Below are 55,315 nucleotides of genomic sequence, written 5' to 3'. Positions count from 1 at the left end.
CGTCGATCCCGTGATCGCGCAGCGCCGTTTCGATATCCATACTGATAACCGAGGTTGCCGGACAGCCGGAATAGGTTGGTGTTACGGTCACTTTCAGCGTGTCCGCATCCCACTGAACGTCACGCACGATGCCCAGATCCACCACCGAGATCACCGGGATCTCGGGGTCGGGAACAGCATCCAGCCATCCCCATATCTGATCGGTCGTTGCGCGTGCCATCATCATTTACCAGCTGGCTCCGGGATAGGCGCGTTGCAGCCACTGCATCTGAGTCAGCAGGTGCCCCAGATGTTCAGTATGCATTCGCCCGTCACGCCCGCCTTTGTGGGCAAAGCGGCTTTCGGGGATAATCAGAGTCGCATCAGTCAGGTTGCGGGATACAAGTTCGTCGTATTCCTCGCGCAGGCCGGCCGGATCAGGTGAAATACCTGCAGCGACCATTTCGGCATCCACATCATCGCTGGCGAACATCTCGCCGACATAGGGCCACAGATAATCCAGTGCTTCCTGCATCCGGGCGTGGCTCTCTTCAGTGCCATCACCCAACCCGACGACCGTGTCGCCGGAACGCTCAAGATGATAAGTCACCTCTTTGCTGGCCTTGGCTGCTATCGCGGCAACCCGTTCATCTGAGGATGTCATCAACCGGCCCAGCATGATCGAATGCCACGCATCAAACAGGAATTGGCGCATCATTGTGCGGCCAAAATCGCCGTTAGGCACCTCGGCCATCAGAACATTGCGAAAGTCCCACGCGTCCCGCAGAAAAGCCAGATCATCGGCACTGCGGCCTTCGCCCTGAATTTCGGCAGCCAGACCAAGCCACATCTGAGTCTGACCGATAAGGTCCAGTGCGGTATTGGCCAGTGCGATATCTTCTTCCAAAACCGGCGCATGCCCGCACCATTCGCTGACGCGGTGGCCAAGGATCAGGGTATTATCCCCCATCCGCAGCAGGAATTGCTGTAGTGCCTCGTCGCGAGTCATCACATGGCTCCCACTTCATCGGGGATGTCAAAGAAGGTTGGGTGCCGGTAAACCTTGCTTTCGCTCGGCTCATACAACGGGCCTTTGTCACTGGGTGAGCTGGCCGTGATGTTGTTGGCCTCCACTACCCAGATCGAAACACCCTCGTTTCGACGGGTATAGACGTCACGGGCGTTCTTGATTGCCATTTCCGCGTCTGGTGCATGTAGTGAGCCGACATGGCGGTGGCTCATGCCGTGCTGACCGCGGATAAAGATTTCCCAAAGGGGCCATTCGTTTTTCATCAGGAGTCCTCCTTTTAAGTGGGGTTATTCGGCGGCCAGTTTGTTGGCACGTTTCTTGCGGGCATGGGCCAGCAAGCCATCGCGAACCCATTTGCCGTCGTCCCAGGCCTTGTTGCGTGCTGCCAGACGATCAACATTGCAGGGGCCATTGCCCTTGATCACGGCAAAGAACTCGGACCAGTCAGGCTCGGAAAAGTCGTAGTGCCCGCGTTCCTCGTTCCACTTCAGGTTCGGATCAGGGACGGTAAGGCCAAGATATTCAGCTTGTGGCACGGTCTGGTCGACGAATTTCTGGCGCAACTCGTCATTGGTATTGATCTTGATTTTCCAGGCCATCGACTGGGCAGAATGCACGGATTCCTTGTCGGATGGGCCGAACATCATCAATGACGGGTACCAGAAGCGATTCAGCGCATCCTGCGCCATCTTGCGCTGTTCCGGCGTACCCTCGGCCATCTTGCGGATCGCGTCATAGCCCTGACGCTGATGGAAGCTTTCTTCCTTGCAGATCCGGATCATCGCGCGGGAGTATGGGCCATAAGACGTCCGTTGCAACGGCACCTGGTTCATGATCGCAGCACCATCAACTAGCCAGCCAACCGCGCCGATATCGGCCCAGTTCAGGGTCGGATAGTTGAAGATGGACGAATACTTCATGCGCCCGTCCAGCAGCATCTCGGTAATCTCATCGCGGCTGACGCCCAGAGTTTCCGCAGCGCAGTAAAGGTAAAGCCCATGACCGGCTTCGTCCTGTACCTTTGCCAGCAGGATTGCCTTGCGTTCCAGAGTTGGAGCGCGTGTAATCCAGTTGCCTTCAGGCAATTGGCCCACAATTTCTGAGTGCGCGTGCTGGCCGATCTGGCGGATCAGCGTTGCGCGGTAGTCGTCGGGCATCCAGTCTTTGGGTTCGATCTTGATGTCAGCATCGATCTTTTCCTGAAAGGCGCGTTCCTGATCGGACATTTCGTCCTGAGATTTGACGCCTGTTCCTGCTGTTTTGACCATCTGAGCATACATGTGAGGTCTCCTCCCTTACACGCGTTCAAGAATAAGTGCGGCACCCTGGCCTACGCCCACGCACATGGTGCACAGCGCATAGCGACCACCGGTCCGTTGCAATTGATAGGCGGCTGTCATGACCAGCCGCGCGCCAGACATACCCAGAGGGTGGCCAATGGCGATGGCGCCGCCGTTAGGATTTACATGGGGTGCATCATCGGCAACGCCAAGTTCACGCAGGGTGGCCAGACCCTGAGATGCGAAGGCCTCATTCAATTCTATCACATCCATCTGGTCGATGGTGAGTCCGGCACGCGCCAGCACCTTGCGGCTGGCCGGAACCGGGCCAATTCCCATAACGCGGGGCGCGACGCCCGCCACAGACATGCCTACCACACGGGCAATCGGGGTCAGGCCATTGCTCGCTGCAGCAGCCTCGTTCGCCAGCAGAATTGCGGCAGCCCCATCATTCACACCCGAGGCATTACCTGCAGTGACGGTCTTGTCGGGACCATTTACACCTTTGAGACCAGACAGTTTTTCAGCACTCGTTCCCGGGCGCGGATGTTCGTCCGTATCCACCACAATCGGGTCGCCCTTGCGTTGAGGAATGGTGACCGGAGTGATCTCTTCTTTGAAAACACCAGCTTCATGAGCTGCGGCCCACCGGGCCTGGCTGCGCGCTGCAAAGGAATCCTGATCGGCGCGGTTGATGCCATAGTCTTCAGCCACGTTGTCAGCTGTTTGCGGCATCGAATCCGTGCCGTACATATCGTGCATCTTCTTGTTCACGAAACGCCAGCCGATGGTTGTGTCGTAGACCGCGTTAGCACGGGTGAACGCACTGGTTGCCTTGGGCATCACAAAGGGCGCGCGTGACATGCTTTCAACGCCGCCTGCAATGGCAAGATCATAGTCTCCTGCCTTGATAGCCCGGGCCGCCATGCCGACTGCATCCATACCTGATGCACAAAGACGGTTGATCGTAGTTCCGGGTACGTCCACCGGCAAACCAGCCAGAAGGGCAGCCATCCGCGCCACGTTCCGGTTGCTCTCACCCGCCTGGTTGGCATCGCCATAGATCACATCGTCGAGGCTGGCCCAGTCCACCTGCGGGTTACGCTCTTTCAATGCGGCAATTGGAATTGCAGCCAGATCATCCGTTCGTACCTGACTTAGCGCGCCGCCATATCGCCCAATGGGCGTACGTTGAGCATCGCAGATAAAAGCGTCCATTCGTCAGAACCTCCGGTCTTGCGTAGGGCGTCATTAAGTGACCGCTTGGTCGGGTATTACGTTAGCTTTCGATTCGCGGCAAGTAAAATGTAACACAATTGTCTGATGGTGATAAATTTAGTAACATATAATTGCCTGACAAAGAAAAAGCCCGCCTTAGGACGGGCTTTCAACAGGTTCACAAGTCGTGTTTCAGAGTTGCCCGGCCTCTGTCAGAACCTTTCTAGCGGCCCGGAAGCACTCCAGCGCCTGAGGTACGCCGCAATAAATGCCGACAACGTGAATGATGGCCCTGATCTCTTCTTTCGAGACGCCGTTGTTGATCGCACCTCGGCAATGCAGTTCCCATTCGTGCATCTTCCCAAGCGCGCCGATCATCGACAGGTTCATCATCGAACGGGTCTTGGCGTCGATCACGTCATCGCCCCAGCCAAAACCCCAGCACCAGGCTGTCATGGCTTCCTGAAAGGGGCGGGTAAACTCGTCAGCAGCTGCCAGGTTATTTTCAACGTAATCGGCACCCAATGTTCCCTTACGTTGCTCAAGGCCCTTCAGAAAAAGGTCTTCATCAAAGATATCAGCCATGTTTGGTCTCCGTTGGGTCTGGCATGTTTTCTGCGAAACGTCCTGAACGAACGCGCTGTTCGGCGCCATCTTCTTCTCTCTCATCGGCGGCGTCCAGCACATCAATCCTGAGGCCTGCGTGATGGTAAATCGGGGCACCAGCTTTGCTTAGTCCACGCAGGCGGGCGGCAATCGCGTGTTTCTTGTTCACTTGATGAGGTTGAAAGTCGTCAAAATCACGCGGACCAAGTGCTTTGTCACTTGCCAATGCGCCGTCGGCAATCGCTGCGTCCATCAAGGACTGACCTTTTGCGGTACGACAGATAACTCCGTTGAACCCAGCATCCTCGCCCGTTGGTGCGCCACCCGGCCAGATATCTGCTGCGGCCAGATCGGACGCTTCACCGATCGCGTCTGGGCAAAGTTTACATCGCGTCTGGATGCGCCAACCAGACTCATCGGCCCACATATCCAGATAGGTTTTCTCAAAGGCGCGCCCGTCGCGGGTTTCGATCCGCGTTGGACCGGGGTTGCCGAACCCGCGATACCGGAACAAAGTCACATCTTTTTCTTTGAGGTCGTACTCTTCCAGAACTGCGCGACTTTTGCCAAGGTCCGAGGCTCCCCCGCACACCATGACAAGAACTGCGACCAGCAGATCATCTAGCCGCGGGTCGGTTTTGGCGCGCGCCCGAATCGCGTTGGCATCGCAGGGCTTTGCAATGATAGCAAAGCGTTGTCCGCAGCTAAGGGCCTTTTCCAGCCCGGCCAGAGTATCGCTTGGTCCATATCGGGATCCGGCGCGCCTGTAGACTTGTTCCGCATGGTCGCTGATGACCCAGCGGCTGCGCATCGGGGCGTCCGGATCAGCGGCGCAATGCAGAATGAATTCAGCACGACCGGAATTCAGTAACCACATCCCCAGCGCAGTCAGCACGCCGCCAGTTGCGGCCCGAAACCGGGTGTCGGGGTCCTTGGCCCAAGCACGCGTCATTGAAGTGTAGCCACCCCAAACCTTATCCTGGAACGGCGCCGTCGAAGTATCTGCCTCGACAGTAGCGCCTGGACAAGCGGCAAGAATTTCTGCGTCGGCCACCGGGTCAGAGGCAATAGATGCCGGGCGTAGCCGCCCTTCAGGTGTCATCCGCATGACCCATCTGTCTGGTGCAATCGCCTCGCACAATCCGCAGCCGATGCAAAGGCCTGTTTCGACTACTTCGCCAATAGTTTCTGGTTGACGCATCACGCCGTCAATCGGTGTTTGTAGAGGTGGTCGTAATGTGGCTTCATCCGACGGTGCACCTGCTTTACCCGCTCCGGCGCTTCGTCGATCGAGATGTGCTTGCGTGGCTGGGGTGTAAGGCCTGTGGACTTGGCGAGGTTGCCATGGAATGACCCACCATCCCACCAGCTATGGGCCGACGGATCGCCTCCGGCCTCCCAGGTCAGGGCGTCTTCGATGAATGGTATGCCCATGGATTCGCAGAATTTTTCTGTCATGCGATGCGGATCTTCCAACAGATCATCGCTGTCGACCACGGGGGGTGGTGTGCCGTTGAGGGCTGTCAAAAGATCGAATAGCGCGCGCTGTTCGGGAAAGCCAACCTCCCCTTCGGCAAAGTCCGGCCATTGCTTGTACATCGAAGAAATCGTTTTGGCCGGATCGCGGATCAGAAAGGCGTGGTCAAACTTGGATAGGAACTCCGCATCCCACATATGGTTGATATAATGGGGAAAATCCTTGATGAAAACTGGTCCAACTTTGGCCTTTTCCTGAATGTCATCCCAAACACTTTCGAGGGTCAGGCCCGGTGTGGTTTTCTCGCCCGGCTGAAAGCGATGCCAGAGGGGTTCCTCGCCCTGATACCATGCCTCGCCAAAGGGTTCGTGCAAACATTCAAGATCGCCGCGCTGGCGCATCATCCATTCGAACGCGGTCGAGGTTGAACGGGGAACGGCCCAGAGGGCGAGGATTTTGTGCATTTTTTACCTGTTCCTGATTGGCAATGGTTCGGTTTGTACAACTCTGTTTCGGGCTTATAGACGCCGGAGCAACTGTCCGCGCGGCGTGTCCGGCGCCAGCCCGAGGGATTTGAAGATGCGCCAGTAAAGTGCAATGTCGTGGCCGATCACTGGTTTACCCAACGCGGTCTCCAACTGATCCGCCAGATGAAGCGGCCGTTGCGGCAGACCGTCCGGACCCGTGCGGAAATTGCACATACCGTTAATCAGAATCGCATCGGCCTGCGGTGCCTTGTCGGCGACGTATTCAAAGCTCTTTAGCGCAAGATCGCCGTCAAACACCCAGCGCCAGGAATTGACCTCTTCCTGACTGTCGAACCAGCCCTGATCGTGAAAGTTGCCCGCCCAGAGCACATCGAACCCGGCCTCTTTCAGAAACTCGGCAGTACCCTGCCACCATTCGGGCCAGTGATAGGCCGCGTTCAGCGCCACCTTTTCGATGTTCATCTCACGCAGGGCCTCGACCATGGCATAGCCTGCCATGTGAAAGCTGATGCCGTGCTTGTCAGACAAGTCCTCGCAATGCTGCCGCACGCCCTCGACCCCCAGCCCGCAGGCGTGCACCCAGTTCGAGCCGACCTGACCGCAGACATCGACCCCATTACGGGACATGCAGTGGACGAAATCGTCCAGCATCCCGAAGTTCTTTTTGCGCTGGTCCAGCCCGTGCACATAGTCGGGCACATGCAACATCCAGCCATGCACGCCGACCGTTTCGGGGCACATGCGCAGAAAATCCGACGGGGCGGCATCAAAGTCGAAGGGTGGCGAGGTAAAGCCCACCTGATACGGAAACAGCTTGTGTTCCGGGCGCCATTCGCCGGGCATGAGCATGGGGGTTACTCCTTGTCTGTTTCGGTGGGATCGGCCTGAAAGGATTGATGTTTGGGGATGTTATCCGCCAGTTCCAGCCACGAGACCGCGCTGCCCATGACCACATGGGCGTCGGGGGTGTAGCTGGACGTATCATCCAGCGTTGCAGCATGGATATGGATTTCGCCGGGCCATTTGTCGGATCGGAAATAGAGCCGCGAGCCGCATTTGGGACAGAAACCACGGTAGGTTCCGGGCGAGCTTTCAAAGTGATTTATGTCACCCACCCATTCGACGGTTTCAGGCGGAAGACCGACGAAGGTAGTGAAGGGCGAGGAGGTTGCCTTTTGGCAATCACCGCAATGGCAGGACAGGCGGCGAGTGACCGGCCCGCTTGAGGACCACGTCACAGCCCCACACATGCAGTTTCCCGTTAGTTCAGCCATCCACGGCCTCGCGCATCCATTGCTGCAGGCGGGCGATCGAGTGTTCCGACATCACGCCGCAGCCGGGGTCCAGAACCAGCGGACCGGGGCGGTAGCCTCGGGATTTCAGGCCGCGGTGGACGCTTTCGACAAGGTGGATGTCTTCCTCGACCGTGGTTTCCCGGTCCTGTACCGCCAATTGCCGGATTACTGCGCTTTCCGAGCCGCCCTCGGTGTACCAGCCGCGCCAGACGGTGCAGTGATCGGCATCGACCGCGCGCCAGTGATAGGTGTTCAGCACATTGCCCGGATAGCACTGGAACGAGAACATCGGCCACAGGAACCACGACTGATAATCGCCCGCATGAGGAACCGACAGGTCGATGGGATAGGTCATTTTGTCGAGGCTTTGGCATTCCGTCGTGTGGCGCAGCACATAGCCGCCACCTGCGTCGGGCTGGATGTCATAGGTCTCGGGATTGACCACGCCTTCGGCAAAGGTCGGATGGTTGGTCGGGCAGTGGTAGCATTCCGAGTAGTTCTCGACACTGACCTTCCAGTTGCAATTCTCAGGAATCTCGACCCACTCCAGTGGTTCCAGATCGTCGATATGCGGGACGAAGGCACGGATTTCCTCGCGCACGCCGGGGTACCATTCATCCATTGGTGCGGCGTTGTCGTCGAGGTTGACGAAGATGAAGCCGTTGAAGATTTCGGTGCGGACAGAGGTCAGGCAGATGGCGCTACGGTCGAAACCGGGAACGGATTTGATATTCGGACCGGCGCGAAGCTGGCCGGACAACTCGTAGGTCCAGGCGTGATAGGGGCAGACGACAACGCGGGTGTTGCCGGCACCTGTCACCATCTCATGCGCGCGGTGCTGGCAGACGTTATAAAAGGTCCGGATTTCCCCGTCACGGCCGCGAATGCAGAATAGGTTTTGACCGGCGATTTCAAAAGCGAAGTAATCCCCTGTTTCCCGGACCTGCGCGACATGGCCTGCAAACTGCCACGTTCGGGCAAGAAGGCCCTGCATCTCCTGCTCGAATATCGCAGGGTCGGTATAATATCGCGCGTCCAGTGAGTGGGTCAGGGGTGCGTTCATTCGGGCTCCTCCGCGTAGAGGCCAAGTTGGTGTCTGCGTTGGTGAAACCGTTCCACCCGTTCGACGATCTCATCGCTGGACACTGCGATCACAAAGGACAGCAGCGTTTCCAGCAAGGCGATGGTCGAAACGGATGACGGGAAGAACTGTGGTGTGTCCGCGGCGACGACAAAGCCGTGATGGGCATTCAGGATCACCGGGCTGGCCGGACTGTCGGAAATACCAACGACGGTCAGGCCCTGTTCGCGGGCCAGTTTGACGGCCTCGATCACCTCGGTCCGGTAGGGTTTGCAGGTCATCGCAATGAGTACATCCTGATCTCCGGCCCAGGCCAGATCATCGACGGGTGTCGAGCCGGGGCGGGGGATGGCGTGGAACTGTTTCATCCCAGTCGATGCAAGGTAAGTGAAGTTACGGGCGTTCGAGTTGTTGACCCCGACGCCCAGCGTGAAGATTTGGCGCGAGTTCCAGATATCTTCGGCGGCGGACTTCAGACGTGCGGCGTCGATACCCGCGAATGTCTCTTCGATGTTGCGGATCGCGGCCCCGACCATATCGGCATAGAGCCCGCCCAGTTCCCCCGACTTGCCGATGCCCTGCAGCCAGCGGGCGCGGTCCGGAAACGACACCGCGCCTTGTCGAATCGCTTCGCGGAAGGGTGCGCGGAAATCCTCGTACCCATCGAACCCGACCTGCCGGGCCATGCGCACGAAAGTGTTGGGTTTGACATTGGCGGCCTCGGCGATCTCGCGCACCGTTGAAACCCCAACGTCCGTTGGGTTTTCCAGCACGTAGCGCGCGGCTTTCTGTGCCTCCGGCGTCAGGGCGTCCCATTCCTCGGTCAGGCGGTCCAGAACGGTCGATGATACATTTGTGTCATTCATGATTGACGATGGTACATTTGTGGAATTAGCCTGTCGAGCAGAAACGCGACTCGGGAAGAGGAAAAATCATGTCCGGGAAGGAACTGCCGTCACAGGCCCGCGTAGTGATCGTGGGCGGAGGTGTCATGGGGGTCGGTCTGGCCTATCATTTGGCGCATGAAGGGTGGACCGATGTGGTCCTGCTGGAAAAGGCCGAACTGACCAGCGGCAGCACATGGCATGCGGCCGGTCAGATCACGCATTCGACCAGTTCCTTTGGGTTAGGCAAATGTGTGGATTACAACATTGGCCTGTATTCCGGCGCATTGGAGGCCGAGACCGGTCAAGCGGTGACATGGCACGGCTGCGGCTCCTTCCGGCTGGCTTATACCGAGGACGAGATGGACTGGCTGCGCCACACGTTGTCGGTGGGCCACTCACTGGGGTTCAACATCGAACTGGTCGGGCCGGAAAAGGTGGCCGAACTGCACCCGTTCTACAACCTCGAAGGCGTGCTGGGCGCGCTTTATACGCCGGATGACGGCCATGTCGACCCGACCAATGTGACCATGGCGATGGCCGCCGGGGCGCGTCAGCTGGGGGCGAGGATTATCCGTCATTGCCGGACGACGAACATCACGCAGGCCGAAAACGGCGAATGGGTTGTCGAGACCGAGAAAGGCACGATCCGCTGTGAGCATGTGGTGAATGCGGGCGGCACCTATGCCCGCCAGATGGGCGAGTGGTCGGGGCTGCAACTGCCCATGACCTCGATGACGCACCACTATTTCGTGACCGAGCCGGTGCCTGAGTTCGAGGGGCTGGACAAGGAACTGCCAGTCATCCGCGATGACAAGAAAGTTTCCGGCTATATCCGGATGGAGCAAAAGCGCGGGCTGATCGGAATCTACGAGAAAGAGAACTCGAACTCTGTCTGGCACGATCATTGCCCTTGGGACTACGAGAACTGGCTGTTTGATGCCGATTACGACCGGATCATGCCGTGGCTTGAGGAAAGCCTGAACCGGATGCCAATCTTTGCCGAGCTGGGCATTCAGCGCGAGGTGCACGGCGCGATTTCGCACCCGCCGGATGGCAACCCGCTGATTGGCCCTGCGCCTGGGGTCCGGAACTACTGGTGCTGCTGCGGGACGCAAATCGGTATCGGCTGGGGGCCGGGACTGACCCGCGAACTGGCGCGCTGGATGGTGCATGGGGCGGCGGATATCTCGATGCGCGAGTATGATCCGCGCCGATTTGGATCTTACGCCACCAAGGACTGGCAAGTCACCAAGGCGCATGAGGATTACAAGCTGCGCCACGAGATTCCCTTTCCGCATTTCAACCGTCTGGAAGGTCGCCCGATCAAACCCTCGCCTCTCTACGAACGGTTGAAGGAAAAGGGCGCGGTCTACGAAGAGGTTTATGGCCATGAACGCCCGCGCTGGTTTGCCAAAGATGGTGTCGAACAGCGCGATCACTATTCATTCCGCCGGAACGTGGTTCACGACATGGTGGGTGCCGAATGCAAGGCCGTGCGCGAGGCGGTGGGCATCATGGATATCTCGGCCTTCACCAAGGTCGAGGTCTCTGGCCCGGATGCCGAAGCACTTCTGGATCGTCTGGTGGCCAACCGTCTGCCGCAAAAGGTTGGGGGCATCGCCCTGACCCATATGCTGAATCGCCGGGGGCGCATCGAACTGGAAACCACGGTCGTGAAGCTAGATGAAGGCCGGTATTATCTTGTTTGTGCTGCCTTCTTTGAACAACGCCTGCTGGATCATCTGAATCATCAGCGTGCTGGTGAAGATGTCGAAGTCATACTGCGCTCGAATGATTGGGCAGCGCTGAGCCTGAATGGCCCCAAGGCACGCGAGGTTCTGGCGGCCTGCACGGATGCCGACCTCAGCAATGCCGGGTTCAAATGGCTGACCGCGCAAGAGATCGAGGTGGCCGGGCACAGGCTCTGGGCGTTCCGCATGTCTTATGCCGGTGAGCTGGGATGGGAGCTGCATATTCCGCGCGACAGCACGCTGGCGGTTTATGATGCGCTTTGGGCGGCCGGTGCGTCACACGGGATCACTGATTATGGCTCCTTCGCGATGAATGCGCTGCGGATGGAGAAGGGCTTTAAGGGGGCAGGTGAGTTAACCAATGAGGTGACGCTTGCCGAGGCGGATGTCCTGCGCTTTGCCCGCACAGACAAGGAATACCTTGGCAAGGACAAGACTCTGAATACTGATCTGCCGTGGGTGTGTGCTTATCTGGAAATCGAACCCGATGGCATCGAAGACGGACATGGAGGAGAGGCGGTTCTGCTGGACGGCACGGTTGTCGGATCAACCGCTTCGGTTGCCTACGGGCACACGGTCGGGAAGATTCTTGCCTTTGCCTATATCAAACCGCACGCCAATGTGCCGGGTACTGAGATTGAGGTCGTGATCGCCGGAAATGCGCGCAAAGGGCGCATTCTGGGTGAGCCTGCATATGACCCGCAAAGCGTCTTGCCGCGAACCGATATTGCCATGGAGGCCGCAGAATGAATGTTCCGGCAACGATGAAGGCCATGGTTCTGACCGGCCATGGCGATCTGGACAAGTATGAGTGGCACGAGGACTGGCCGACACCCCAGCCGGGTCCGATGGAAGTGCTGATAAAGGTCGGTGCCTGTGGGTTGAACAATACGGACGTGAATACGCGCACCGGCTGGTACTCGAAAGCGGTGGACGAGGCCACGACCGGTGGTGCCTATTCTGAAGTGGACGATGAAGACAGTACCTGGGGCGGTGCGCCACTGACTTTCCCGCGCATTCAGGGCGCCGATGCGGTTGGTATGGTTGTTGCGGTTGGCGAAGGCGCTGATGAAAGCCTGATCGGCAAGCGTGTCATCGTGGCAGGCTGGCTGCGCGACTGGAACGAGCCGATGAACCGCGACAAGGCGGGATACTTCGGATCGGAATGTGACGGTGGGTTTGCAGAGTACACCAAGGCGGATGTGCGTGGTGTCGCTGCGATCGAAACCGATCTGAGCGATGCCGAGCTTGCGACGTTCAGCTGTTCCTATGTCACCGCCGAAGGCATGCTGGATCGGGCCGGTGTGGGTGAGGGGGATACTGTGCTGATCCCCGGCGCTTCGGGCGGTGTCGGGGGTGCGCTGATCCAGCTGTCCAAGCTGCGCGGCGCGCGGGTGATCGCCATGGCGAGCGAGGCCAAACACGGGGACGTGGCCAAGCTGAGTCCGGATCGAATTTTGCCACGCAGCCCCGAGAACCTGAGGGCAGAACTGAAGGGTGAGAAAGTCACCGTTGTTGCGGATGTGGTTGGCGGGTCCATGTGGCCAAAGCTGATCGACATGCTGGAACGCGGCGGGCGGTACACCTGTTCCGGTGCCATTGCGGGGCCGCTGGTCGAGTTCGATCTGCGGACATTCTACCTGCGCGATCTGACCTTTACCGGCTCGACGGTGAACACGCCCGAGAACTTTTTCGATGTCGTGAAATACATAGAGAATGGACAAATCAGGCCAGCTTTGGCCGCCACATACCCGTTAGCTGAACTGAGAGAGGCCCAGCAGGCCTTTATCGACAAGTCTCATACCGGCAACATTGTGGTGATCCCGTGACCCGACCTGCATTTGAAAATCTACTGGAACAGGCGCGTACCGCGCATGGCAGTCAGGCCTGCCTGACTCAGTTCTGTCCTTTTCCGGACGACCTGCGTGAACAGTCTGTAGAGCCCTTCCACATCCCGGCTGCGGATATTCTGAGCCGTGAAACCGGTCTTTATTCGGATGCTTTGTCAGAGTTCCGCGATGCTTTTGTTGCGGCCAGCCCGGTGGCGCAATGGCGCGAGACTTATAAGGGTACGGATATCGGCCAGGATTTCATGGATCGGTTCGCCTGCTACACGCTGATCGGCGAGGGCGGCCCGTGGCTAAGTGCGCAGATGAGCAGCTATGTGGTCTATATGCCGCCCAACCTCTATTACCCTTGGCATCATCATCCTGCCGAAGAGATGTATCTGGTTCTGGCAGGTGAGGCCGAGTTCATGCGTGAAGGTGACGAGCCGGAAACACTCCGGCCCGGCGATCACTCCTTCCACGCTAGCAATCAACCGCACGCCATGCGGACCGGGGATCATCCGGTCATGGCCTATGTGTTGTGGCGCAACAATCTGGAATCCCCTCCGGTTCTGACAGAACGCGACGTTGCCTGATGAAGATCACCCGTATCCGTATTTTCCAGACCGGTCTGCCCTATGTGGGCGGTGCTTATGTCTGGGGTGCGGGGAATGCAATTGAGACGGCCACGGCGTCAGTCGTTGTCATCGATACGGATGCGGGTTTGCAGGGTTGCGGTGAGTTCACGCCCTGCGGCGAGAATTACATGGTGGCCCATTCCGAAGGAGTGCCGGCACTGGCCCGGCTGGTTGCTCCGCATCTTTTGGGAGAAGACCCACGCAACGTGGCGCGGATCGAACAGGTCATGGATCATCTGGTGCAGGGGCATGGCTATGCCAAGTCCCCGTTTGATGCGGCCTGCTGGGATGTTCTCGCGCAGTCGCTGAACGCCCCTTTATATGCGGTTTGGGGCGGCAAGCTGACGGACGGTGCACCGATGTACAGGGTCGCACCGCAAAAGGGGACCGAGGAGACCATTGCCGAGATGGACCGGTACCGCGAACAGGGCTATCGGCAATTTCAGATCAAGGTCGGCGGCGACTGGGCCGCGGATATTGACCGCATTCGTTCGACCGTTCCCCTTTTGAAATCTGGTGAGAAGGCTATGGCCGACGCCAATCAGGGCTGGCGGGTGGACAATGCTCTGCGGGTGGCGCGGGAGACGCGGGATCTGGACTACATCTTTGAACAACCCTGCCGCACTTATGAGGAGTGCATGCAGGTCCGCGCCCGCATCGACCTGCCGATGAAGCTGGACGAATGCGTGACCGGCATGCACATGGCACAGCGTATCGTCGCGGATCATGCGGCGGAGCTGGTCTGTCTGAAAATCTCGAACTTGGGTGGCCTGAGCAAAGCAAAGCGGGTGCGCGACTATCTGGTCGAGAACCGCATCCCCGTGGTCGCCGAAGACACCTGGGGTGGTGAGATCACAACCGCGGCGCTGGCGCATTTCGCGGCAACAACGCCACCGGAATACCTGCACAACACCACGGACCTGATGAATTACAACACCCGCTCGACCGGTATTGGCGGGGCAACGGCGCGGGACGGGAAACTCTATGCCCCCGAGACGCCCGGCCTTGGCGTGGCTCCGGATTTCGACAGCTTAGGTGATCCGGTAGTGGAGTTCAGCGCATGACAGAGCAGGCCATCGCAACTGTGATGATCGACGATGACCGCGTGCGGGTAACGCGGTTCGATTTTGCCCCCGGGGCGGAAACCGGCTGGCATCGCCATTCGATGGACTATGTAATCACCGCCGTGACCGATTGTCATATGCGTCTGGAGCAACCCGATGGCACCGCAAAGGATGTCACCGTTCCGGCCGGAACGGCCTATCGCCGGGATGAAGGTGTCGAGCACAACGTCATCAATGCCGGAACTGCACCCATGTCTTTTGTCGAAGTGGAGCTGAAATGAAGATCAACCGCATCTCGGTCTATCATGTCGATCTGCCGCTGGAGCATCCCTATTGGCTGTCCGGCGGACGGTTGAAGTTCGAGGTTCTGGACGCGACTCTGGTCAAGATCGAAACCGATGCGGGGCTGACAGGCTGGGGTGAGGGTACGCCGTGGGGGCATACCTATGTGCCCGCCCATGGCCCCGGCATTCGCGCCGGGATCGAGACGATGGCGCCGTTTGTCATGGGCCTTGATCCACGCCGGGTGCTGGATGTGGAGCGGGCGATGGATATCGCCTTGCCTGGGCATCTGTATGCCAAAAGCCCCATCGACATGGCATGCTGGGACATTGCGGGGCAGGCGGCAGGTTTGCCGATTGCCGATCTGATGGGCGGTGGTTCCCGCACGCCGCGCCCGATAGCTTCGTCAGTCGGGGCCAAGACGGTGGACGAAACCCGCGACGTGATGGAGCGGTACCGCAGTCGCGGATATATCGCGCATTCCGTGAAGATCGGCGGCGATGTCGAGCGCGATATCACGCGGGTCCGGGATGTCGAAAGCATCCGGAAACCCGGCGAGATCGTTCTTTATGATGTGAACCGGGGCTGGACCCGGCAGCAGGCTTTGCGGGTCATGACCGCTTGTGAAGACCTGAACGTGATGTTCGAACAGCCCTGCGAGACGCTGGATGATATCGCCGTGATCTCGGGCCGCCATGGCTCGCCCGTTTCCGTGGACGAAAGCCTGGTCACCCTGCAGGACGCCGCCCGGATCGCCCGCGACGGGCTGGCCGAGATCTTTGGCATCAAGCTCAACCGCGTCGGCGGCCTGACCAAAGCCGCCCGCATGCGCGACATCGCACTGGCGCATGGCATCGACATGTTCGTCATGGCCACCGGTGGCACGGTTCTGGCCGATACCGAGGCGCTGCACCTGGCGGCGACCATCCCCGATGACAATTGCCACGCGGTTTGGGCCTGTCAGGACATGATCACGGTCGATATCGCGGGTGGGCGTGGTCCACGCAATGTCGAGGGCCATTTGCACCTGCCAGAAGCTCCGGGCCTTGGTGTACATCCTGATGAAGAGACGTTGGGCGATCCGGTGGCGGTATATCAATGACCAAAATTAAGCGCATATCGCTATGGCATGTGCCACTGACCAGCCACGAGGCCTATTACATGGCCGATGGCAAAACCTGTGACACGGTCGAGACCGTAGTTCTGGCGATGGATACCGATGATGGGCGAACAGGTTGGGGAGAGGTCTGTCCGATCCCGCACTATCTGCCAGCCTATGCACGAGGTGTGGCGCCTGCAGTGCAGGAGATGGCGCCTGTCCTGTTGGGCGCCGATCCGGTCGGGCCTGAGGCGTTGATGGCGCAGCTGGACCGGCATTTGCAGGGGCATGTGTATGCCAAGTCTGCCATCGATATCGCATTGTGGGATCTGACCGGGCAGGTGGCAGGTCTGCCGCTTTACGCCTTGCTGGGCGGACGGCGTGCAGAGACAATGCCACTTTATCATTCGATCACCTGCATCGCACCTGACGAGATGGCCCGGATCGCGCAGGAAACGCAGAATCAAGGCATCCGGCAGTTTCAGGTCAAGTTGGGCGCTGATGGGGACTGGCAGGCAGATGTCGCGCGGTTGCGGCTGGTGCGCGAGGCGGTCGGCGAGGGCCCATTGGTCTATGGCGACTGGAACTGCGGGGCTACCTCTCTGGATGCAACCCGGGTGGGCCGGGCCGTGGCTGATCTTGATGTCATGCTGGAACAACCCTGCGCCACGATAGACGATTGCGCCCGTGTACGCGCGGCGACCGGGTTACCGATGAAGATGGATGAAAGCACCCATGATACCGCCAGCTTGTTTGAGGCCCACGCCAAGGGGTGCATGGATGCGGTGGCGGTGAAACTGTCGAAATTCGGTGGCTTGTCTGCCTCGCGCCGTGCGCGTGATCTGTGCCAGCATTTGGGTGCAAAGATGTGCATCGAGGATACGTGGGGATCGGATATCACCACCGCTGCCCTGTTGCATCTAGGAGCGTCTACCGACCCGGCGCGAGTGATGAATGTGTGTGACCTGTCGGGCTATGTCGCGCCACGCCTCGCCCCGATGGGGCCGGTTCGAAAGGGTGGACATATTGCGCCGCCTGAGGGGGCTGGACTTGGGGTTGCGCCGGACAGGCATGCATTGCCTGAACCGGATATGGTCCTTGACTGAAATTTGACTCTTTGGTCAAAATTAACACAGCTGAACGCCAGAGGAACGGATCACATGGACAAAATCATCTCACAGACTGACTGGATCGAGCGCGCCAAAGCTGTGCTGCCGGGTGGCGGGTTCGGGAACTTTGACCCTTCTATCTTTATTCGCGATGGGCAGGGCAGCCGGGTCTGGGACGAGGATGGCAAGGAATATGTCGATCTTCTGATCGGATCGGGTCCGATGTTGCTGGGTCATGGTCACCCCGAGGTTCTGGAGGCCGTTGCCGAACAGATGCCCAAGGGCATGACTTTTTTCGCCAACAATGCCCGCGCCATCGAACTGGCCGAAGAAATCTGCTCCGCTGTCCCATGCGCCGAGCAGATCCGCTATGTCTCATCCGGCGGTGAGGCGGATATGTACGCGATCCGTCTGGCCCGCGCCTTTACCGGCCGCGACAAGATCGTGAAATTCGAAGGCGGTTATCACGGAATGAGCGCCGAAGCGCAGATGAGCCTTGCACCAGATCGGATGGTAAACTTCCCGCAAGCCGTTCCGGATAGCGCGGGTATTCCCGAAAGCGTTCAGGCTGAGATGCTGATCGCGCCGTTCAACGACCCGGACTACATCCGTTCGCTGCTGGCTGAACATGGGGACGAGGTCGCCGGGATCATTGTCGAACCGCTGCAACGGATCATCCCGCCCGAGCCTGGTTTCCTGCAGCTGCTGCGGGAAGAGGCGGACAAATACGGCATCGTGCTGATTTTTGACGAGGTCGTCACCGGTTTCCGCTTTGCCTATGGCGGCGCGCAGGAGCTGTATGGCGTGACGCCGGATGTGGCGACACTCGGCAAGATCATCGGCGGGGGCTTTCCGCTGGCCGCGATTGCCGGACGCGCTGATATCATGGCGCATTTCGACAAGGTCGCTGTCGGGGCCGATAAGTGGCTGATGCAGCTGGGTACGCTGTCCGGTAACCCGGTTGCGGCGGTCGCGGGCCTCAAGACGATGGAAGTGCTGAAGCGGGATGGTCAGTTCGACCTGCTGCGGGCCAATGGGCAGCGGCTGATGGATATGGCCAAGGCAGCGCTGGACACGCATGGCATCGCGCATCGGATCGTCGGAGACCGTACCCTGTTCGAGATCGTGTTCACCAATGGTGAGATTCGCGATTATCGCGATGTGTTTGGTGCGGATACGGCCAAAGGCGCGAAGTTCAATGCGGTCCTGATGCAGAACGGCATGTTCAAATCGGCAGGCAAGACCTATCCGTCACTGACGCTGACGGACGCTGATTTCGAACTGTGCGAAGCCGCCTATGCCAAGGCCGCACAGGCGGTTGCCGAGATGTAGCGGGCAGGCGGGGCTCAGTACACGTCTGCCATGACGAGGCGCACAATGTCCTCGCGCTGGATGCTGCGGGCAGCAAGCTCTTCGTCGGTCAGCTCGTGCAGGGCCTTGATTCTGAGGACCTTTGCATTGGCTTCCCCAACGCTGATCAGGGCCTCGTAGATACCGTTGAAGATATCGCCGACGACCGCCAGCAGGTTCATGACGGCTGAACGATGAGATGTGGAATGTGCCATGAGCAGTTCCCCTTTTGGTCTGAAACCGACGCGGGGAACTTAGGCTCTGTGCTGCGGTGCAGCTAGCCGCTTTTGCGAATAGCCGCTGTGCGTTTCGTGCAAATCTGCATTGGAAATGCCAGATTTACGGGCGGGTTCAGGCTGAAAACACCTCATCTGTCGGCACCTGCAGGGCTGTTGCCAGTGCATTGGTCTGGCTTGCCATTGCGATAACTGCAAGCAATTCGCCATACATCTCGTCCGTCATGCCCTTGGCGCGTGCGGCTGCAGAATGTGAATGGACGCAGTATTCGCATTTGTTTGCCGTCGATACGGCGACATAAAGCAGTTCCTTGACCAACGGATCAAGCGCACCCGGTGCCATCACTGTTTTCAACCGGTTCCATGTCGCGCGCAACAGATCGGGGTCATGGGCTAGCGCGCGCCAGAAGTTGTTGATGTATTCCGTGCCTCGGGTGGCGCGAATATCTTCAAAGACCGCCAGCGCCTCGGCGCTGACGTCTTCGTCCGTCAAAAGGCGAACTGTTGCCATGATCAAACCATCGCAAAGATGCGGGCCGGGCCGCCCGAGCCGCCCCGGTGGGCTGGAGCTCCAACAACCAGCGTTGCGCCTGTGGCCGGAACCTTGTCGAGATTGGCAAGGTTCTCGATACCGTAGCGGTTGGTTGGCAGCCAGGCATAGTGGGTCGCGAAATCAGCTGACGGCCCGTGATCCAGCGACAGCGTATCAACGGCCATTGCAATGGCCCCGGTGTCTTCCATCAGCATCTGCGCGGCTTCGACGTGGAAGCCGGGAAAATGCATCTTGCCTTCGCCATCGGCATTCCGGAACCCGGGGGTTGCGGTTTTGGGCCCCCAGCCGGAATGCATGGCAATGCAGAACCTTTCGGGGAACGGGCCATTGGTGTCGATCCAGATGTTCAGATCATCAGGCGTGACCTGCGTATCCGGATCATCCTGCGCGCGCTCGGCGATATCCACAACGCACAGCGGGCAAATCAGATTTGAGACCGGGATTTCGTCGACGGACTGACCATCGGCAGAGAAGTGTAGCGGGGCATCAATATGCGTACCTGTGTGTTCGTTCACAGCCAGATTGAACAGATTGAAGCCATGGTCCTTGAAATTGAAGGCCTGGGTCGCCTCGATCCCGGGTTCCCCGAAATAGGTCGGGAATTCGGCGTCATAGAAATGGGTCATATCCACAACCTCACCATGGCCCTGTGCCATTGCAGGTGTTCCGGCTGCAGTTCCCAGTGTCGCTCCGGCGGCCATTGCGGCACCGCCTTTGAAAAATGACCGCCGGGACAGCATCCTGTCTTTCACGGCGTTCATCACGCAAACATCACACATAATAAAGCTCCCTGTTCTAAAAATTCTCTGTAGGTCCGGAGTTTGCGCCGGATACGCTGATCAACCTAGCACGAATCCCCGATTGTCCCCTTTATGGGGTTGAACATACCTTTCGGTGCGTTCAATTTATTGCGAAATGCAATTCCGCATAGCGAAATCATGCATCGTGAATGCTGATTTGAAAGAGGAGACAGGGCTGATGTCCCAGGCAGTCGAATATGAACGTATCGGCGAAATCGCGGTGCTTGCGGCAAACAACCCGCCAGTCAATGCGCTGGGTGTTGACGTGCGTCGTGGCCTGCTGGCCGGGATCGAACGCGCCGAAACCGAGGGGGCAAAGGCCGTTCTGATATACGGCAAAGGCCGGACTTTTTTTGCCGGGGCAGACATTCGTGAATTCGGCAAACCACCTCTGGAACCCTTTTTGCCATCGCTGTGCAATCGGATCGAGGCGTCGCCATTGCTTGTCGTCGCAGCCCTGCATGGAACGGCGTTGGGAGGCGGGCTGGAGGTTGCATTGTCATGCCATTATCGCATCGCTGTCCCCTCGGCCAAAGTCGGACTGCCCGAGGTCAAGCTGGGAATCATTCCCGGTGCAGGCGGGACGCAGCGCCTACCCCGTATCACCGGTGTCGAGGCCGCATTGGATGTGATCACCACGGGACGGCAGGTGCAGGCTGATGAGGCTCTGGAATCGGGTGTTGTCGATAAGGTTGAGGACGGCGAACCGCGCGACGTCGGGTTGGCCTATGTTCGGGAGTTGCTGGACATGAATGCGCCACGCCGCGCCGTGGGCGAATTGCCTGTTCCTGCTCCGGTAGATTTCGATTCTGTCTATGATTCCGTGTTGAAGAAAGGCCGTGGTCAGCTGTCTCCGGCGGTTGCAGTGCGCGCTGTGCAAGCCTGCTGCGAAGCCGAGAGTTTTGCGGATGGCATGGCGCGTGAGCGAGCGCTTTTCCAGGATCTTTTGGTGTCGGATCAGAGCAAAGGTCTGAGGCATGCCTTTGCCGCCGAACGCGCTGTTGGAAAGCTGCCGGAACTGAAAGACGTGGACCCGCGAATGGTGCATCAGATCGGTGTGATCGGTGGCGGTACGATGGGTGCAGGGATTGCCACGGCGGCTTTGCTGTCGGGGTTGCCCGTTGTTCTGTTGGAAATGTCCAATGAGGCTGCAATTGCTGCAAAGGAGCGGATTGCAGGAAATCTGGCCGGGGCCGTGAAGCGTGGAAAGCTGAGCAAGGAAGACCACGACGACATTCTGGAGAACAAGCTTGAGCTTGCCACCGGCTACGGTGCGCTGAGCGGCGTTGATCTGGTGATCGAAGCCGTGTTCGAGGACATGGCGGTCAAAAAGCAGGTCTTCACCCAGTTGGATGAGGTCTGCAAAAAGGGTGCGGTTCTGGCGACCAACACCTCATATCTTGATGTGAACGAGATCGCGGCAATGACCAGCCGGCCAGAGGATGTGATCGGGCTGCATTTCTTCTCGCCCGCGCATGTCATGAAGCTGCTGGAGATCGTGGTCGCGGACAAAACCGCGCCTGACGTGGTTGCAACCGGGTTTGCCCTGGGGCAGCGGCTGCGCAAGGTTTCAGTGCGGGCGGGCGTTTGTGACGGCTTTATCGGCAACCGTATCCTGAACACATATCGCGCCTGTGCCGATCACATGGTTCTGGATGGTGCCAGCCCGTATCAGATCGACAAAGCGCTGACGGATTTCGGTTTTGCCATGGGGCCGTTTGCGGTGTCGGATCTGGCGGGACTGGATATCGGTTGGGCGGGGCGCAAGCGTCGTCGGGCCGAGGGGATGGATCCACGTACGCGCGACAGCTCATACGCAGACAAGCTGTGCGAGGACGGGCATTTCGGTCAAAAGACCGGCAAGGGCTACTACATCTACGAGCAGGGCAAGCGTGGGGGGGTGCCGAACCCGGATGTGATGCCGTTGATCGAGGCGGATCGTGCCGCGCAGGGGATCACGCCGCGGGATTTTTCTGATGAGGAAATTGTACGCCGGTATATGACCGCCATGGTCAATGAGGCTGCTAGGGTCGTGGGCGAAGGTATCGCGCGCCGTCCGTTGGATGTGGATGTGACGCTGCTCTATGGTTACGGGTTTCCGCGCTATCGCGGCGGACCACTGAAATGGGCTGATCTGCAAGGGTTGGCCGGGGTGTTGTCAGATATCCGGAACTGGTCGGAGGAAGATGACTATTTCTGGCAACCGGCACCTTTGCTGGAGCAGCTGGTGGCTGAAGGGCGCACATTTGAAGATCTGAACAAAGCTGGTTGAGAATTTGGCTTCAGGTGTAGTCTCGAGGGAAGGCCTGACAGCACGCCGGCATATCCGTAGCCGTATTGCAAAACGCATTGGCTGATCGCAGTGTTGGCTTGCAGTTTATGTTCGGAGCGGTGAAGTGCACTTGAAACAGAATGACGGAGATCACCCACGGGTCCGGCGATCGGGCTGCCAAAATGCGGTCGGGTTCGAGATTGATTTGTCAGACCCCGAGGGATGTGCTCGCTGTCACCTTACGATCTGTGAGGATCACCTGAACAGTCAGGGCATCCTGCATGGCGGGATCATCGCCATGTTGCTGGATGTGGCATGTGGGAACACTGCCTCTGCCTGGTTCGATCGCCAAGAGCACCCTATGGTGCTGACGCTTTCGCTGAACACCAGCTACGTTGCAGCAATCAGAAAAGGCCGGGTGACCGCCGTGGGACGACCGTCAGGAGGCGGACGCAAGCTGGCCCATATCCATGGAGAACTGCACAGTCAGGATGGCGTTTTGATCGCCACGGCAGCAGGAGTGTTCAAGCGCGGTTCCGCAAGATAAAGCGCGGAGTTCGTTCGTGTCCGCGCGACATTGGCTTTACCAATCCAGCCAGTGGTTTTGGGCCCGGCATCGCGCAACGCGCGATGCCGGGCCCAACAGACGGAGATGTTCCGTCAGGAACATTAACGACTGGCGGGAGAGCGCCGAGGTTAGTCGAGCGCCGTTTCTGCCGCCGCACGAACGGCGCGGATGTTTTCGCCATACACCTCGGGATTGGATACGGAGCCACCCTTGAAGACCGCTGAACCGGCCACCAGAACATCAGCGCCAGCGGCTGCAACCAGTGGAGCGGTTTTTGGGTCGACACCGCCATCAATTTCGATGTGGATCGGGCGGTCTCCGATCATGGATCGCAGCCGGCGGACCTTGTCGGTCATGTCGATGAATTTCTGACCGCCAAACCCCGGGTTCACTGTCATCACGCAGACAAGATCTGCAAGGTCCAGAAGATGCTCAACCGCTTCGGCCGGAGTGCCGGGGTTCAGTGCGACACCGGCTTTCATTCCGGCTGCCCGGATTGCTTGCAGCGTGCGATGGGTGTGAGGTCCGGCCTCGACATGGGCCGTCAGGATATCAGCCCCGGCGTCAGCATAGGCCTGAATGTAAGGGTCGACCGGAGTGATCATCAGATGCACGTCCATTACAGTTTTCACATGTGGCCGAAAGGCTTTTACTGCTGGCGGACCAAATGTCAGGTTCGGAACGAAATGCCCGTCCATCACGTCGACATGGACCCAGTCGGCGCCCTGCGCCTCGATGGCCTGAATCTCCTGCCCGAAATTGGCGAAATCGGCGGAAAGGATCGACGGAGCGATCTTGATGCTGCGGTCAAAGCTCATGCTGGCCTCGTGGATTGGAGTGCGTTGCGGCTGATATAGGTGGTTTTTGCGGTCGCGGACAGTCGTATCTGCGTAAACGCGGTGCATTGTGGTGCTGCAAATTGATCTGCTACAACCTGTGCTGTTCACCGCACATTCTGATTTCAGTTGAGGACTTAGGACCTGTACTCGGATTGTCTGACCCGTATCTTCATAACTATATGAAGAGATGAACTATTTCGGGGAACGGACAATGTTCGGTTTCAGGTCATCCAAAAAAGGCGCGCAGGTGCAGGCCGACTACGAAAAAGGCCGGAAGGATGTACTCTACTCAAAACAGCTCAGTAAACGTGGCCGAAAAATGATGTGCTGGTTGTCAATCGGGCTGATCATGGCACGCGCGAAAGTGAGTGGTGCGGAGAAACCCGACTTTTCGTTGATTCCCGCTTGGGCCAGTCTTGCACCGGTCGAGCGCAAAGCGCTGAGAATTGCGCATCTTGCCATGTACGGGGATGAGGGTGATGTGATCGATGCGATGACTGCCCACCCGCATTTGAGCGGCTGGGTCATGTCCATTCAGAGCAGCGCCAGAAGCTACATGGAAGAACTGGGTAGCAAGACCCTTGATCGTGCGATGCTCTATCATGAATATCTGACCGATTTCGGTCACTGGTCGAATCTAAAGCCCTATCCCCATGCAGAGGGCGCGGCCCGCCTGCCGCATTTCATTGCGGTCCTCGTCTATACGACCCTCTCAGCCGAACTGCGTTTTCTTGACAGGCGATACACCCTTCCCGACCCGGGTTTTGAAATCTCGATCAGTGACAATGGGTTTCTCAATTGGCTTGAAGAATACCGTGATCCGGATTTCTGGCCTGAACTGATCCGGGGAATGAACCCGGATCTGGATTCGGCGCTGCCTGTCATCGGATGGATCGTTCAGCAGCCAGATTGCGATCGTGCTACTGCGGCGCAGGCGTTTGTTCTTTTGGATGGAGACAGCATTGTTGGCAAAAGCAGGGCAGACTTGTATGGCCAGCGCGAGAACCTTTGCGCGGATATCTGCGAGCGGGCCGCGAATGGTGGTTATGAGCGTCAGGAGTTGTCATTGGCGGCAGTGGGTCTGGCCGAGGACCCGGCGGAACGGTTTCGAAGATACGCGAACGCCGAGATCAGCGGCGACATTCCTTCACCTGCTGCCCTGTTCGCTGGTTCTGTCGATGGAAGAGCCCTACAAACACCGTTTTACATCCACTCGGAAGATACAGTCGCGCTGGCACTGATCTGACCGTTGGCTGATGGGCAGCACGCCCGCCGCCGTTACAAAACTTTCATCGCAGTGACACACAGCCGTTGATTCCGAGCTTTAGCTGACCCCCCAACACGATTTGGGGGTGGCACGTGCTGCGCATAGAAAAACTGACCAAGCGCTTCGGCGAAAATGTTGCCGTGGATGCTGCGACGCTTGATGTAGACAAGCCGTGCATGATCGGAATTATCGGGCGGTCTGGCGCGGGCAAGTCGACACTGCTGCGGATGATCAACCGCCTGACGGATTCGAGTGTCGGTCAGATCCTGTTTGAAGGTCGGGACATCACTCAACTGAAAGGTCGCGACAAGCGCGCGTGGCAGGCTGACTGTGCGATGATCTTTCAGCAGTTCAATCTGGTACCCCGCCTTGATGTTGTCTCAAACGTTCTGCACGGGACGCTGAACCGGCATTCGACCCTGGCCACAATGTTCAACCTGTTCCCGATGGAGGATATCCACCGGGCCATCGATATCCTAGACCGCCTGGGCATTGCCGAGCATGCGCCCAAGCGGGCCGAAGCCTTGTCGGGCGGCCAGCAGCAGCGCGTCGCCATCGCACGTGCGCTGATGCAGGATCCCAGCATCATTCTGGCGGATGAGCCGATTGCCTCGCTGGACCCGATGAATGCGCAGGTCGTGATGCAGGCCCTGCGCCGTATCCACGAAGAGGACGGCCGCACTGTCATCGCAAACCTTCACACGCTGGATACCGCGCGCCGCTATTGCGATCGCGTGGTTGGCATGCGCGACGGGCGCATCGTGTTTGACGGGTTGCCCGAGCAGCTGACCACCGGGGTTGCCCGCGAAATCTATGGCGCCGACGCCAGCTTCTCGGAAGAGGCGACATCGACCGAGATCGAAACGCTCGACGCCACCCAGAAGGCCCTGATGGAAGCCGAGGCCACCATCTGAGCCACCCCCACCACCTTTCATCGCCCGGCCCGATGAGAGGTCGGGGTAATCAAACTGGAGAGAGACAGATGAAAAAACTAATGGCTGCCCTTGTTGCGACCACTGCCATGGCCGCACCTGCAATGGCTCAGGACATCAGCGAATTCCGCATCGGTATTCTGGGCGGCGAAAACGCTCAGGACCGTCTGAACAACAACGAGTGCCTGCGGGAATACACCGAAGAAGCGCTGGGCGTCGAGACCAAGCTGTTTGCCCCTGCCGACTATAACGGCGTTATTCAGGGTCTGCTGGGCGGCACCATCGACATGGCATGGCTGGGCGCGTCGGGCTACGCCAAAACCTATCTGAGCGATCCTGAGGCGGTTGAGCCGGTTCTGGTCAAAGTGAACGTTGATGGTGGTTACGGCTACTATTCGATCGGGTTTGCACGCAAGGATAGCGGCATCACCTCGCTGGACGACATGAAGGGCAAGACCTTTGGTTTTGGTGACCCGAACTCGACCTCTGGCTATCTGATCCCGTCGATCGAAATCCCACAGGCCACTGGTGCGACCATGGATTCGGGCGACTATTTTGGTGAAGTGAAGTTCACCGGCGGTCACGAGCAGACCATCGTTGCGGTCAACAATGGCGACGTTGACGGTGGCGTTACTTGGGCTGACGGTCTGGGCAACTGGGAAGACGGCTACAACTCGGGCGCCCTGCGCCGTGCTGTTGATGCCGGTCTGGTCGACATGAACGACATGGTCCAAATCTGGAATTCCAAGCCGATCCCGGAAGGTCCGGTAGTTCTGCGCACCGCGCTGCCTGCGGATGTCAAAGAAAAGATGACTGCCCTGATGGCTGGCCTGCATGAGAAAGACCGCGAATGCTTCTACGGTGTTGCCGCGGGTGAGGCAAAAGCGTTCGAGCCGATCACGCATGACGCCTACGAAATCATCATCGAAGCACGCAAGCTGAAGTCCAACTAAGCCTGCCTATCCAATGATCGGGGTCTGGTATTGAACCGGACCCCGTTTTCCCCTCAGGAGCATTCCATGACAGACCTGACTGCAGGGTCCCAAAGCGTCGATCAGATCCGCGACGAATATACAGCGATGACGCGACGCAAGAGGGTCTATGGTGGTATCCTTCTGATCCTGTTCGTGGCTTTGATGGCTGCGGGATTCCGCACCGCTGACAGCCGCAATGCGGGAAGCTTCGCCGACGGCTGGCATCGCATTCTGGACTATCCGGCAGAGGTGCTGTCGGAAGCTTGGGAAAAGATCGGCGCGATGCCGGCGAACCTTGTCGAGTTTTTTCCCGCATTGATCGAGACGCTGAACATCGCGGCGGCGGCGACTTTGGTCGGGACGATCGGCGGAACGTTTCTGGCGCTGATGTCGACGCGGGGCATGGCGCTTTGGCCATCCCTGATCCCGGTCTTCCGCCGGATCTCGGATATCTTCCGCGCCATACCCGAGATCGTGATTGCGCTGGTTCTGATCTTCATTCTGGGTGGTGGCCCGATCCCGGCGATGATCGCCATTGCCATTCACACGGCGGGCGCGCTGGGCAAGCTGTTCTCGGAGGTCAATGAAAACGCCTCGCTCAAACCGGTGGAAGGATTGCAGTCGGTCGGGGCCAACTGGTCACAACGCATGTATCTGGGCGTGATCCCGCAGGTCGGGCCGAACTATGTCAGCTATGCGCTATTGCGGTTCGAGATCAACATCCGCGCCTCGGCCATTCTGGGCTTCGTCGGTGCGGGTGGTCTGGGCTATGAGCTGCGTAATGCCATGTCCTGGGGACAGGGGCGTTACGATGAGGCCGCGGCCATCTTCATCCTGCTTTTTGTCACCATCGTTATCGTGGATCAGCTGTCCGGGCTGCTGCGCGATCGCCTGACCCACGGGTCGGAAAAAGGAGCCACGGCATGAGTACCTTTGCCACCGACCTGTCGATAGATGACCTCAAGGCCGAGGCTGACCGCCTGTTTAGCCGCAAGCGTATCTTGAACTTTGGATTGCCGTGTCTGGTTGTTCTGTACCTGATCTATGTCTTCTTTGCCTTTGACGTGCCCGGGCTGGCCGAACGCGCCAATTGGGAAAACGGCAAGACGCTGGTTTCGGACAGCTACAGTTACAAGACCCATGTCGAGCGCGACAACCGCAATGGTGAAGTTTCGGTTGCCATCGAGGGCGAGCGGAAGGGGGCCTATCCCGAGGGGACCGCGCCGGATTGGGTCGCGTTGGGTGAGACGACCGTGATCGATCTGGAAGACGGACATGTTGTGCGCTTTGGTCCCGAGACGGTCGAGTACGATATCCCGGGTTACGGAAGGGTACGCGCGACACCCAGCCGATCCGCTGGCGTGCAGGCTGAATTGCCGTCAGGGGATGTGCCTGAATGGATCAATGTCTCGAAGAACCGTTTGGCGATCACGACGGATGCGGGCCGTCTGACGGTTACCCGTAACCGATCAGAAGTATTCCGCTATTTCACCGGTTGGGAGCTGTTCTGGTTTACGCTCGATAGCCCCTATTACGGAAAACCCTTCTCGGAGTTGATGGTGCGTGCCGCATCAGGTGAGGCCGGTGCGATCTTCAATGACTTCTGGACCAACAAGATGTGGCGGCATCAGGATGTGGCCTGGGCGATCTTTGAGACCATACTAATGGCCTTTCTGGGAACCCTTGGGGCTGGCCTGATTGCATTGCCGCTGGCCTTCATGGCGACGCGCAATTTCAATCCGTTGCGGTCGGTACGCTTTGTCACGCGCCGGGTGTTCGATTTTGTCCGTGGCGTGGATGCGCTGATCTGGACAGTTGTTCTGGCTCGGGCCTTTGGTCCCGGTCCGCTGACAGGGGCACTGGCCATTCTGGTGACGGATACCGGCACATTCGGCAAGATTTTCTCGGAGGCGCTGGAAAATGTGGATCAGAAGCAGATCGAAGGTGTGCAATCCACCGGAGCGAACGCACCACAGCGCTATCGCTTTGGGGTGATCCCGCAGATCACTCCGGTGTTGTTGAGCCAGTTGCTTTACTTCCTCGAATCCAACACCCGCAGTGCCACCGTAATCGGTGCGATCACCGGCGGCGGAATCGGCCTGCTGCTGACGCAGGCCATCATCACGCAAAAAGACTGGGAAGAGGTCGCCTACTATATCGTCCTGATCATCCTGATGGTGATGCTGATGGATTGGTTCTCGGGCTGGCTGCGCCGACGTCTGATCCAGGGTGAAACCGGAAAGACGCGCAAACCGCGGGATCGCAAGGGCAAGTCGTTCCTTTTGCCGTGACCTAAGAACAAGGACAAAAAGACCATGGCGCGACTGCGTTCCGACCAGCCGTTCATCCATCCCGATTGCCAGATTGCCGGCAGCACCTTTGGCGAGTTTGTCGAGATCGGTGCCGGTACCCGCGTGGCGAATTCCGAGTTCGGCGATTACTCCTATTGCGACCGGACCTGCGACATCGCCAATGCCCGGATCGGCAAGTTTGCGAACATCGCCAGCTTCACTCGGATCGGGGCGACCGATCATCCGATGGAGAAAGCCTCGCTGCATCATTTTCACTATCGGTCAGCTGACTATTGGGACGATGCCGAGGACGATGCCGACTGGTTTGCCCATCGCGCGGGTCGCACAGCGTTTATCGGCCATGACACGTGGATTGGTCATGCCGCGATCATCAAGCCCGAGGTTACCATAGGCCATGGCGCGGTCGTTGCCTCTGGAGCGATTGTCACCAAGGATGTAGCGCCATACACAATTGTTGCTGGCGTGACTGCACAACCGGTGCGTCGCCGCTTTCCCGAGGAGATTGCAGATCGCATGATGGCACTGGCTTGGTGGGATTGGGACAACAGCAGGCTTCGTACTGCCCTGCCAGATTTCCGTGCCATGTCTGCCGAAGCATTTCTGGAAAAACACGAGGCGTGATCTAATCAGCCAAGACAGCTCCCGCGCCCACAGGGACATCGGCTGCGCCGATACCCCTAGGCGGCCTTGGGCCCGGCGCCGCGCATAGCGCGGCGCTATGCCCAACGGGATGAGGCCTCCGTCAGGAGGTTGAAGACGGGCGGGAGCACACCTGTTATTCATCGCTTAGGGTAAGTGTCACGCGCTCACCCGCGAATACGGTCTTGCCATATTCAACGGGTTGTCCGTCAGGATCAGCGTTTACCCCCAGCGAATGCAGCACGGGGGCGCCTTCGGTCAAATGCAGGTGCAGTGCCTGCGTTGCGCTGGCGGATCGCGCGGTCAGGCGGGTCGAAATACGGGTGTAATCCGGCACGCCGCAGGTTTGCAGGGCCTTTGTCACCGATGCATTTTCGGACAGGGCGTCCAGCAGATCGGGAAATCGCTCTGCCGGAAAGACGCTCTGAAACAGACCCACAGGTTGTCCGTCAGCCAGAGACAAGCCGTCATAGACATGAACCGGGTCACCTGTTTGCAGGCCGAGCGCTTCGGCCTCGGCCTCATCAGATGCGCGGGTTGTCAGGGCCAGCACCCGTTTGCCCGGAATCTTACCGCTGGCCGAGATGTTCTTGTGGTATCTGACACGTTTGCCAATCGGGTAGTCGGTGGGGCGAGCCGAAACAAAAACGCCTGCACCGCGCCGGGCGTGGACCAGCCCGCGCTCGGCCAGATCGGACAGCGCCCGTCGGACGGTATGCCGGTTTACGCCATGGGTTGCGGCCAGTTGCGCTTCGGTCGGCAGGCGGTCGCCGGTGTTGTACCGGCCCTCGGCTATATCCGAGGTCAGAGTCAGAGCGATGCTTTTCCAGATCGGTGTTTTGCTCATGTCATAAAAACTTCACGGCTGGGGAGATTGCGACTCGAGATCGACAGGTGTAATATTTGTCTAGTTGTATAGTGAAAATAGACAACTTGGCCAAGAGGCTTTGATGGTGGAACAGACAGATAAATCAGCCGAAGCGCGGCAAACATGGATGGGTGTGCTGGCCCGGGCGCCGCAGGATGCCCTGATGGCACTATGGGACGGCCTGCAGCTGAACCCGACATATGAATGGCTGCGAGCGCCCGAAATCGGTGGCGTCATGGTGCGCGGTCGCACGGGCGGCACGGGTGCCCCGTTCAATCTGGGAGAGATGACAGTGACGCGATGCTCACTGGTGCTGAAGGATGGCACGGTCGGGCACGGCTATGTTCAGGGTAGGTCCCGGGATAAGGCCCGGACAGCAGCTCTGGTCGATGCGCTGATGCAGACCGGGTCTGCCGACATGGTCCGGGCAAAAGTGATCGATCCGCTGACGATGCAGATGCAGGCCGCCAAAACGGCACGTGCGGCCAAGGCAGCAGCCACCAAAGTCGAGTTCTTCACCATGGTACGCGGAGAAGACCAATGAACGCACAAACCCAATTCTCGGGCGGGTTCCGAAACGCCCCGGTTGATGCCTCACATGCCTTTCGTGCGGCAATGACCGTCATGGCGCGACCTGGAGAGATTCGTGACCTGACTGGCGCTGAACCCCCTGCACCTTTGTCCATAGCGGCGGGTACGTTGCTGTTGACCCTATGTGATCCAGAAACCCGCGTTCACCTTGCCGGGGAGGCTGATACCGAAGCGGTGCGGAAATGGCTGACCTTCCATACCGGAGCGCCGATTGTTGCGGCAGCCGAAGCCGATTTTGCGGTGGGTCGCTGGGATGATCTCATGCCGCTGAACACCTACCGGATCGGTACGTCGGAGTATCCCGACCGGTCTGCCACGCTGATCGTGGAAGGCGATGCGCTCGAACAACAGGGTGCGGCACTCAGCGGACCGGGCATTAAGGAGGTGGCGCATCTTTCGCTTACGGATATCGCTATCCTGCAAGGCAATGCAGCGCTCTACCCACTGGGATGCGACTTCTTTTTCACCAGCGGAACGCAAGTCGCGGCATTGCCGCGCAGCACGCAGATCAGGGCGGAGGGTTAAGCGATGTATGTTGCTGTCAAAGGTGGTGAGAAGGCCATCGAAAACGCCCATGCCTGGCTGGCTGAGGAACGGCGCGGATCAACGGATGTTACCGAACTGAGCATTGCGCAGATCCGGGAGCAATTGAGCCTTGCCGTGAACCGCGTGATGGCCGAAGGATCCCTGTTCGATCCTGATCTTGCGGCGCTGGCGATCAAACAGGCGCGCGGCGATCTGATCGAAGCAATCTTTCTGATCCGGGCCTACCGCACGACACTGCCGCGATTTGGTTACTCCAATCCGGTTGAGACGGGTGACATGGCGTGTGATCGCCGCATCTCGGCCACCTTCAAGGATGCGCCAGGCGGGCAGGTGCTGGGCCCGACCTTCGATTACACGCACCGTCTGTTGGATTTCAAACTGGCCGCTGACGGAGAGGTGGCTGCTGCGCCCAAAGGTTCTGCCCGGCAGGAGGCAACACCGCATATCACCGAATTCCTCAAGGGTGAGGATATCATTCAGGACGAACTGCCTAGCGATGCAACACCGGGAGACCTGACGCGCGAGCCGATGGAGTTTCCGTCGAACCGGCCACTGCGCCTGCAATCCCTGACACGCGGGGATGAGGGGTTTGTGCTGGGCATGGCTTACTCAACCCAGCGTGGCTATGCCCGCAACCACGCTTTTGTCGGAGAGTTGCGGATCGGTAAGGTCGCGGTTGAGATGGATATCCCCGAACTGGGGTTTGCCATTGAGATCGGCGAGATCGAGTTGACCGAATGCGAAACGGTGAACCAGTTCAAGGGCTCCAAGACCGAACCGCCGCAATTCACGCGCGGATATGGGCTGGTATTCGGCCAGTCGGAACGCAAATCCATCGCGATGGCTCTGGTTGATCGCGCCCTGCGTTGGGAAGAGCTGGGCGAGGACAATCTGGGCGCTCCTGCGCAGGATGAGGAATTTGTCCTCAGCCACTCAGACAACATTCAGGCCACCGGTTTCCTCGAACATATCAAGCTGCCGCACTACGTGGATTTCCAGTCCGAGCTGGAACTGGTCCGCAAACTGCGCCGTGAGGCCGAAGAGCGGATCACACCGAAGGAGGCGGCGGAATGAAGGCCGTCGTTTTTGATATCGGTGGCGTGCTGGTTGACTGGCAGCCGCATCTTGCCTGGGTTGAAGCATTGGGTTCAGAAGAGGCAGCGCACGCGTTCATCGAGCGCACGGATTTCCTGACGCGTAATGCCCGCGGAGACAACGGCGAACGCTTTGCCGATCTGGCGCAGGAACTTGAGGACCCGCAGGATCAAACCCTGTTTGCGGCTTACGTCGAACTGTACACGCGCACTGTCGAAAACCCGATCCACGGTACATGGGATGTGCTGGAGCGGCTTAAGACGCAGGGAACTCCGGTTCATGCCATCACCAACTGGTCAGCTGAAACTTGGCCGGAAGGGTTGAAGGTTCATCCGCGTCTTGGCGATGTTTTCGGAACGCTTGTCGTTTCGGGGCAGGAGGGTGTGATGAAGCCCGACGCGCGGATTTTCGAGCTGCTCTGCGAACGAGCAGGTATCGCGCCTCAGGACTGCGTGTTCATTGATGACGGTTTGCACAATGTCGAAGGCGCGCGCGCTGTCGGCATGGACGGCATTCACTTTACCACTCCGCGAGCCTTGGAGATTGAGTTGACCGAAAGAGGTTTCCTATGAGCGAGTATAATTTCGCCTATCTGGATGAACAAACCAAACGAATGATCCGCCGCGCCATTCTCAAAGGGCTGGCGGTGCCGGGCTATCAGGTGCCTTTCGCCAGCCGCGAGATGCCGATGCCCTATGGCTGGGGTACGGGTGGGGTGCAGGTTTCTGCCGCAACCCTGACGCCCGAGGATACGTTCAAGGTGATCGATCAGGGTGCGGATGATACGACCAACGCCGTTTCTATCCGTAAGTTCTTTGAAAACACTGCAGGTGTTGAGACCACGGAAGAGACCGAGAAGGCAACGGTCATCCAGACGCGCCACCGTATCCCCGAGGCAAAGCTGCGCGAGGATCAGATCATCGTCTATCAGGTGCCGATCCCGGAGCCTCTGCGCTTTCTGGAACCGCGCGAGACAGAGACGCGCAAGATGCACAGCCTCGAAGAATACGGTTTGATGCATGTTAAGCTGTATGAGGACATCAGCCAGCACGGCGCGATCTCGACCGCTTATGCCTATCCGGTGAAAGTCTCGGATCGCTATGTCATGGACCCGTCGCCCATTCCGAAATTCGACAACCCCAAGCTTGAGATGGACGCGATCCAGCTGTTTGGTGCGGGGCGCGAGCAGCGGATCTACGCGGTGCCCCCGCATACCAATGTCGTGAGCCTTGACTTCGAGGATTACCCGTTTGAGGCGACCAAGGCCAATCATCCCTGCGACCTGTGCGGGGCCGAAGACAGCTATCTGGACGAGGTGATCATGGATGACGCAGGCAACCGGATGTTTGTTTGCTCGGATACCGATTATTGCCGGTCACGCCGCGAGGCGGGCCATGTGGGCCGACTGGCCGAGGAGGACGCGGCATGACCCCCCTGTTGCAGGTCAAAGGCATCGAGAAACGCTATGGCGCGCGGATCGGATGCACTGATGTAGGTTTCGATCTCTATCCCGGTGAGGTGATGGGGATTGTCGGTGAAAGCGGATCGGGTAAGTCGACGCTGCTGAATTGTCTGGCCGGGCATCTTGAACCCGACGCAGGGCAGGTGGTTTTTGACACCCGTGCCGATGGGCCGGTGGATACGGTTACTATGTCGGAACCCGAGCGCCGGATGCTGAGCCGAACGGACTGGGCTTTCGTGCATCAGCATGCGCGTGATGGTCTGCGCATGTCAGTCAGTGCCGGGGGCAACATCGGAGAGCGGCTGATGGCCGTTGGTGACCGGCACTATGGTGATATCCGCGATAAGGCGATCGACTGGCTTGGGAGGGTCGAGATTGAAGCGGCGCGGGTTGATGATCGGCCAACAGCGTTTTCGGGCGGGATGCAACAGCGCCTGCAGATTGCGCGCAATCTGGTGACCGGCCCCCGGCTGGTGTTCATGGACGAACCAACGGGTGGTCTGGATGTTTCGGTTCAGGCGCGTTTGCTGGACCTGCTGCGCGGGCTGGTGCGCGAAATGGGGCTGAGCGCCATCATTGTTACCCATGATCTGGCGGTCGTTCGCCTGTTGGCGGACCGGTTGATGGTGATGAAAGACGGTCACGTGGTCGAGGCCGGGCTGACCGATCAGGTGTTGGATGATCCGCAGCATGCTTACACTCAATTGCTGGTCTCCAGTGTGCTGCAGGTGTGAGGGCGAGGAAGATGATTGAACTCAAGGACGTGAGCAAAAGCTTCACCCTGCACAATCAGGGCAGTGCGGTAATCCCGGTGATGGAAGGCGCTTCGCTAAAGGTTGGCCCCGGAGAATGTGTTGCCCTGACCGGTGCGTCAGGCGCAGGCAAATCGACGCTGATGCGGGTGATTTATGGCAACTATCTGGCCGCATCGGGTCAGGTGCTGGTGAGTGGGCTTGATGTGGCCAAAGCCGAGCCACGCGAGATTCTGGCGCTGCGCCGGGAAACGCTTGGTTATGTCAGCCAGTTTCTGCGGGTCGTGCCGCGGGTGCCCACGCTCGAAGTCGTGGCAGAACCTTTATTGGCTGTGGGTTGTGACAAGCAGGCGGCGCTGGACAAGGCGGCTGAATTGCTGAAGCGGCTGAACATCCCCGAACGTTTGTGGTCCCTCAGCCCCACAACATTCTCGGGCGGTGAGCAGCAGCGGGTGAACATTGCGCGCGGGTTTGCGCATGAATACCCTGCGATGCTGCTGGATGAACCGACGGCCAGCCTGGACGCACAGAACAGGGAAACCGTTCTGTCGCTGATCAAAGAGGCAAAGGAACGCGGTGCAGCAATTGTCGGGATCTTTCACGATGTCGATGCGCGGGAACGGGTTTGCGATCGCGAGGTCAACGTTTCGGAATTCACGCCGGGGGTGGCCGCATGAGGCTGGCGCCTGTCATAGCGGTTGTCGGACCATCCGGGGTCGGCAAGGACAGCGTGATGGAGGCGCTGGAGGCGCGGGCCAACGGCATTCAGCGGGTTAGGCGGGTTATCACGCGTCCTGAAGGTGAAGAAGGCGAAGAATTTGAGAGGGTTTCGGTCGATGTGTTCGAGCAGATGTTGCTGGATGGCGCATTTGCTTTGCACTGGCCTGCACATGGTCTGCATTATGGAATTCCGCAAGAGATTGCGGAACAGCGGCGAGAGGCAAAGGCGGTTCTGGTCAATCTGTCGCGATCCGTATTGTTGCAGGCGCAGGACGAGTTTGGTGAGTTGATCGTGGTTTCGCTAACTGCTGATGCAGAGGTTCTGGCGCAGCGTCTTTCGTCGCGCGGCCGGGAAAGCGCGGCAGAGCAGATGCGTCGATTGGGCCGGGCCAGGGCACCGCTGCCTGAAGGTCTGAACCGGGTTATCGAAGTCGATAACTCCGGATCGCTTGATGACACGGTGAATGAAATCCTGACCGGTCTTCAGCCGGAGAGGGCGTAGCGATGGATCAGGTGAAACCGACCGTCATCAGCTTCGCCCATCAGCGCCAGATCATTGATCCGGAACGGAGTGGGCAACAGCGGACCAAGATGGGTTTCCAGCGTCGCCTGAACACTACTCAGTGTGGGCTTGTCCAGTTTGCCGCTGAGCGTGATGTGAAAGCGAAACGAGTCCAGAACATAAGGGTAGCCCCAGTTGGTCAGGTTGGCATCCTGTTCCATGGACAGGCCCGCAGCCCGGCGGCGGGCCAGTTCATCCTCGGTCGCGGGTGCCCGGAACCGGTCGAGGTCACGCACGCAGGCAGCAGCCAGCTCCCCAAGCTGGCCGGTGTTGCCGTGAGGGCGCAGAGCCAGGAAACGGCCCAACCGCGCAATCTCCAAACCATCCAGCGAGATCGGGGCGTAAGACGCAGCAAGTTGCGCGCAAGCATCTTGCAGCTGGGTTACCGACCGCCCCTGGTACAGGCGGAAGGGCGGTTTCATAGTGGCATGCAACCCATATTTGCGCGGAGTTTCGGTAACCGAGGCCACATCTATACCATCGACGACCGGATGCGCCGCCTCGGATCCGGTTTCCATGTCCCAACCCAGCCAGTTGGTTGCGAATTTCGTCCAGTCCGCATCGGCGGGTGGCGCAAAATAGATCGCGTATCGCGTGAATGTCACATTGGCCTCCTATTGCGTGGCCTACCCAATAGTTCAAACTACGTGAAGTTCAGATGACAGAAGAATTGATCCTTGCCAATGCCACGCTTGTTCTGCCCGAAGAAACTGTAATCGGCAGTGTCCGGATTGTCGGCGAGAACATCACCGAAATCGATACGGGTAACTCGGTTCCTGCGGGCGCGATCGATTGTGAGGGAGACTACATCAGCCCTGGTCTGGTCGAACTGCACACCGACAATCTGGAACGTCATATTCAGCCACGCCCGAAAGTGGACTGGCCTCATGCAGCAGCGATCATTGCGCATGATGCTGAACTGGCAAGCACGGGTATCACGACGGTGTTTGACGCCATGCGTGTGGGATCGATTCCCAGTGGCCAGGCCCGGTATCTGAAATATGCGCGCGGATTGTCCGAAGAGCTATGGCAGTTGCGGGAACAGGATGCGCTGAAGATCAGCCACTTCCTGCATTTGCGGGCCGAGGTTTGTTCCGAGACGCTGGTTGATGAGCTGGACGAGTTCGGCCCCGAGGATCGCGTCGGTCTGGTGTCTCTGATGGATCATACGCCGGGGCAGAGGCAGTTTCGCGACCTCTCAAAGCTCAAGGCTTATGTGCAGGGCAAGCACAGCATGGATGATGAGATGTTCAAGCAGCATATCGCTCAGTTGCAGGGGCTGCGGGACCGAAACGGTGACCGGCACGAGGTCGAAACGGTCAAGGCAGCCCGCCGCTTTGGCGCGGTGCTGGCCAGCCATGATGACACGACCGAGGATCAGGTTCGTGTCTCGGCAGGGCACGGTATTCGCCTTGCCGAGTTTCCGACCACGGTCGAGGCCGCACGCGCCTGCCATGATCACGGTATCAAGGTGATGATGGGCGCACCGAACGTCATCCGGGGTGGGTCGCATTCGGGCAATGTGGCGGCGCGAGAGCTGGCCGAGCTTGGCCATCTGGACATCATGTCTTCGGATTACGTGCCGTCAGCGCTGCTGCTTTCCGCAGCCATGCTGGGAGAGATGTGGGGTGATCTGGCAAGGGGTATGAAAACCGTCACGCTTACCCCTGCACAGGCCGCCGGGTTGACTGACCGTGGAGAATTGCGGGCCGGAACCCGCGCCGATTTGATCCGGTTTAGGATGCGTGCTGGTGTTCCGGCGCTGAGTGCAGTCTGGTCCCGAGGTCGTCGGGTCGCCTGACAAAGGGCAGTTCAGGTGCGATAGAACAGATAGCGGTCCGGGGCGATGGTCTCGGGCCCTTTGATCTGATCGAAGCCCACCAGAGGCTGGCCAGAGATCAGCAATCCACCCGGCAACATCACCTTGGCAATCATCGGGCTGAGCCGCGCGGCCTCGGCCACGTCTTCGGATTTGATGCCGCGCCCGAAATCGTAATGCGCCATTGCAATGCCGCTACCGTTTTGTGCCAGTTTTTCCAGCATCGGTTCAGCCTCGCCCTGCAGAAAATCCTCGGCTGGCGGAGTGCTGTCGGGGTGGCACTGCAGCACACGGTCCATCACCCAGATCCGGCGGCCGGGCAGGATTTCGCGCAGGTGATCATAGGTGCGGCCATTCCCGAGCCCCATATCCAGAACATCGCCGTCGACGCCATTGATCTGCGCGGCAGCCCAGTTCAGACCATCGCGCTGCGCGGTCAGGCGGCGCAGCATGGAATCCAGTCGGCTCATCGGGAACTCCTTGAGTAGTCAGTCGCGCGGCATTGTCCAGACGGTTGCCGGACCGTCCAGAAGTCTGCGCAGTAAATCTTCGGTAAAGGTCCAGATGTCTTGATCATGAACAAGGTGATGGGTCAACACGCCAAAGGGTTCGGTGTTGTCTGCAGAACCTTCTCGGCGGTCTTTAAATAACTGGACGGTTTTGGCAATCAGCATATCTGGGGCCGCCAAGCCGCGCGTACCGCGCCAGTCAATGGGGTCAAGATGGGTGTTGATCTGTTCCAGTCCGGGTGCCGCGTTTGCGGCCTTTCGTGGCGTGGCAGTCGACAGAACACGATACCCCATCCCCGGAAGCTCGGCGGCAACCTCTGAATCAATGCGGTTCCATGGGGGAACGAACATTGGTCGCAGCGTTTCACCAAACAGCTCCCGTAGTCTTGTCAGGCCCGCTTTTGCATCGGCAGTGATGTCATCCAGCGAGCGGTGCAGGCGGAATTCGGCCTTCTTTTCCTCTTTCGGAGCGTGATTTTGATGCGCCCAGCCGTGTACGACAGGGATCAGGGCAGGTTCTTTGGCCATACATTGTGACAGTGCCTGATCCGCATCGCGGGGAATGACGGCGAGATGGACGGGCAGGTCGAGACGGTTGCTCAGGTCGGTTAAGACATCTAGTTGTGGGGTTGGGGTCACGGCGTCATCATCGCGCCACCAGAGCGGAAAAGTCAGACCTCGGGCCTGCCATTCCTCCAATTCTACAAGTAGAGGGCGCCAGTCTGGGGTCATTGTCTGCGCTCCAATAAGCCTGTCGCGATTTCAACAGATCGCTTAGCACCGTCAAAGCCGTGCCGCATCGCGTCGCGCGGCCCGTCCGTGATGACGCGCATCAGCGCATCAGACAGGCTTTGTCCGTTCAATTCACTGCTGGGCAGAACCTCGATTGCCGGAAGTTGTGCGAGACTTTGCCCCCGCAGGCCTTGCTCGACCTCTTTGCCATCGTCAAACGGTATCAGAACGGACGGAGTGCCGGATTGCAGCAGGTCCATCGCAGTGTTGTAGCCGCACATGCTGACCGATGCCTTGGCCAGCGGCAGCATCTGGCGAAAGTCAGGGCGCACCGGTTCAAGTGTTACAGGTGCATCACCAGCAAGCTGTGCCAGTTCACTTATGCGGGTGGTTGCATCCTGACCGCCGACCAACATGCGCCAGTGCGTGTTTGGCATCTTTCGGGCGGCCTCGATGGCCGCGCGAAAGATCGGTTGTCCGACCGAGCCTCCACCAGCGCTGACGAGAATGTCGTTCGATCCGATGCTTTCGGGATGGGGTGATGGCGCAGAGGGCGCAACGAAACCCGTATAGTGCAGCCGCTCCGCCAGAGCTTCGGATACCGGCCAACTGATGTCCAGTGGCGTGATCCGGGGATCAGAGTGCACGAGAATTCCGTCATAGTACTGGGCCACAACCTCATCTGCACGTTCTGCCTTTGAGGGTTTTGAGGGCGGCGCGAGGATATCGCGGATCGAGCCCAGAATGACGGGGCGTGATGGGAGCTCCTGTGCGGCCTCAAGTGCGGCCTGAAACTCTGCCGCCAGACTGCGGCGTCCGAACGGATAAAGCTCGGTTATCAGAATCTGAGGCTGAAAACTGCCGATAGCCTGCATCAGCGCATTGGCGCGGGCTTCCAGATAGGCTGGCGTGGCGATGTCGCCGGTCTGGGTCAGAAGTCTCGTGAAATCGGTGCCGTCTGATCGCAGGGGCGGCAAACCAAGCAAAGTCACTCCGCTGGTGTCCAGCTGCGGTGCGGGCATCCCGCCGGAGACCACGAACACGTCATGCCCTTGTTCAACGAAGGCACGGCCAAGGGTCAGGGCCCGGCTCAGATGACCGGTTCCCAGCAGATGGGTGACGACGATCATAACCCTCATGCGGACACCTCGCGCGGTGTCAGGCGGACGGGTTCAGGCACCGGGGTCATCGTGTCGAGATCCACGACGAAAAGGCGGTTGCGTTTGATCTTGAACGGGGCGGGACCAGAGAAATCCCAACCCCATGCCTTTGCCAGAATGACTCGCATGATACCGATATGGCACACGGCAATTGCATCGCTCTGCAGTCCCGACACCCATGGCTCTAGACGCGCCCAGAGCTCCGCCGGGCTTTCGCCATTCGGGGGGCGGAAATCCCAGCCCCAGTCTTCGATATGGCGATAGCCGCTGTCCACCTCTTCGATGAGATCGACGCCGCGCTGACCTTCCCAGTCGCCCCAGTTCATCTCGATCAACGCATCTGAGGTCTGCGGATCACGACCAGCCACCAGTTGCGCCGTCTCAAAGGCGCGGCCAAGTGGGCTTGCCCACAGCGAGGCAGTGTTCCACGGGTCTGGCAGCTGGTACCCGGCCAATTCAGCGCGCGCGTGTTCATCAAGTGCAATGTCGCTGCGGCCCTGAATGCGACCCGCGCGGTTCCAGTCGGTGTGGCCATGACGCAGAAGTGCCAGTTTGCTCATGAGTGTTTCTCCAGCAGGGGTCGAACTGTGGCCCAGAATCGTTCTGTTGCAGATGGGATCAAATGGCGTTGGGTAACATAGGCCCGCGCCTGCCGCCCCTCGGATCGACGCAATGCGGGATCGGCCAGCAATGTCTGAATTCGTTTGGCCAGCCCCTTTGCACCCGTTTCAATGGCAGGATGGTCCGCTGACATCAGCACATCGCGGACACCGGGGCGATCCTGCGCCACCACCGGCAGGCCGCTTGCCTGCGCTTCCAGATAGATCATGCCATAGGCCTCATTCACGCCGGGCCAGACAAGCATCGAAGCGGTCTCGTACACGTTCTGTAATGCGGTACGATCGAGCTGGCCCAAAAACTGCACCTTGTCACCAAAGGGTGCCATTAGGGTCTCGACCTCGGCACGGGCGGGGCCGCCGCCTGCGATGTTCAGCTGCCACTCACCTGATAGATGTCCCAGCGTGTCGGCCAGAATTTCATATGAGGCGAATTTGTCGCCGTGGCGCATCATCCCCACCGCCAGCATCGGCCCGTCGCAGGAGGAGGCACCGGGAAGTTCGGAAATAGGCAGAAAGGGCGGCAGCTCGGCCAGGGTTTGATTGCCGTATCGCTCTCGCTTTAGCGTGATCAGGTCGTTGGCGGTGTGATAGAAAATCACCTGTGCCGCATCACAGGCATCGTGCGCAGATTGCGCAAAGCCGGACCATGGCCCGCTCAGTCGGCTGGTCGCACGCGTGCTTTCAAGCTGTACATAGGGAATGCCGCGCGCGTGGGCGACCTTTGGACCCAGCAGGTCAGGCGCTTTGTAGTAGTTGTGGTAGGTCACCCAAAGATCGGTATCCCCGGGCATTTCTGCAATCAGGCGTGTGGCTTCGGCCTCAGCCGCTGTACGCAGCCTGTCTTGAACGGTGCTGTCACCAGTTTTGTCGTAGATCCGCAATTCGGAGACCAGATCGACCCTATCGCCCTGTGCGCCGATCGCGTGCATCAGGTTTCGGGCCATTTCGCGATCACCCGAAGGAACCGGGCTTTGGGGTGACTTCATCGGAGCATAGAAGGCGACCCGGGCCATCAGGCCTCTTCCATGCACAATGCGTTCAGGCGTTCGGACAGGCGTGCGATACCGGGATCCATGCGGAATTCGGCGATCAGGCGATCATGGGCCGCCTTTGCCATCCGTTCAGCTGCGCCGGGATTATTTGCCAGAGTTGTTATTGCCTGAGCCAAAGCAGCGGGATCATCATCGGATAGGATGCCGTGGACACCGGTTTCGATAAATTCGGGGATAGCCGATACGGGTGTGGAGAGGATGGGCAGACGCTGCGAAGCGGCCTCCATCAGCACATTCGGCAAACCGTCGCGGTCACCATCCTCGGCAATGCGGCTGGGCAGAACGAACAAATCGGCCTTGCGCATTTCGGCAATGACTTCGGGCTGATCACACGCGCCTTTCCATGTGATCCGCTCCGACAGACCTGCAGCTGCTGCGCGATCCTGAAGCGCCTTGCCGAGGGTACCGCCACCGATATGGGTCCAGTGCCAATCCAGCGAGGATGGCAGCATGGCAAAGGCATCAATCAGCCGGTCAAAGCCTTTCTTTTCGACCAGCCGGCCCACCGACATCATGTGGAATGGACCATCCGGCAAACGAGGATCCCGCTGCGGCGGATCAGGGAAGCGCGACAGATCAAGCCCGTGGTAGATCAGTTCAACCCGCGCGGGGTCATCGGCCAGCTCGCGCAAATGCCGCGCACCGATTGCGGTGCAGGTCGCCCCGAAGGTGGCGCCATAGGTCGCGGCCTGCAGCTTTTCCTGCTTTTCCCAATCCGGGGATGTCCATATGTCCTTGGCGTGGGCGGCAAAGCTCCACGGTATGTCGCGCATGATGGCAGCGTAGCGCGCGACCGAAGATGGCGTGTGCATGAAATGCGCATACATTGCATGGGTCGAAGCGGGAAGCTCGGCCGCCAGTACACAGGCCTGACCGAAACGACGGATGCGATTGTGGGTCGGATCACGGCGCAGGTCTTGTCGCCAGATTTCGTAGGCCCTTGCGTAGCCGGGCAGGCGTTGTGCAACTTCGCGCGCGGCCCAGACACGTTCGGGTTCATCGTAAAGATATTCAGGCAGGTAGTGCACCTGACCCTTGAACCGGTCATGCAGCGGGTGCCGTTTGGTATCGGTCGGATGGCGCAGTGACCAGATGTCGAACTGATGCCCGGCATCCTGAAGGGCCACCAGTTCCTGTGCAATAAACGTCTCGGACAGGCGCGGCCACCCTTTGACCAGCACCGCCAGTTTGGGTTCGGTTGTGGTCATCCGGTTGCCCGTTCCTGTTCCCCACCCAGAAGGGCGTCAATGCGATGGGTGACGTAGTCCAGCCCATCCAGCAGACCGCTGCTGATTGCCTGCGACGGCAGCGGCTGATGTGGCAGATTGCGGATCGCCTGGATCATCGCATCTGCGCTGAGCCCGTCGCGGGTTTCATCCAGCATCCGAACAAGCCCAAGATCCTCGGCACGCGAGGCGCGGATCCACTGTTCGAGCCGTGGTGTGGTGCGCGGGACGATGACGGCGCGCTTGTCGAAGGACAACACCTCGCAGAAGGTGTTGTAGCCGCCCATGCACACAACGCCTGCAGCACCGGCAAACAGCGTTTCGATCTGAGATTCGAAGCCAACGGCGGTCACACGGCCGTTCAACGCGGCAACACGCGTCTCGAATTCTTCGCGAAGCTCGCCCGACAGGAAGGGGCCATAGACCAGAACGGCGCGTGGTGACAGTTCGGGGTCTTTCTCGTAAGCCGACAGGACCTGATTGACCATCGCCTTACCGTCGCCACCCCCACCGGGAGTGATGAGGATATAAGGTTGTTCAGGCGGTTCACCGACCGGACCAAGATCGCGGCGCAGATACCCGGTCCAGTGGATACGGGATTGCGCGGCGGGGCTGAGCGGCACTCCTTTGGTCGGGTCATAAACCGATTTTAGGCCGTAGACCCATATTTCGTGATAAAAGCGCTCGGTTGCGGCCACGGCTTCTTTACGTGCCCATTCGGCGGCCAGAACCTCGGGTTCATCCAGAACGTCGCGCAAGCCAAGAACCAGCTTTGTGCGGGGTGACCTTTCGAGGCGCTCCAGCGTTGGCAGCAATTCGCCCCGGAACCCGGTTGGTTCCTTATCGACGATCAAAATATCGGGCTCAAACTGTTGCACAGCGGTTTGAATTAGGCCCGAACGCAGCTCGGTCACCTCATCGATGCCCATGCCGATGGTTTGTGCGGCATAGGATCCGTCAGCCCGTTTCGTCACACCGGGCAGGCGAACGTGATCGACGCGGCGGGGAAAGGTGAAACGGCCAGCCACCGGCGAGCCTGTCAGAATCAGTGCCGAGGCAAGCGGATCGGCCTGTGTCATCGCCGCTGCCAGAGCGCGCGAGCGTCGCAGATGCCCAAGTCCGAACGTATCATGGCTGTAGAAAAGTATGCGCGGCGCTCGGCCGGTTTTGTCTTTCGAGATGCCTAGGCTCATGCCCTCGCCCGTTTTCCTGGTTTCGGTGCAATATCCGCGCGTCCGCACCTGATATCGCATATTTTCCGGTTCCGCTTGCCAAAGGATGCCAAACCATGCAGCAAATGCGCCAAGCATTGCGATTTGGCAACAGCATTTTGAGTGTTTTCAGACATGTTAAACCACTGTGCAGCGCCGCTGGCAGATGGTGGACAAAATCAAAACCTTGCCAGCATCCACATACGAAACCGGTCATATTCAATTTTTGCTAACATGAAAATACCCGGCCCGGATCATTGCGCCAAGAACACGGGTCCACACGATGTCAAAAATGTCCGTGGGAGTATTTGAACACCGCCCGGGGGTTCTGTAGTCTGTCGGGCAGCAATCGAGTTGGATGCAAGACCCTATGAAAACGAACTTTCTCGCCGGACTAATTCTGGTCATTTGGACTGCGGCCTTAGCCTTTGCTACGGGTGCGGTGGCGCAAACCTCGTTAATCCCGGGCTATTCCTCGGGTTCAAGTAGCGAAACGGCGACCACGACCGACAGCGATCTGGCCACGGCAATCCGTTCGGCCACCGAGGCCGGAGCCAGTGTGATCGTGATCGACAGCGCGGGTCAGGTCGTTTCGTCGGCGGGTCAGCAGACTGATGCCGCAGCCGAGGCAGCATCTTCCGACCCCATGGGGGACGGATCGCAGCTGATGAAGGCACAGGAGCGGTTTTCCAAGTTCCGCGAGTCGCTTGTATCCCGTCTTCAGGCATTGCCCTATTCGATTTTTGAAGTGCAGTACATTCTGCGCCAAACCAGTCCGGACGGCCGTATTCAGACCTATTTCGAAGTGCTTGGCTGGAACATCCTATTCCTGTTGCTGGGCCGTTGGCTGTCGATCGAGATCTACGGAAAACGCATAGCCAAGCGGCTGGTTGTCGCTCGGATCAAGGAAAATCCACAAGGCTTTCGCGAGAAAATGCCGTTCCTTGTGTTCCGCTTCCTGATGGGGATCGGGGCCACGGTGTTTGCAATGATCATGGCGCTGATCGTTGGATATCTGTTCTTTGGCGAAGCCGAAGATATCTCGATCCAGTTTACGATAACCGCGATTTTCACCGCGTTTTTCCTGTCTCGTACAGTCTCTGATCTGTGGCGTATGGTTCTGTCACCTTTCCTGAGCCAATACCGCTTGCCACCGTTTTCGGACCGTCACGCAAAGCGTCTGTATATCTGGGCCTCAGCATTGGCTACCTATGATATTTCGGTTGTTCTTTTTGCGACCTGGGTGGCGGATTTCGGGCTCAACTACAATGTTTACGCCATGGTTTATGGCGGCCTGACCATGTTTGGCGCGCTGGGCAACATTCTGATGGTTTTGTTCAACGCCCGGGCCATTTCGAACGCAATCCGGGGTGGGCGTTCATCTGAGCAGGTTTCATGGCTCTTGCGCGTCGTTTCGTTCGGTTGGGCGCCCGCACTGATCGTCTATGTCGTGTTCAGCTGGTTCCGCCTGGCAGTTGATCTGGCACTGGAAAACCCGACACCGCTACCGCTGATCGCCAGTTCTTATCTGATTTTCATGTCCGTGGTCATCGCCTATGGCGCGATGAACTATATGCTGGAACGCTACTTCGATCGCTCGCGCAAGATCGAAGAGATGAATGCCGAAGTGGTTGAGGGCGAAGTTGTCGAAATGGCTGAGACCGCCGAGGCTGAGCAGAGAAAACACTATCTGCTAACCTATGAAGATCTGGCCCGGCGGGTCGCAGGTATTCTGGCCTTTGTCATCGGGGCCTATGCGCTTGTCGTGATCTGGTATCCTGAAGCCGACTGGAGTCAGGACCTACCGGTCGAGCGGGCGCTGGATGTAATGGTAATCATCTTCATCGGCTATATCTTGTTCCATTTCTTCCGCATCTGGATCGACAGCAAAATCGCCGAGGAATCCGATGACGGGACCGCAGAAGCTGAGCTGGGCGATGAAGGTGGTGAGGGCGGACAGAGCCGGCTGGCAACTCTGCTGCCATTGTTCCGGGGTGCAATCCTGGCCGTCGTCGTTGTTACCATCGTTCTGATCGTGCTGATGGAACTGGGCATCAATGTCAGTCCGCTGTTCGCCGGTGCTGGTGTTGTCGGACTGGCTGTTGGTTTCGGTTCTCAGACTTTGGTGCGGGATATTTTTTCGGGGGCGTTCTTCCTGTTGGACGACGCTTTCCGGAAGGGCGAGTATATCGACATCGGGGATGTAAAAGGGACGGTCGAGAAAATCTCGGTCCGCTCCATGCAACTGCGTCACCATCTGGGTGCGCTGAACACAATCCCGTTTGGTGAGATCAAGGTTCTGACCAACTATTCCCGTGACTGGGTGATCATGAAGCTGCCGCTGCGGGTCACCTATGACACGGATGTCGAAAAGGTGCGGAAACTGATCAAGAAGCTGGGTCAGCAATTGCTGAGCGACCCGGTGATCGGCGAGAACTTTATCCAGCCGTTGAAATCGCAGGGTGTGATCGAAATGCAGGATTCGGCCATGATCATCCGGGTCAAGTTCATGACCAAGCCGGGGGATCAGTGGCTGGTGCGCAAGAAAGTGTATCAGGAAATCCGAGAGCTGTTTGCCCGCGAAGGTATCCGCTTTGCCCACCGTGAAGTCACTGTCCGGCTGGCGGATGGGAAAGAGGCCGAAGACCTGACCCCCAAACAGCGCGAAGCTGTGACCGGCGCGGTACAGGCCGCCATCGACGAGGATTATCTGGATGATATTGGTCCGGGCGGCGGGGATGATCGGTAAGAGCCTCTCCCGCCCCATTTGATCTGCGTCTCTGACGAGACGCCCGTCAAAAGCATTGGGCTGGGTCGCGAGTTCGACCCAGTGGGTGCTCAGGGTTGCGATGAGGGCCAGGCCGGTTCGGAGGTTCCCGTTTTTGGTGCAGGCAGAGACCAACGCATAGTCGCGTTTCCGACGCTTAATGCGGGTTTCAGCCTGTGGCCTGGTCCCCAGCCTGAGGCTTCGGTGTTTTCGATATAGTCGTCGGCTTTGGCGGCCGTGATGTCTTCGCCCTCGCTGGATTTAGCAAGGCTTGCCAACAGTTCAGCCGTACGGGCGAGGGACAGGCGCGCATCCATCACGGCGTTATGCAAGGCAGCTTCGGCCAGAGCCGAGAGCACGGATGCGGCCATGAAGTACCCGGTCGCATGATCCAGCGCCTGTACCGGCAACGGGGTTGGTTTATCAGCCTTGGCCCATTCGCGCCCGGCATCCGCGATACCCGAGCTCATCTGAACAAGGCTGTCGAACCCTCGCCGCATGGCCCAGGGCCCTTGCCAGCCGTAAGCGTCCAGTGTGACCTCAATTCGGTTGGGGGCCAGTGAATCCCGTTGAGTTTTGTCCAAGCCAAGCGCGTCGAGCGCGCCGGGGCGGTATCCATGCACGAACACATCGGCCTGTGTCAGAAGTTCCTTCAGTCGTTCAAGACCAGCGGGCGACTTCAGATCCAGATACGCGCAGGTTTTGCCAAGGGAGATGTCCGGGATCACCCCGGGTTCGTCCCAGCCGGGTGGATCAAGGCGCAGAACCTCGGCCCCGAAACCGGCCAGAGTACGGGTCGAGACCGGACCGGCCAAAACACGGGTCAGGTCCAATACGCGCAGGCCGGCCAACGGGCGATCAGCCGTTGCCTCAGGGCGTTCGCGCAAAGTGATGCTGCGTGGTGCCTGCCAACCGATCAGGGGATCACGGGCCACGGCCCGTCCCTGAGGGTGATCCAGCCACTCAGTCCGACTGCGCATTGCAGCGGCAACGCCACCCTCGGCCACGATCGCGGTTTCGAGATCGGAAATTGCCCAATCCCTGATCGCCTGACCAACGGTTGAACGATCGGCCTTGGTACCGAGAACCTTCAAAGCGGCGGCACGGTGATGCGGCAGATTGGTGTGTAGCCTGATCCAGCCATCCGAGGCCCTGTAGTCACCAGCCACGGCGTCCCAGAGGCTGGGCATTTCCCAGCCATCGGGTTTGAAGGAGTAGCCGTACCACAGCGAGGCGAGCCGATGATCGACCGCTACCTTGGGTGGTTTATCGGTCAGGTTCTGAGCAACCAGAAAACGCGCCAGTTCCTGGCCCACCGCAGCAAAACTGGCAGTGGCGAGTTCGGACACCGCAAACACGCTGGGCCGCGCGCCTGTGCCCTTTACTTCATAGGTGTCAGTTGAGGGAAGCGACGCGAGCAGTGTCATTGCTGATACGGATCCAGACTGTCGCGAAGGCCATCACCCAGGAAGTTGAACGCCAGAACAACGACGATGATCGGCAACATCGGAATCGCGGTCCATGGATAGATCTCGATCGAGGCGAGGTTCTGCGCGTCATTCAGCATGACGCCCCAACTGACCGCCGGAGCACGCAGGCCGAGGCCGAGGAAGCTGAGCGCTGTTTCGCCAAGGATCATCGCCGGGATCGACAGTGTGGCCGAAGCGATCAGGTGCGACATGAAATTGGGCAGCAGATGCTTGCGGATCACCCGGCCCGAGCTTGCGCCCATCATTTCAGCCGCACGCACATATTCCTCTTCGCGTAGCGACAGGAATTTGGCGCGCACGGATCGGGCGAGGCCGGGCCAGTCAAGAATGCCGAGAATGATCGAGATGATGAAGAAGACCGCAACGGGGCTCCAGTTCGACGGGACCGCGGCAGACAGTGCCAGCCACAACGGCAGTTCCGGCAGAGACCGCAGAATCTCGATGACCCGGTTGATTACCCAGTCGATGCGCCCACCAAAATATCCTGCCATCGACCCGAACAGGATGCCGAGGAAGAAAGAGACCGAGATACCGATCAAGCCAACGGTCAGCGACAGTTGCGCTCCATAAAGAATACGGCTGAACACGTCGCGTCCCAGACGGTCTGATCCCCATAGGAACAGGGTCGCGCCTTCGGGGGCGCAGAACAGGTGGGTGTCCGATTTGATCAGTCCCGCAAGCTTGTATTCCGATCCTTCACAGAAGAACCGGATCGGGCGCGGGTCTTCGGTATCGGGGACGAATTTCCACTGGAAGGTTTCCAGATCGGCCTCGGCAACGATGGGATAGATGTAAGGCCCGATGAACTTGCCATCGTGGAACCAGTTCACCGATTGCGGTGGTGCATAGAGATGTTCGCCATTACGATCATTGGGTCCGTAAGGGGCGATGAAGCCCGCAAATGGCAGCATCAGGTAGCACAGGAGCAGGAAGATGCCCGAAATCAGGCCCAGCTTGTGCGTTTTGAACTTGCGCCAGACCAATACCCAGTTGGGGGCATCTAGATCCTTGCGTTCAAGCTGTTGCAGGGCGGCCTGCGGATCGAATGGGGCGTCGTCAACATAACGACCGTCGGTTTTATGGGTCATGCTTCACGCCCCTCGTACCGGATGCGCGGGTCAAGCATGACCAGCAGGATGTCAGAGATCATGGTGCCAATCAGGGTCAGCAGGGCCACGAACATCAGTATGAAAGCGGACAGGAACTGGTCCTGAGTTTTCAGAGCCGTCAGCAGGGTGGGTCCGATGGTTTGCAGGCCGAGAACAACCGAGACCAGAACCGAGCCTGAAACCATCGACGGCAGCAGGTTGCCGATATCGGCCACAAAAGGGTTGAACGCCACGCGCAGCGGATACTTGGTCAGCATTCGCGACGGGGCCATGCCTTTGGCGATAGCCGTTTCGACATAGGGTTTGCCCAGCTCGTCCAGCATGTTGGCGCGTAGGCGCTGCATCATGGCGGAGGCACCCGAGGTGCCGATGACGAAGGTAGGCACGATCAGGTGTACCAGAATGGACTTGAACTTGTCCCAGCTCATCGGCTGGCCTTCGAAGGATGGGTCCATCAGGCCGCCGATTGGCAAGTTGAAGTAGCGATGGCCATAGTAAAACAGGATCAACGCCAGCAGAAAGTTCGGGGTCGCCAGGCCCAGATAGCCGACGAAGGCCGATGTATAGTCAATCCATGTTCGTGATCTGGCAGCGGCAATGACGCCCAATGGCAGGGCAACGGCATAAACAAACAGGATCGCAGCCAGGTTCACAACGACGGTTAGCCAGAGTGTGTCGCCGACGATCTCACGCACGGGCCGGTCAAATTCGAACGACCAGCCGTAATTGCCTTGCAGTAATCCTTCGAAGCCGTGTGGACCGGGCCAAAATCCGATCCAGATCAGATATTGCTCCCACATGGGGCGATCCAGCGCATATTCCTTGCGCAGGAACTCTGCCTTGGCGACTCCGGCCGATTGGCCCGACGCCTGCAGTTCGGCAATTTGGTTGCTTAGGTAATCGCCGGGCGGCAGGTTAATGATCACGAAGATCAACACCGACACCACCAGCAGCGTCAGCAGCATCGTGAAAAAGCGGTACACCGCGTAGCGCAGCATGATCATTTAGCTGCTCCTGTCAGTCGGCGAAAAAGAACTCGTCAGGGCGGTGGATACCGAAATGCGCCCCCGGTTCCCATGCCCACATCGCCTTTTCAGGCACGTTACGCAGGCGGTTCGAAACGACGATGGGTTGAGGGGCACCGTTCAGAATTCCGATTGCATAGAGCTGATTGGCGTGAATCTTGAGCATCTCGGACCAGACAGCCTCACGCTCTTCGTCGGTTGCGGCAACCTCCCAGTCATGGGCCAGAGCCATCAGGCGTTCCGCGTCGGGCATGTCAGGCGGCTCGCCGGCTTCGCCACCAGTCTGATAGTACTGACCCCATTTGGGCCAGGCCAGAAAGACCTGATCGGTCGGTGCAAGGTAAGCAGGCGAGGTATGGGCCTGTGGAATGCCATCATCCCAGCCGAACCAGACCGAGGCCATGGTGTTGCCGGAAAATACACGGTTGCGCAGGATGTCCCGATCCAGCGGACGCATGACCAGTTTGACACCAATGTCACGCCAATTGTCGGTCACGATCTGCAGGGCGTTCTCAACCTCTTGCCGCTCGCCCGCAGTTTCAATTACTAGCTCCATGGGGCGGCCATCAGGCAGCAGGCGGATGCCGTTGCCGTCGCGCTGATCCAGCCCGGCCTCGTCCAGCAGGGCATTGGCCTGATCGATATCATATTGCGCCCACGCCTGAGCGTTTTCTTCGTCATAGAAGGGGGAAGCTGGCAGCACCGACATCGCACCGGGATGGGCCAGCTTGAAGTAGAGCGCCTGATTGATCGTCTTGCGATCGATGGCAAGCGACAGGGCACGGCGGACGCGTACATCCCTCAGCACTTCACGCCAGCCATCATCGGCAAAATTCAGGTTCGGATAAATCGCTATTTGCGAGGCCACACCGGTTTTCCAAAGCAAAGTCTTGTAGTTGCCTTGTTCCTCGCCCTTTTTCAGGATCGAGGCGTCACGGAACGCCAGCCCGCGTCCTTGCAGATCACTTTCACCCGCATTCGTCTTGGCTGCGACCAGACCCGGAGCCACGATCTCCATCTCGACCACGTCGATATAGGGCAGTTGAACACCGTTTGTATCGACGCGGTGGTAGTATGGATTGCGCACAAAGTTGTGGCGGATTTTCTTGCCCGAGCTTGCATTCAGCCAAGGCTGCAAGGTGGGCAGCTGGTGATTGTCAAACTTGTAGAGATTATCGAGCTTGTTATGCAGCGCAGCCCAACTTTTGACCCGCGCGTCGTCGACCTCAAACGCCAGTTTGTCAGGATCGGCGAATTTTTCGTGATACTGCTTCAGGAACTCGGCCGGACGATAGATGAAGGGTGGGCGGGCCTGGGCAAGCGATTGCAGAAAGTCCGGATTGGGATCTTCCCATTCGTAGACAATGGTTGTTTCATCCGGGAAGGAAACCGTTGGCAGTTTGTCTTCGACAATCAGGAAATCTGGCGGGCCGGAGGGGCTGAGCAGTTCGTTATTGGCGACATCTTCCCACCAATAACGGAAGTCTTCCGAGGAAAAGGGTGTTCCGTCGGACCACTTGTGCCCGTCTCGCAGATGCAGCGTGAATTTTCGGTTACCCTCGTTTTCATAGGATTCCAGCAGATCGGGAACGATTTTGTAGTTCTCGTCAAAACCAACCAGCCGGGCGTAGCCATAGACCACCATCTGCCGGATGTCTTTCGAACGGGTAACCATGGTGCGCAGGGTTCCGCCAGGCGTTCCGAACTCGCGCCCTTTGGCGGACAGATCGACGAACAGGGGTTCTTGTGGGATGCGATCTTGAACCGGAGGAAGGTTTCCGTTTTCGACTTCGGACTTCCAGAATGCGCTTTCCTGAAGATCAGGGATGTTTCCTGCCGTGGCGGGCAGCATCCAGGACACGGCCAGAGATGTGGCCAGAAACAAATTTCGAGTGGTCTTAAACATGGCAACGTACCTTATGGCCGGGCTCCATCTCCACGAGTGAGGGTATCACGGAGTCGGAGAATCTAAAGGCGTCATCCCAACTGTCTGGCGCACCAGCGCCCAATGCAACCAGTTTCAGGTCGATCGGGCGATTGATGTCAGGCTCGGGCTGGGCGGCGATCAACGCCTTGGTGTATGGGTGGCGGGGGTTGTAAAACAGTGTTTCGGGAGGGGCCTGTTCGACGACGAGACCCTGCCGCATGACGGCAACTTCGTCGGCGATGCGCGCGACAACCGCCAGATCGTGAGAGATAAAGAAGTAGGACAGGTTCAGGCTGTCCTGCAGTTCTTCCAAAAGCGTAAGTATCTGTTCCTGAACGGATACATCCAGTGCGGAGGTTGGTTCGTCACAAACGATCAGCGACGGATCCAGCATCATGGCACGGGCGATCGACAGGCGCTGGCGCTGCCCGCCAGAAAAAGCGTGAGGGTAGCGTTTGAGCATATCGGAGTTCAGGCCGACACGTTTGAGCATTTCAGCAGCCTTGTCGCGCTGCTCGGAGGTTGTACCTATGCGATGGATTTCCAACGGTTCGGTCATCGCGTCCTGAATGCGCATTCTGGGGCTAAGCGAACTGTAGGGGTCTTGAAACACCATCTGTGCCTTGCGCTGAAACGCCGTACGTTCTGCGCGAGTCATGCGATGAACTTTGATCGTGTCATCACCGGGGCCGGGCCGAAACAGGACCTCTCCGCCCTCGTCGGGCAGTTCAGCGCCGAGGGCGATCCGGGCTGTGGTGGTCTTGCCAGATCCGCTTTCGCCCACAACGGCCAGCGTTTTGCCGCGGGCCAGCTTCAGATCAACACCGCGACAGGCGAATATCTGTTTATCCGACCGCCAGCCTTTGCTGGACCGCATCGTGTAGGTTTTGCAGACATCCTTCATCTCGAGGATCAGATCTTCCTCAGGCATCGGAATGCCGACGGCATCCTGATCGGGGATTTCTGGTGCTGCGTCAAAGAGTTGGCGTGTGTATGGGTGGGCGGGATCGTTTAGGATCAGCTCGGCCGGTCCAGCCTCCATCACGCGACCCTTGTGCATGACAACGACCTGTTCGGCCATATTCGCAACTACGCCCAGATCGTGGGTCACAAGGATCAGGGCCATGCCCGTTTCCCGCTGCAGTTCCTTGATCAGCCCAAGAACCTGCGCCTGTGTGGTCACATCAAGTGCGGTCGTCGGTTCGTCGGCAATCAGCAGATCCGGTTTCGAGACCATCGCCATGGCAATCATCGCCCGCTGACGCATGCCGCCGGACAACTCGAACGGATAGGAATCGTATGCGCGGGCCGGATCTGGGAAGCCGACCCGCTCGAACTGGGTCAGAACTTCTTTGCGCGCTTGCGCCTCGGACGCGTTGCGGTGCAGCCACAGAACTTCGCTGACCTGATTGCCGATCTTATGAAGCGGGGACAAAGAACGCATGGGTTCCTGAAAAATCATCGAGATTCGGTTGCCGCGGATATCGCGCATTTGCCGCTCGGTGATTTTGGTGAGTTCTGCCGTGCCCTTCGAATCGTTCAGTGTGATTGAGCCGCTGCGAATTTGCGCTGTTCGGGGCAGAATGCGGAGCGCAGCGCGGCAAGAGATGGTTTTTCCAGACCCGGATTCGCCAACCAATGCCAGAGTTTGCCCGGGTTCAACGTCAAAATTTACGTCTTTGACAACGGCTTCACCTGCGCCAAAGCCGATGCTCAGGTCGCGCACAGATAACAAGGCCGTCATGCGGAATCCCCGCCTGGTTGGCCGTGTATTGAGGTCGGCATTACAACTCCCTGTTTTTTTGTCACAGTTTCGCGCGCTTGGGACTCAATAGTCAAACCCCTTCTTGGGCTGAAATGTCGCGGAATTGTGAAACTGAGGGCAATGCACCTACACAAAGTGTTGAGTTTTTGTCATCTAGGGCACGCTCGGCACCATCCTGGCTGCCAACAGGTATCAGAGAGAGATTATAACGTGTCCGACAATCAAAGCCGTCTGGATCTTTTCATCGACCGCATGGTGTCACAGCGTGCGTGTCTGGATTTTGCCATCGATCAGACAGCGGATCAGACAGGTCCTGTGTTCGAGCTTGGGCTGGGGAACGGTCGCACCTACCACCACATGATGCAGCGCATTCAGGGGCGTCCGATCTACGTTTTTGAAAGAGCAGTGGCCTCGCACCCGGATTCCACTCCGTCAGATGACCAGCTTATTCTGGG

At 58.7% G+C, this 55,315-nt stretch carries 57 protein-coding genes (2 of these 57 running past the window's edge); 27 read left to right on the top strand and 30 right to left on the bottom strand.

The window, feature by feature from the left end:
• From paaD to ACR0CW_RS13315, 12 genes are all read right to left on the bottom strand, one after another.
• Positions 1–220, bottom strand: partial view of a 1,2-phenylacetyl-CoA epoxidase subunit PaaD gene (paaD, locus tag ACR0CW_RS13370; RefSeq protein ID WP_155149166.1) — the beginning only. Its footprint begins 242 nt before the window's first position; only the first 220 of its 462 coding nucleotides appear in the window; the start codon lies at positions 218–220; its stop codon lies beyond the left edge, outside the window.
• 6 nt (positions 221–226) lie between these two features.
• The gene (gene paaC / locus ACR0CW_RS13365) at positions 227–988 is read right to left on the bottom strand and encodes a 1,2-phenylacetyl-CoA epoxidase subunit PaaC (RefSeq protein ID WP_480788170.1); all 762 of its coding nucleotides are present in this window, start codon (positions 986–988) and stop codon (positions 227–229) included.
• Positions 988–1,272: a 1,2-phenylacetyl-CoA epoxidase subunit PaaB gene (paaB, locus tag ACR0CW_RS13360; RefSeq protein WP_155148782.1), complete on the bottom strand. Its 285-nt coding sequence runs from the start codon at positions 1,270–1,272 to the stop codon at positions 988–990. The genes paaC and paaB overlap by 1 nt, the downstream gene beginning before the upstream one ends.
• Before the next feature lie 24 nt (positions 1,273–1,296).
• Positions 1,297–2,289, bottom strand: a complete 993-nt coding sequence (gene paaA, locus ACR0CW_RS13355; RefSeq protein WP_155148785.1) for a 1,2-phenylacetyl-CoA epoxidase subunit PaaA — start codon at positions 2,287–2,289, stop codon at positions 1,297–1,299.
• 15 nt (positions 2,290–2,304) lie between these two features.
• Positions 2,305–3,507: a 3-oxoadipyl-CoA thiolase gene (gene pcaF / locus ACR0CW_RS13350; protein WP_480788169.1), complete on the bottom strand. Its 1,203-nt coding sequence runs from the start codon at positions 3,505–3,507 to the stop codon at positions 2,305–2,307.
• A gap of 192 nt (positions 3,508–3,699) precedes the next feature.
• A complete protein-coding gene (locus tag ACR0CW_RS13345) occupies positions 3,700–4,092 on the bottom strand; it encodes a carboxymuconolactone decarboxylase family protein (protein WP_480742319.1) in 393 nt (130 codons plus the stop codon).
• Positions 4,085–5,314, bottom strand: a complete 1,230-nt coding sequence (locus ACR0CW_RS13340) for a Coenzyme F420 hydrogenase/dehydrogenase, beta subunit C-terminal domain (RefSeq protein ID WP_480788168.1) — start codon at positions 5,312–5,314, stop codon at positions 4,085–4,087. The genes ACR0CW_RS13345 and ACR0CW_RS13340 overlap by 8 nt, the downstream gene beginning before the upstream one ends.
• Entirely contained in the window at positions 5,314–6,054 is a 741-nt protein-coding gene (locus ACR0CW_RS13335; protein WP_480788167.1) for a sulfotransferase-like domain-containing protein, read from the bottom strand. Before ACR0CW_RS13335 ends, ACR0CW_RS13340 begins: the two co-directional genes overlap by 1 nt.
• A gap of 54 nt (positions 6,055–6,108) precedes the next feature.
• Positions 6,109–6,927, bottom strand: a complete 819-nt coding sequence (locus ACR0CW_RS13330) for an aspartate racemase/maleate isomerase family protein (protein WP_480788166.1) — start codon at positions 6,925–6,927, stop codon at positions 6,109–6,111.
• 5 nt (positions 6,928–6,932) lie between these two features.
• Positions 6,933–7,352 (bottom strand): GFA family protein, encoded by a 420-nt coding sequence (locus ACR0CW_RS13325; protein ID WP_480788165.1) that lies wholly within the window; start codon positions 7,350–7,352, stop codon positions 6,933–6,935.
• Complete coding sequence (locus tag ACR0CW_RS13320; protein WP_480788164.1) at positions 7,345–8,436, bottom strand: aromatic ring-hydroxylating oxygenase subunit alpha; 1,092 nt, start codon at positions 8,434–8,436, stop codon at positions 7,345–7,347. Before ACR0CW_RS13320 ends, ACR0CW_RS13325 begins: the two co-directional genes overlap by 8 nt.
• The gene (locus ACR0CW_RS13315; protein ID WP_480788163.1) at positions 8,433–9,320 is read right to left on the bottom strand and encodes a MurR/RpiR family transcriptional regulator; all 888 of its coding nucleotides are present in this window, start codon (positions 9,318–9,320) and stop codon (positions 8,433–8,435) included. The genes ACR0CW_RS13320 and ACR0CW_RS13315 overlap by 4 nt, the downstream gene beginning before the upstream one ends.
• A gap of 68 nt (positions 9,321–9,388) precedes the next feature.
• On the opposite strand from ACR0CW_RS13315, the gene ACR0CW_RS13310 reads away from it, so the two are divergent.
• The 8 genes from ACR0CW_RS13310 to ACR0CW_RS13275 are packed head-to-tail and all read left to right on the top strand — an operon-like array spanning position 9,389 to position 18,442.
• On the top strand, positions 9,389–11,842 hold the full coding sequence (locus ACR0CW_RS13310) for an FAD-dependent oxidoreductase (protein WP_480788162.1): 2,454 nt from the start codon (positions 9,389–9,391) through the stop codon (positions 11,840–11,842).
• Positions 11,839–12,921 (top strand): alcohol dehydrogenase family protein, encoded by a 1,083-nt coding sequence (locus ACR0CW_RS13305; RefSeq protein WP_480788161.1) that lies wholly within the window; start codon positions 11,839–11,841, stop codon positions 12,919–12,921. The genes ACR0CW_RS13310 and ACR0CW_RS13305 overlap by 4 nt, the downstream gene beginning before the upstream one ends.
• Entirely contained in the window at positions 12,918–13,514 is a 597-nt protein-coding gene (locus ACR0CW_RS13300; protein WP_170334273.1) for a dimethylsulfonioproprionate lyase family protein, read from the top strand. Before ACR0CW_RS13305 ends, ACR0CW_RS13300 begins: the two co-directional genes overlap by 4 nt.
• A complete protein-coding gene (locus ACR0CW_RS13295) occupies positions 13,514–14,620 on the top strand; it encodes a mandelate racemase/muconate lactonizing enzyme family protein (RefSeq protein ID WP_480788160.1) in 1,107 nt (368 codons plus the stop codon). Before ACR0CW_RS13300 ends, ACR0CW_RS13295 begins: the two co-directional genes overlap by 1 nt.
• Positions 14,617–14,901, top strand: coding sequence for a cupin domain-containing protein (locus ACR0CW_RS13290; protein WP_480788159.1), 285 nt, complete (start codon positions 14,617–14,619; stop codon positions 14,899–14,901). The genes ACR0CW_RS13295 and ACR0CW_RS13290 overlap by 4 nt, the downstream gene beginning before the upstream one ends.
• Complete coding sequence (locus ACR0CW_RS13285) at positions 14,898–16,004, top strand: mandelate racemase/muconate lactonizing enzyme family protein (protein ID WP_480788158.1); 1,107 nt, start codon at positions 14,898–14,900, stop codon at positions 16,002–16,004. The genes ACR0CW_RS13290 and ACR0CW_RS13285 overlap by 4 nt, the downstream gene beginning before the upstream one ends.
• Positions 16,001–17,107 (top strand): mandelate racemase/muconate lactonizing enzyme family protein, encoded by a 1,107-nt coding sequence (locus tag ACR0CW_RS13280; protein WP_480788157.1) that lies wholly within the window; start codon positions 16,001–16,003, stop codon positions 17,105–17,107. The genes ACR0CW_RS13285 and ACR0CW_RS13280 overlap by 4 nt, the downstream gene beginning before the upstream one ends.
• Before the next feature lie 54 nt (positions 17,108–17,161).
• Positions 17,162–18,442 carry an aspartate aminotransferase family protein gene (locus tag ACR0CW_RS13275; RefSeq protein ID WP_480788156.1) on the top strand — a complete coding sequence of 427 codons (1,281 nt, stop codon included), beginning with the start codon at positions 17,162–17,164 and terminating at the stop codon, positions 18,440–18,442.
• A 14-nt stretch (positions 18,443–18,456) separates the two neighbouring features.
• On the opposite strand, the gene ACR0CW_RS13270 is transcribed toward ACR0CW_RS13275, so the two are convergent.
• The 3 genes from ACR0CW_RS13270 to ACR0CW_RS13260 all read right to left on the bottom strand — a co-directional run bounded on the left by ACR0CW_RS13270 (position 18,457) and on the right by ACR0CW_RS13260 (position 20,028).
• On the bottom strand, positions 18,457–18,675 hold the full coding sequence (locus ACR0CW_RS13270; protein WP_480788155.1) for a DUF1127 domain-containing protein: 219 nt from the start codon (positions 18,673–18,675) through the stop codon (positions 18,457–18,459).
• A gap of 136 nt (positions 18,676–18,811) precedes the next feature.
• A complete protein-coding gene (locus ACR0CW_RS13265) occupies positions 18,812–19,207 on the bottom strand; it encodes a carboxymuconolactone decarboxylase family protein (protein ID WP_480788154.1) in 396 nt (131 codons plus the stop codon).
• 2 nt (positions 19,208–19,209) lie between these two features.
• Entirely contained in the window at positions 19,210–20,028 is an 819-nt protein-coding gene (locus ACR0CW_RS13260; RefSeq protein ID WP_480788153.1) for a cyclase family protein, read from the bottom strand.
• 199 nt (positions 20,029–20,227) lie between these two features.
• On the opposite strand from ACR0CW_RS13260, the gene ACR0CW_RS13255 reads away from it, so the two are divergent.
• Together ACR0CW_RS13255 and ACR0CW_RS13250 are read left to right on the top strand one after the other, a co-directional pair.
• Positions 20,228–22,321 carry a 3-hydroxyacyl-CoA dehydrogenase NAD-binding domain-containing protein gene (locus tag ACR0CW_RS13255; protein WP_480788152.1) on the top strand — a complete coding sequence of 698 codons (2,094 nt, stop codon included), beginning with the start codon at positions 20,228–20,230 and terminating at the stop codon, positions 22,319–22,321.
• A 130-nt stretch (positions 22,322–22,451) separates the two neighbouring features.
• Positions 22,452–22,868: a PaaI family thioesterase gene (locus ACR0CW_RS13250; RefSeq protein ID WP_217353852.1), complete on the top strand. Its 417-nt coding sequence runs from the start codon at positions 22,452–22,454 to the stop codon at positions 22,866–22,868.
• A 149-nt stretch (positions 22,869–23,017) separates the two neighbouring features.
• On the opposite strand, the gene rpe is transcribed toward ACR0CW_RS13250, so the two are convergent.
• On the bottom strand, positions 23,018–23,707 hold the full coding sequence (rpe, locus tag ACR0CW_RS13245; protein ID WP_155148820.1) for a ribulose-phosphate 3-epimerase: 690 nt from the start codon (positions 23,705–23,707) through the stop codon (positions 23,018–23,020).
• A 208-nt stretch (positions 23,708–23,915) separates the two neighbouring features.
• On the opposite strand from rpe, the gene ACR0CW_RS13240 reads away from it, so the two are divergent.
• The 6 genes from ACR0CW_RS13240 to ACR0CW_RS13215 all read left to right on the top strand — a co-directional run bounded on the left by ACR0CW_RS13240 (position 23,916) and on the right by ACR0CW_RS13215 (position 29,834).
• Positions 23,916–24,974 carry a hypothetical protein gene (locus ACR0CW_RS13240; protein ID WP_480788151.1) on the top strand — a complete coding sequence of 353 codons (1,059 nt, stop codon included), beginning with the start codon at positions 23,916–23,918 and terminating at the stop codon, positions 24,972–24,974.
• Between the two features lie 113 nt (positions 24,975–25,087).
• Entirely contained in the window at positions 25,088–25,909 is an 822-nt protein-coding gene (gene phnC / locus ACR0CW_RS13235; RefSeq protein ID WP_480788150.1) for a phosphonate ABC transporter ATP-binding protein, read from the top strand.
• Between the two features lie 68 nt (positions 25,910–25,977).
• Positions 25,978–26,880, top strand: a complete 903-nt coding sequence (gene phnD, locus ACR0CW_RS13230; RefSeq protein ID WP_480788149.1) for a phosphonate ABC transporter substrate-binding protein — start codon at positions 25,978–25,980, stop codon at positions 26,878–26,880.
• 66 nt (positions 26,881–26,946) lie between these two features.
• Positions 26,947–27,828: a phosphonate ABC transporter, permease protein PhnE gene (gene phnE, locus ACR0CW_RS13225; protein WP_480788148.1), complete on the top strand. Its 882-nt coding sequence runs from the start codon at positions 26,947–26,949 to the stop codon at positions 27,826–27,828.
• Positions 27,825–29,192, top strand: coding sequence for a phosphonate ABC transporter, permease protein PhnE (phnE, locus tag ACR0CW_RS13220; protein WP_480788147.1), 1,368 nt, complete (start codon positions 27,825–27,827; stop codon positions 29,190–29,192). The genes phnE (ACR0CW_RS13225) and phnE (ACR0CW_RS13220) overlap by 4 nt, the downstream gene beginning before the upstream one ends.
• Positions 29,193–29,216: 24 nt before the next feature.
• Positions 29,217–29,834, top strand: a complete 618-nt coding sequence (locus tag ACR0CW_RS13215) for an LbetaH domain-containing protein (RefSeq protein WP_480788146.1) — start codon at positions 29,217–29,219, stop codon at positions 29,832–29,834.
• A gap of 154 nt (positions 29,835–29,988) precedes the next feature.
• Here ACR0CW_RS13215 and phnF read toward each other — a convergent pair whose 3' ends face one another.
• Positions 29,989–30,699, bottom strand: a complete 711-nt coding sequence (gene phnF, locus ACR0CW_RS13210; protein ID WP_155148831.1) for a phosphonate metabolism transcriptional regulator PhnF — start codon at positions 30,697–30,699, stop codon at positions 29,989–29,991.
• Positions 30,700–30,802: 103 nt separating this feature from the next.
• On the opposite strand from phnF, the gene phnG reads away from it, so the two are divergent.
• The 8 genes from phnG to phnN are packed head-to-tail and all read left to right on the top strand — an operon-like array spanning position 30,803 to position 36,388.
• Positions 30,803–31,264 carry a phosphonate C-P lyase system protein PhnG gene (gene phnG, locus ACR0CW_RS13205; RefSeq protein ID WP_480788145.1) on the top strand — a complete coding sequence of 154 codons (462 nt, stop codon included), beginning with the start codon at positions 30,803–30,805 and terminating at the stop codon, positions 31,262–31,264.
• A complete protein-coding gene (phnH, locus tag ACR0CW_RS13200) occupies positions 31,261–31,836 on the top strand; it encodes a phosphonate C-P lyase system protein PhnH (RefSeq protein WP_480788144.1) in 576 nt (191 codons plus the stop codon). Before phnG ends, phnH begins: the two co-directional genes overlap by 4 nt.
• A gap of 3 nt (positions 31,837–31,839) precedes the next feature.
• Positions 31,840–32,931: a carbon-phosphorus lyase complex subunit gene (locus ACR0CW_RS13195; protein WP_480788143.1), complete on the top strand. Its 1,092-nt coding sequence runs from the start codon at positions 31,840–31,842 to the stop codon at positions 32,929–32,931.
• The gene (locus ACR0CW_RS13190; RefSeq protein WP_480742293.1) at positions 32,928–33,524 is read left to right on the top strand and encodes an HAD family hydrolase; all 597 of its coding nucleotides are present in this window, start codon (positions 32,928–32,930) and stop codon (positions 33,522–33,524) included. Before ACR0CW_RS13195 ends, ACR0CW_RS13190 begins: the two co-directional genes overlap by 4 nt.
• Entirely contained in the window at positions 33,521–34,381 is an 861-nt protein-coding gene (locus ACR0CW_RS13185; RefSeq protein ID WP_480788142.1) for an alpha-D-ribose 1-methylphosphonate 5-phosphate C-P-lyase PhnJ, read from the top strand. Before ACR0CW_RS13190 ends, ACR0CW_RS13185 begins: the two co-directional genes overlap by 4 nt.
• Positions 34,378–35,148: a phosphonate C-P lyase system protein PhnK gene (phnK, locus tag ACR0CW_RS13180; protein ID WP_480788141.1), complete on the top strand. Its 771-nt coding sequence runs from the start codon at positions 34,378–34,380 to the stop codon at positions 35,146–35,148. The genes ACR0CW_RS13185 and phnK overlap by 4 nt, the downstream gene beginning before the upstream one ends.
• Before the next feature lie 11 nt (positions 35,149–35,159).
• Positions 35,160–35,843: a phosphonate C-P lyase system protein PhnL gene (gene phnL, locus ACR0CW_RS13175; RefSeq protein WP_480788140.1), complete on the top strand. Its 684-nt coding sequence runs from the start codon at positions 35,160–35,162 to the stop codon at positions 35,841–35,843.
• A complete protein-coding gene (gene phnN, locus ACR0CW_RS13170; RefSeq protein ID WP_480788139.1) occupies positions 35,840–36,388 on the top strand; it encodes a phosphonate metabolism protein/1,5-bisphosphokinase (PRPP-forming) PhnN in 549 nt (182 codons plus the stop codon). Before phnL ends, phnN begins: the two co-directional genes overlap by 4 nt.
• Here phnN and ACR0CW_RS13165 read toward each other — a convergent pair.
• Complete coding sequence (locus ACR0CW_RS13165; protein WP_480788138.1) at positions 36,370–37,053, bottom strand: DUF1045 domain-containing protein; 684 nt, start codon at positions 37,051–37,053, stop codon at positions 36,370–36,372. The genes phnN and ACR0CW_RS13165 overlap by 19 nt on opposite strands.
• 53 nt (positions 37,054–37,106) lie before the next feature.
• Between ACR0CW_RS13165 and ACR0CW_RS13160 the strand changes: the two genes are divergently transcribed.
• Positions 37,107–38,249, top strand: a complete 1,143-nt coding sequence (locus ACR0CW_RS13160) for an alpha-D-ribose 1-methylphosphonate 5-triphosphate diphosphatase (protein WP_480788137.1) — start codon at positions 37,107–37,109, stop codon at positions 38,247–38,249.
• A gap of 11 nt (positions 38,250–38,260) precedes the next feature.
• Here the strand turns inward: ACR0CW_RS13160 and ACR0CW_RS13155 are convergent, their stop codons facing one another.
• Genes ACR0CW_RS13155 through ACR0CW_RS13125 form a run of 7 tightly spaced genes read right to left on the bottom strand, consistent with a single transcriptional unit; the run spans position 38,261 to position 44,759 of the window.
• Positions 38,261–38,737, bottom strand: coding sequence for a class I SAM-dependent methyltransferase (locus ACR0CW_RS13155; RefSeq protein WP_155148854.1), 477 nt, complete (start codon positions 38,735–38,737; stop codon positions 38,261–38,263).
• Between the two features lie 18 nt (positions 38,738–38,755).
• A complete protein-coding gene (locus ACR0CW_RS13150; protein WP_480788136.1) occupies positions 38,756–39,508 on the bottom strand; it encodes a polysaccharide deacetylase family protein in 753 nt (250 codons plus the stop codon).
• Entirely contained in the window at positions 39,505–40,647 is a 1,143-nt protein-coding gene (locus ACR0CW_RS13145) for a glycosyltransferase family protein (RefSeq protein WP_480788135.1), read from the bottom strand. The genes ACR0CW_RS13150 and ACR0CW_RS13145 overlap by 4 nt, the downstream gene beginning before the upstream one ends.
• Positions 40,644–41,228: a histidine phosphatase family protein gene (locus tag ACR0CW_RS13140; protein WP_480788134.1), complete on the bottom strand. Its 585-nt coding sequence runs from the start codon at positions 41,226–41,228 to the stop codon at positions 40,644–40,646. The genes ACR0CW_RS13145 and ACR0CW_RS13140 overlap by 4 nt, the downstream gene beginning before the upstream one ends.
• Positions 41,225–42,301, bottom strand: a complete 1,077-nt coding sequence (locus ACR0CW_RS13135; RefSeq protein WP_480788133.1) for a glycosyltransferase family 4 protein — start codon at positions 42,299–42,301, stop codon at positions 41,225–41,227. Before ACR0CW_RS13135 ends, ACR0CW_RS13140 begins: the two co-directional genes overlap by 4 nt.
• Positions 42,301–43,548: a glycosyltransferase family 4 protein gene (locus ACR0CW_RS13130; RefSeq protein WP_480788132.1), complete on the bottom strand. Its 1,248-nt coding sequence runs from the start codon at positions 43,546–43,548 to the stop codon at positions 42,301–42,303. Before ACR0CW_RS13130 ends, ACR0CW_RS13135 begins: the two co-directional genes overlap by 1 nt.
• On the bottom strand, positions 43,545–44,759 hold the full coding sequence (locus ACR0CW_RS13125; RefSeq protein WP_480788206.1) for a glycosyltransferase family protein: 1,215 nt from the start codon (positions 44,757–44,759) through the stop codon (positions 43,545–43,547). The genes ACR0CW_RS13130 and ACR0CW_RS13125 overlap by 4 nt, the downstream gene beginning before the upstream one ends.
• 388 nt (positions 44,760–45,147) lie before the next feature.
• On the opposite strand from ACR0CW_RS13125, the gene ACR0CW_RS13120 reads away from it, so the two are divergent.
• Positions 45,148–47,526, top strand: coding sequence for a mechanosensitive ion channel domain-containing protein (locus ACR0CW_RS13120; RefSeq protein WP_480788131.1), 2,379 nt, complete (start codon positions 45,148–45,150; stop codon positions 47,524–47,526).
• Between the two features lie 89 nt (positions 47,527–47,615).
• Here ACR0CW_RS13120 and ACR0CW_RS13115 read toward each other — a convergent pair whose 3' ends face one another.
• From ACR0CW_RS13115 to ACR0CW_RS13095, 5 genes are read right to left on the bottom strand one after another with little or no spacing between them, the layout of a single operon-like run.
• A complete protein-coding gene (locus ACR0CW_RS13115) occupies positions 47,616–48,971 on the bottom strand; it encodes a CoA transferase (RefSeq protein ID WP_480788130.1) in 1,356 nt (451 codons plus the stop codon).
• Positions 48,968–50,122: an ABC transporter permease gene (locus ACR0CW_RS13110; protein WP_480788129.1), complete on the bottom strand. Its 1,155-nt coding sequence runs from the start codon at positions 50,120–50,122 to the stop codon at positions 48,968–48,970. Before ACR0CW_RS13110 ends, ACR0CW_RS13115 begins: the two co-directional genes overlap by 4 nt.
• A complete protein-coding gene (locus ACR0CW_RS13105) occupies positions 50,119–51,147 on the bottom strand; it encodes an ABC transporter permease (protein ID WP_480788128.1) in 1,029 nt (342 codons plus the stop codon). The genes ACR0CW_RS13110 and ACR0CW_RS13105 overlap by 4 nt, the downstream gene beginning before the upstream one ends.
• Before the next feature lie 13 nt (positions 51,148–51,160).
• A complete protein-coding gene (locus ACR0CW_RS13100; RefSeq protein WP_480788127.1) occupies positions 51,161–53,074 on the bottom strand; it encodes an ABC transporter substrate-binding protein in 1,914 nt (637 codons plus the stop codon).
• Positions 53,067–54,839 (bottom strand): ABC transporter ATP-binding protein, encoded by a 1,773-nt coding sequence (locus tag ACR0CW_RS13095; RefSeq protein WP_480742279.1) that lies wholly within the window; start codon positions 54,837–54,839, stop codon positions 53,067–53,069. Before ACR0CW_RS13095 ends, ACR0CW_RS13100 begins: the two co-directional genes overlap by 8 nt.
• A gap of 231 nt (positions 54,840–55,070) precedes the next feature.
• Between ACR0CW_RS13095 and ACR0CW_RS13090 the strand changes: the two genes are divergently transcribed.
• On the top strand, positions 55,071–55,315 hold the start of the coding sequence (locus ACR0CW_RS13090; RefSeq protein ID WP_480788126.1) for a class I SAM-dependent methyltransferase. 253 nt of this gene lie beyond the right edge of the window; 245 of the gene's 498 nt are visible here — the first part of the coding sequence; the start codon lies at positions 55,071–55,073; its stop codon lies off the right edge, out of view.

It is taken from the genome of Ruegeria sp. CH6, from assembly GCF_056537005.1.
This window is presented reverse-complemented; position numbering and strand designations above follow the sequence as displayed.

Coding starts and splice junctions, on each gene's coding strand:
- ACR0CW_RS13135 (WP_480788133.1), bottom strand. CDS start 42,301: ATGGCCCGGGTCGCCTTCTATGCTCCGATGAAGTCACCCCAAAGCCCG.
- rpe (WP_155148820.1), bottom strand. CDS start 23,707: ATGAGCTTTGACCGCAGCATCAAGATCGCTCCGTCGATCCTTTCCGCC.
- ACR0CW_RS13130 (WP_480788132.1), bottom strand. CDS start 43,548: ATGACCACAACCGAACCCAAACTGGCGGTGCTGGTCAAAGGGTGGCCG.
- ACR0CW_RS13255 (WP_480788152.1), top strand. CDS start 20,228: ATGTCCCAGGCAGTCGAATATGAACGTATCGGCGAAATCGCGGTGCTT.
- phnE (WP_480788148.1), top strand. CDS start 26,947: ATGACAGACCTGACTGCAGGGTCCCAAAGCGTCGATCAGATCCGCGAC.
- ACR0CW_RS13275 (WP_480788156.1), top strand. CDS start 17,162: ATGGACAAAATCATCTCACAGACTGACTGGATCGAGCGCGCCAAAGCT.
- ACR0CW_RS13280 (WP_480788157.1), top strand. CDS start 16,001: ATGACCAAAATTAAGCGCATATCGCTATGGCATGTGCCACTGACCAGC.
- paaC (WP_480788170.1), bottom strand. CDS start 988: ATGACTCGCGACGAGGCACTACAGCAATTCCTGCTGCGGATGGGGGAT.
- ACR0CW_RS13095 (WP_480742279.1), bottom strand. CDS start 54,839: ATGACGGCCTTGTTATCTGTGCGCGACCTGAGCATCGGCTTTGGCGCA.
- phnG (WP_480788145.1), top strand. CDS start 30,803: ATGGTGGAACAGACAGATAAATCAGCCGAAGCGCGGCAAACATGGATG.
- ACR0CW_RS13185 (WP_480788142.1), top strand. CDS start 33,521: ATGAGCGAGTATAATTTCGCCTATCTGGATGAACAAACCAAACGAATG.
- ACR0CW_RS13290 (WP_480788159.1), top strand. CDS start 14,617: ATGACAGAGCAGGCCATCGCAACTGTGATGATCGACGATGACCGCGTG.
- ACR0CW_RS13215 (WP_480788146.1), top strand. CDS start 29,217: ATGGCGCGACTGCGTTCCGACCAGCCGTTCATCCATCCCGATTGCCAG.
- ACR0CW_RS13265 (WP_480788154.1), bottom strand. CDS start 19,207: ATGGCAACAGTTCGCCTTTTGACGGACGAAGACGTCAGCGCCGAGGCG.
- ACR0CW_RS13340 (WP_480788168.1), bottom strand. CDS start 5,314: ATGCGTCAACCAGAAACTATTGGCGAAGTAGTCGAAACAGGCCTTTGC.
- phnN (WP_480788139.1), top strand. CDS start 35,840: ATGAGGCTGGCGCCTGTCATAGCGGTTGTCGGACCATCCGGGGTCGGC.
- ACR0CW_RS13345 (WP_480742319.1), bottom strand. CDS start 4,092: ATGGCTGATATCTTTGATGAAGACCTTTTTCTGAAGGGCCTTGAGCAA.
- phnD (WP_480788149.1), top strand. CDS start 25,978: ATGAAAAAACTAATGGCTGCCCTTGTTGCGACCACTGCCATGGCCGCA.
- phnH (WP_480788144.1), top strand. CDS start 31,261: ATGAACGCACAAACCCAATTCTCGGGCGGGTTCCGAAACGCCCCGGTT.
- ACR0CW_RS13315 (WP_480788163.1), bottom strand. CDS start 9,320: ATGAATGACACAAATGTATCATCGACCGTTCTGGACCGCCTGACCGAG.
- ACR0CW_RS13330 (WP_480788166.1), bottom strand. CDS start 6,927: ATGCTCATGCCCGGCGAATGGCGCCCGGAACACAAGCTGTTTCCGTAT.
- ACR0CW_RS13105 (WP_480788128.1), bottom strand. CDS start 51,147: ATGATCATGCTGCGCTACGCGGTGTACCGCTTTTTCACGATGCTGCTG.
- ACR0CW_RS13125 (WP_480788206.1), bottom strand. CDS start 44,759: ATGAGCCTAGGCATCTCGAAAGACAAAACCGGCCGAGCGCCGCGCATA.
- phnL (WP_480788140.1), top strand. CDS start 35,160: ATGATTGAACTCAAGGACGTGAGCAAAAGCTTCACCCTGCACAATCAG.
- ACR0CW_RS13320 (WP_480788164.1), bottom strand. CDS start 8,436: ATGAACGCACCCCTGACCCACTCACTGGACGCGCGATATTATACCGAC.
- ACR0CW_RS13310 (WP_480788162.1), top strand. CDS start 9,389: ATGTCCGGGAAGGAACTGCCGTCACAGGCCCGCGTAGTGATCGTGGGC.
- ACR0CW_RS13190 (WP_480742293.1), top strand. CDS start 32,928: ATGAAGGCCGTCGTTTTTGATATCGGTGGCGTGCTGGTTGACTGGCAG.
- ACR0CW_RS13195 (WP_480788143.1), top strand. CDS start 31,840: ATGTATGTTGCTGTCAAAGGTGGTGAGAAGGCCATCGAAAACGCCCAT.
- ACR0CW_RS13120 (WP_480788131.1), top strand. CDS start 45,148: ATGAAAACGAACTTTCTCGCCGGACTAATTCTGGTCATTTGGACTGCG.
- ACR0CW_RS13145 (WP_480788135.1), bottom strand. CDS start 40,647: ATGAGGGTTATGATCGTCGTCACCCATCTGCTGGGAACCGGTCATCTG.
- ACR0CW_RS13150 (WP_480788136.1), bottom strand. CDS start 39,508: ATGACCCCAGACTGGCGCCCTCTACTTGTAGAATTGGAGGAATGGCAG.
- phnK (WP_480788141.1), top strand. CDS start 34,378: ATGACCCCCCTGTTGCAGGTCAAAGGCATCGAGAAACGCTATGGCGCG.
- ACR0CW_RS13240 (WP_480788151.1), top strand. CDS start 23,916: ATGAACTATTTCGGGGAACGGACAATGTTCGGTTTCAGGTCATCCAAA.
- ACR0CW_RS13155 (WP_155148854.1), bottom strand. CDS start 38,737: ATGAGCCGACTGGATTCCATGCTGCGCCGCCTGACCGCGCAGCGCGAT.
- paaA (WP_155148785.1), bottom strand. CDS start 2,289: ATGTATGCTCAGATGGTCAAAACAGCAGGAACAGGCGTCAAATCTCAG.
- phnE (WP_480788147.1), top strand. CDS start 27,825: ATGAGTACCTTTGCCACCGACCTGTCGATAGATGACCTCAAGGCCGAG.
- ACR0CW_RS13295 (WP_480788160.1), top strand. CDS start 13,514: ATGAAGATCACCCGTATCCGTATTTTCCAGACCGGTCTGCCCTATGTG.
- ACR0CW_RS13110 (WP_480788129.1), bottom strand. CDS start 50,122: ATGACCCATAAAACCGACGGTCGTTATGTTGACGACGCCCCATTCGAT.
- ACR0CW_RS13140 (WP_480788134.1), bottom strand. CDS start 41,228: ATGAGCAAACTGGCACTTCTGCGTCATGGCCACACCGACTGGAACCGC.
- ACR0CW_RS13325 (WP_480788165.1), bottom strand. CDS start 7,352: ATGGCTGAACTAACGGGAAACTGCATGTGTGGGGCTGTGACGTGGTCC.
- ACR0CW_RS13160 (WP_480788137.1), top strand. CDS start 37,107: ATGACAGAAGAATTGATCCTTGCCAATGCCACGCTTGTTCTGCCCGAA.
- paaB (WP_155148782.1), bottom strand. CDS start 1,272: ATGAAAAACGAATGGCCCCTTTGGGAAATCTTTATCCGCGGTCAGCAC.
- ACR0CW_RS13260 (WP_480788153.1), bottom strand. CDS start 20,028: ATGTGTGATGTTTGCGTGATGAACGCCGTGAAAGACAGGATGCTGTCC.
- ACR0CW_RS13100 (WP_480788127.1), bottom strand. CDS start 53,074: ATGTTTAAGACCACTCGAAATTTGTTTCTGGCCACATCTCTGGCCGTG.
- phnF (WP_155148831.1), bottom strand. CDS start 30,699: ATGAGCAAAACACCGATCTGGAAAAGCATCGCTCTGACTCTGACCTCG.
- pcaF (WP_480788169.1), bottom strand. CDS start 3,507: ATGGACGCTTTTATCTGCGATGCTCAACGTACGCCCATTGGGCGATAT.
- ACR0CW_RS13335 (WP_480788167.1), bottom strand. CDS start 6,054: ATGCACAAAATCCTCGCCCTCTGGGCCGTTCCCCGTTCAACCTCGACC.
- ACR0CW_RS13270 (WP_480788155.1), bottom strand. CDS start 18,675: ATGGCACATTCCACATCTCATCGTTCAGCCGTCATGAACCTGCTGGCG.
- ACR0CW_RS13285 (WP_480788158.1), top strand. CDS start 14,898: ATGAAGATCAACCGCATCTCGGTCTATCATGTCGATCTGCCGCTGGAG.
- ACR0CW_RS13305 (WP_480788161.1), top strand. CDS start 11,839: ATGAATGTTCCGGCAACGATGAAGGCCATGGTTCTGACCGGCCATGGC.
- ACR0CW_RS13115 (WP_480788130.1), bottom strand. CDS start 48,971: ATGACACTGCTCGCGTCGCTTCCCTCAACTGACACCTATGAAGTAAAG.